At 59.1% G+C, this 57,671-nt stretch carries 54 protein-coding genes, 2 pseudogenes and 2 riboswitches (2 of these 58 cut by a window edge); of the genes and pseudogenes, 41 read left to right on the plus strand and 15 right to left on the minus strand.

What is annotated here, in order from left to right; genetic code table 11:
* The 3 genes in view from VES88_09875 to VES88_09885 are tightly spaced (at most 44 nt apart) and all read right to left on the minus strand, a layout consistent with a single transcriptional unit that may run on beyond the window.
* Nucleotides 1–1,650, minus strand: the 5' portion of a protein-coding gene (locus VES88_09875) for a TonB-dependent receptor (GenBank protein HYN81798.1). 1,596 nt of this gene lie to the left of the window's left edge; the window shows 1,650 of its 3,246 coding nt (coding positions 1–1,650); the start codon lies at nucleotides 1,648–1,650; its stop codon lies beyond the left edge, outside the window.
* Nucleotides 1,651–1,694: 44 nt separating this feature from the next.
* Nucleotides 1,695–2,714: a hypothetical protein gene (locus tag VES88_09880; GenBank protein ID HYN81799.1), complete on the minus strand. Its 1,020-nt coding sequence runs from the start codon at nucleotides 2,712–2,714 to the stop codon at nucleotides 1,695–1,697.
* Nucleotides 2,714–4,459: an SdrD B-like domain-containing protein gene (locus VES88_09885; GenBank protein HYN81800.1), complete on the minus strand. Its 1,746-nt coding sequence runs from the start codon at nucleotides 4,457–4,459 to the stop codon at nucleotides 2,714–2,716. The genes VES88_09880 and VES88_09885 overlap by 1 nt, the downstream gene beginning before the upstream one ends.
* Nucleotides 4,460–4,805: 346 nt before the next feature.
* Here VES88_09885 and VES88_09890 point away from each other — a divergent pair, with 346 nt between their 5' ends.
* From VES88_09890 to VES88_09920, 7 genes are all read left to right on the plus strand, one after another.
* Nucleotides 4,806–5,072 (plus strand): hypothetical protein, encoded by a 267-nt coding sequence (locus tag VES88_09890; protein ID HYN81801.1) that lies wholly within the window; start codon nucleotides 4,806–4,808, stop codon nucleotides 5,070–5,072.
* On the plus strand, nucleotides 5,060–5,470 hold the full coding sequence (locus VES88_09895; protein ID HYN81802.1) for a type II toxin-antitoxin system VapC family toxin: 411 nt from the start codon (nucleotides 5,060–5,062) through the stop codon (nucleotides 5,468–5,470). Before VES88_09890 ends, VES88_09895 begins: the two co-directional genes overlap by 13 nt.
* Nucleotides 5,471–5,651: 181 nt before the next feature.
* Nucleotides 5,652–6,050 (plus strand): DUF1801 domain-containing protein, encoded by a 399-nt coding sequence (locus tag VES88_09900; protein HYN81803.1) that lies wholly within the window; start codon nucleotides 5,652–5,654, stop codon nucleotides 6,048–6,050.
* Nucleotides 6,051–6,196: 146 nt separating this feature from the next.
* Nucleotides 6,197–6,388 carry a hypothetical protein gene (locus VES88_09905; GenBank protein HYN81804.1) on the plus strand — a complete coding sequence of 64 codons (192 nt, stop codon included), beginning with the start codon at nucleotides 6,197–6,199 and terminating at the stop codon, nucleotides 6,386–6,388.
* A 492-nt stretch (nucleotides 6,389–6,880) separates the two neighbouring features.
* On the plus strand, nucleotides 6,881–7,312 hold the full coding sequence (locus tag VES88_09910) for a DUF1801 domain-containing protein (protein ID HYN81805.1): 432 nt from the start codon (nucleotides 6,881–6,883) through the stop codon (nucleotides 7,310–7,312).
* Between the two features lie 97 nt (nucleotides 7,313–7,409).
* Nucleotides 7,410–8,297 (plus strand): dienelactone hydrolase family protein, encoded by an 888-nt coding sequence (locus tag VES88_09915; protein HYN81806.1) that lies wholly within the window; start codon nucleotides 7,410–7,412, stop codon nucleotides 8,295–8,297.
* A 180-nt stretch (nucleotides 8,298–8,477) separates the two neighbouring features.
* Nucleotides 8,478–8,804, plus strand: coding sequence for a hypothetical protein (locus VES88_09920; GenBank protein HYN81807.1), 327 nt, complete (start codon nucleotides 8,478–8,480; stop codon nucleotides 8,802–8,804).
* Here the strand turns inward: VES88_09920 and VES88_09925 are convergent.
* The gene (locus VES88_09925; GenBank protein ID HYN81808.1) at nucleotides 8,801–9,034 is read right to left on the minus strand and encodes a hypothetical protein; all 234 of its coding nucleotides are present in this window, start codon (nucleotides 9,032–9,034) and stop codon (nucleotides 8,801–8,803) included. The two genes, VES88_09920 and VES88_09925, sit on opposite strands and share 4 nt — an antisense overlap.
* Here VES88_09925 and VES88_09930 point away from each other — a divergent pair.
* The 6 genes and pseudogenes from VES88_09930 (at nucleotide 9,003) to VES88_09955 (ending at nucleotide 16,160) form a co-directional block, all read left to right on the plus strand.
* Nucleotides 9,003–10,070 carry a tetratricopeptide repeat protein gene (locus tag VES88_09930; GenBank protein ID HYN81809.1) on the plus strand — a complete coding sequence of 356 codons (1,068 nt, stop codon included), beginning with the start codon at nucleotides 9,003–9,005 and terminating at the stop codon, nucleotides 10,068–10,070. The genes VES88_09925 and VES88_09930 overlap by 32 nt on opposite strands.
* A gap of 304 nt (nucleotides 10,071–10,374) precedes the next feature.
* Nucleotides 10,375–10,911 (plus strand): annotated as a pseudogene (locus VES88_09935) (alpha/beta fold hydrolase).
* 37 nt (nucleotides 10,912–10,948) lie between these two features.
* Nucleotides 10,949–12,394, plus strand: a complete 1,446-nt coding sequence (locus VES88_09940; GenBank protein HYN81810.1) for a M20 family metallo-hydrolase — start codon at nucleotides 10,949–10,951, stop codon at nucleotides 12,392–12,394.
* Nucleotides 12,395–12,436: 42 nt separating this feature from the next.
* Nucleotides 12,437–13,801: a M24 family metallopeptidase gene (locus VES88_09945; GenBank protein HYN81811.1), complete on the plus strand. Its 1,365-nt coding sequence runs from the start codon at nucleotides 12,437–12,439 to the stop codon at nucleotides 13,799–13,801.
* A gap of 204 nt (nucleotides 13,802–14,005) precedes the next feature.
* A complete protein-coding gene (locus VES88_09950) occupies nucleotides 14,006–15,274 on the plus strand; it encodes a DUF445 domain-containing protein (GenBank protein HYN81812.1) in 1,269 nt (422 codons plus the stop codon).
* A 556-nt stretch (nucleotides 15,275–15,830) separates the two neighbouring features.
* Entirely contained in the window at nucleotides 15,831–16,160 is a 330-nt protein-coding gene (locus VES88_09955; protein ID HYN81813.1) for a phosphatase PAP2 family protein, read from the plus strand.
* Nucleotides 16,161–16,180: 20 nt separating this feature from the next.
* Here VES88_09955 and VES88_09960 read toward each other — a convergent pair whose 3' ends face one another.
* Nucleotides 16,181–17,992, minus strand: a complete 1,812-nt coding sequence (locus VES88_09960) for a protein kinase (GenBank protein HYN81814.1) — start codon at nucleotides 17,990–17,992, stop codon at nucleotides 16,181–16,183.
* A 206-nt stretch (nucleotides 17,993–18,198) separates the two neighbouring features.
* Here VES88_09960 and VES88_09965 point away from each other — a divergent pair, with 206 nt between their 5' ends.
* The gene (locus VES88_09965; GenBank protein ID HYN81815.1) at nucleotides 18,199–18,684 is read left to right on the plus strand and encodes a VOC family protein; all 486 of its coding nucleotides are present in this window, start codon (nucleotides 18,199–18,201) and stop codon (nucleotides 18,682–18,684) included.
* A 54-nt stretch (nucleotides 18,685–18,738) separates the two neighbouring features.
* Here VES88_09965 and thiC read toward each other — a convergent pair.
* From thiC to VES88_09980, 3 genes and pseudogenes are all read right to left on the minus strand, one after another.
* A pseudogene (gene thiC, locus VES88_09970) lies at nucleotides 18,739–20,082 on the minus strand (phosphomethylpyrimidine synthase ThiC).
* Nucleotides 20,070–20,189: riboswitch (TPP riboswitch) on the minus strand. (Overlaps the previous pseudogene by 13 nt.)
* A gap of 564 nt (nucleotides 20,190–20,753) precedes the next feature.
* Nucleotides 20,754–20,891, minus strand: a complete 138-nt coding sequence (locus VES88_09975) for a hypothetical protein (GenBank protein ID HYN81816.1) — start codon at nucleotides 20,889–20,891, stop codon at nucleotides 20,754–20,756.
* A gap of 1,997 nt (nucleotides 20,892–22,888) precedes the next feature.
* The gene (locus VES88_09980) at nucleotides 22,889–24,007 is read right to left on the minus strand and encodes a hypothetical protein (GenBank protein HYN81817.1); all 1,119 of its coding nucleotides are present in this window, start codon (nucleotides 24,005–24,007) and stop codon (nucleotides 22,889–22,891) included.
* Between the two features lie 463 nt (nucleotides 24,008–24,470).
* On the opposite strand from VES88_09980, the gene VES88_09985 reads away from it, so the two are divergent.
* The 9 genes from VES88_09985 to VES88_10025 all read left to right on the plus strand — a co-directional run bounded on the left by VES88_09985 (nucleotide 24,471) and on the right by VES88_10025 (nucleotide 33,262).
* Nucleotides 24,471–24,869 carry a hypothetical protein gene (locus tag VES88_09985; GenBank protein ID HYN81818.1) on the plus strand — a complete coding sequence of 133 codons (399 nt, stop codon included), beginning with the start codon at nucleotides 24,471–24,473 and terminating at the stop codon, nucleotides 24,867–24,869.
* Nucleotides 24,870–25,733: 864 nt separating this feature from the next.
* Nucleotides 25,734–26,252 carry a hypothetical protein gene (locus VES88_09990; protein ID HYN81819.1) on the plus strand — a complete coding sequence of 173 codons (519 nt, stop codon included), beginning with the start codon at nucleotides 25,734–25,736 and terminating at the stop codon, nucleotides 26,250–26,252.
* A gap of 649 nt (nucleotides 26,253–26,901) precedes the next feature.
* Nucleotides 26,902–27,948: a radical SAM protein gene (locus VES88_09995; GenBank protein HYN81820.1), complete on the plus strand. Its 1,047-nt coding sequence runs from the start codon at nucleotides 26,902–26,904 to the stop codon at nucleotides 27,946–27,948.
* Nucleotides 27,949–27,955: 7 nt separating this feature from the next.
* Nucleotides 27,956–28,849, plus strand: coding sequence for an SIR2 family protein (locus VES88_10000; protein ID HYN81821.1), 894 nt, complete (start codon nucleotides 27,956–27,958; stop codon nucleotides 28,847–28,849).
* Nucleotides 28,846–29,412 (plus strand): non-canonical purine NTP pyrophosphatase, encoded by a 567-nt coding sequence (locus VES88_10005; GenBank protein HYN81822.1) that lies wholly within the window; start codon nucleotides 28,846–28,848, stop codon nucleotides 29,410–29,412. Before VES88_10000 ends, VES88_10005 begins: the two co-directional genes overlap by 4 nt.
* A gap of 16 nt (nucleotides 29,413–29,428) precedes the next feature.
* The gene (locus VES88_10010) at nucleotides 29,429–30,232 is read left to right on the plus strand and encodes a PEP/pyruvate-binding domain-containing protein (GenBank protein HYN81823.1); all 804 of its coding nucleotides are present in this window, start codon (nucleotides 29,429–29,431) and stop codon (nucleotides 30,230–30,232) included.
* 263 nt (nucleotides 30,233–30,495) lie between these two features.
* Nucleotides 30,496–31,326 carry a PEP-utilizing enzyme gene (locus VES88_10015; GenBank protein ID HYN81824.1) on the plus strand — a complete coding sequence of 277 codons (831 nt, stop codon included), beginning with the start codon at nucleotides 30,496–30,498 and terminating at the stop codon, nucleotides 31,324–31,326.
* A gap of 85 nt (nucleotides 31,327–31,411) precedes the next feature.
* On the plus strand, nucleotides 31,412–31,891 hold the full coding sequence (locus VES88_10020; protein ID HYN81825.1) for an HIT family protein: 480 nt from the start codon (nucleotides 31,412–31,414) through the stop codon (nucleotides 31,889–31,891).
* 60 nt (nucleotides 31,892–31,951) lie between these two features.
* A complete protein-coding gene (locus tag VES88_10025) occupies nucleotides 31,952–33,262 on the plus strand; it encodes a hypothetical protein (protein ID HYN81826.1) in 1,311 nt (436 codons plus the stop codon).
* Nucleotides 33,263–33,310: 48 nt separating this feature from the next.
* On the opposite strand, the gene VES88_10030 is transcribed toward VES88_10025, so the two are convergent.
* A complete protein-coding gene (locus tag VES88_10030) occupies nucleotides 33,311–33,886 on the minus strand; it encodes a hypothetical protein (GenBank protein HYN81827.1) in 576 nt (191 codons plus the stop codon).
* A 95-nt stretch (nucleotides 33,887–33,981) separates the two neighbouring features.
* Here VES88_10030 and VES88_10035 point away from each other — a divergent pair, with 95 nt between their 5' ends.
* Nucleotides 33,982–34,464: an SET domain-containing protein-lysine N-methyltransferase gene (locus tag VES88_10035; protein ID HYN81828.1), complete on the plus strand. Its 483-nt coding sequence runs from the start codon at nucleotides 33,982–33,984 to the stop codon at nucleotides 34,462–34,464.
* Between the two features lie 690 nt (nucleotides 34,465–35,154).
* Here the strand turns inward: VES88_10035 and VES88_10040 are convergent.
* Entirely contained in the window at nucleotides 35,155–35,295 is a 141-nt protein-coding gene (locus tag VES88_10040; protein HYN81829.1) for a hypothetical protein, read from the minus strand.
* A riboswitch (TPP riboswitch) is annotated at nucleotides 35,286–35,397 on the minus strand. It overlaps the preceding gene by 10 nt.
* Nucleotides 35,398–35,482: 85 nt before the next feature.
* Between VES88_10040 and VES88_10045 the strand changes: the two genes are divergently transcribed.
* The 7 genes from VES88_10045 (at nucleotide 35,483) to VES88_10075 (ending at nucleotide 42,946) form a co-directional block, all read left to right on the plus strand.
* Entirely contained in the window at nucleotides 35,483–36,502 is a 1,020-nt protein-coding gene (locus VES88_10045) for an integron integrase (GenBank protein ID HYN81830.1), read from the plus strand.
* Nucleotides 36,503–36,788: 286 nt separating this feature from the next.
* Nucleotides 36,789–37,172 carry a GIY-YIG nuclease family protein gene (locus VES88_10050; GenBank protein HYN81831.1) on the plus strand — a complete coding sequence of 128 codons (384 nt, stop codon included), beginning with the start codon at nucleotides 36,789–36,791 and terminating at the stop codon, nucleotides 37,170–37,172.
* A gap of 109 nt (nucleotides 37,173–37,281) precedes the next feature.
* Nucleotides 37,282–38,037, plus strand: coding sequence for a DUF3800 domain-containing protein (locus VES88_10055; GenBank protein ID HYN81832.1), 756 nt, complete (start codon nucleotides 37,282–37,284; stop codon nucleotides 38,035–38,037).
* 141 nt (nucleotides 38,038–38,178) lie between these two features.
* The gene (locus VES88_10060) at nucleotides 38,179–38,793 is read left to right on the plus strand and encodes a hypothetical protein (protein HYN81833.1); all 615 of its coding nucleotides are present in this window, start codon (nucleotides 38,179–38,181) and stop codon (nucleotides 38,791–38,793) included.
* A 64-nt stretch (nucleotides 38,794–38,857) separates the two neighbouring features.
* On the plus strand, nucleotides 38,858–39,589 hold the full coding sequence (locus tag VES88_10065; GenBank protein ID HYN81834.1) for a hypothetical protein: 732 nt from the start codon (nucleotides 38,858–38,860) through the stop codon (nucleotides 39,587–39,589).
* An 837-nt stretch (nucleotides 39,590–40,426) separates the two neighbouring features.
* Nucleotides 40,427–41,089, plus strand: a complete 663-nt coding sequence (locus tag VES88_10070) for a DUF998 domain-containing protein (protein HYN81835.1) — start codon at nucleotides 40,427–40,429, stop codon at nucleotides 41,087–41,089.
* A 267-nt stretch (nucleotides 41,090–41,356) separates the two neighbouring features.
* Nucleotides 41,357–42,946 carry a DUF3326 domain-containing protein gene (locus VES88_10075; protein HYN81836.1) on the plus strand — a complete coding sequence of 530 codons (1,590 nt, stop codon included), beginning with the start codon at nucleotides 41,357–41,359 and terminating at the stop codon, nucleotides 42,944–42,946.
* A 1,059-nt stretch (nucleotides 42,947–44,005) separates the two neighbouring features.
* Here the strand turns inward: VES88_10075 and VES88_10080 are convergent.
* From VES88_10080 to VES88_10095, 4 genes are all read right to left on the minus strand, one after another.
* The gene (locus tag VES88_10080) at nucleotides 44,006–45,334 is read right to left on the minus strand and encodes a hypothetical protein (protein HYN81837.1); all 1,329 of its coding nucleotides are present in this window, start codon (nucleotides 45,332–45,334) and stop codon (nucleotides 44,006–44,008) included.
* Nucleotides 45,331–46,572: a S8 family serine peptidase gene (locus VES88_10085; protein ID HYN81838.1), complete on the minus strand. Its 1,242-nt coding sequence runs from the start codon at nucleotides 46,570–46,572 to the stop codon at nucleotides 45,331–45,333. Before VES88_10085 ends, VES88_10080 begins: the two co-directional genes overlap by 4 nt.
* A 115-nt stretch (nucleotides 46,573–46,687) precedes the next feature.
* Entirely contained in the window at nucleotides 46,688–47,737 is a 1,050-nt protein-coding gene (locus tag VES88_10090) for a hypothetical protein (protein ID HYN81839.1), read from the minus strand.
* On the minus strand, nucleotides 47,734–48,054 hold the full coding sequence (locus tag VES88_10095; protein ID HYN81840.1) for a hypothetical protein: 321 nt from the start codon (nucleotides 48,052–48,054) through the stop codon (nucleotides 47,734–47,736). Before VES88_10095 ends, VES88_10090 begins: the two co-directional genes overlap by 4 nt.
* A 442-nt stretch (nucleotides 48,055–48,496) precedes the next feature.
* On the opposite strand from VES88_10095, the gene VES88_10100 reads away from it, so the two are divergent.
* From VES88_10100 to VES88_10140, 9 genes are all read left to right on the plus strand, one after another.
* Complete coding sequence (locus VES88_10100; protein HYN81841.1) at nucleotides 48,497–49,411, plus strand: hypothetical protein; 915 nt, start codon at nucleotides 48,497–48,499, stop codon at nucleotides 49,409–49,411.
* Between the two features lie 164 nt (nucleotides 49,412–49,575).
* A complete protein-coding gene (locus VES88_10105) occupies nucleotides 49,576–49,893 on the plus strand; it encodes a hypothetical protein (protein HYN81842.1) in 318 nt (105 codons plus the stop codon).
* Nucleotides 49,894–50,746: 853 nt separating this feature from the next.
* Entirely contained in the window at nucleotides 50,747–52,150 is a 1,404-nt protein-coding gene (locus VES88_10110) for a M64 family metallopeptidase (GenBank protein ID HYN81843.1), read from the plus strand.
* 7 nt (nucleotides 52,151–52,157) lie between these two features.
* Nucleotides 52,158–52,781, plus strand: coding sequence for a hypothetical protein (locus VES88_10115; GenBank protein ID HYN81844.1), 624 nt, complete (start codon nucleotides 52,158–52,160; stop codon nucleotides 52,779–52,781).
* 71 nt (nucleotides 52,782–52,852) lie between these two features.
* Nucleotides 52,853–53,770 carry an NADP-dependent oxidoreductase gene (locus VES88_10120; protein ID HYN81845.1) on the plus strand — a complete coding sequence of 306 codons (918 nt, stop codon included), beginning with the start codon at nucleotides 52,853–52,855 and terminating at the stop codon, nucleotides 53,768–53,770.
* The gene (locus VES88_10125) at nucleotides 53,767–54,534 is read left to right on the plus strand and encodes a hypothetical protein (protein HYN81846.1); all 768 of its coding nucleotides are present in this window, start codon (nucleotides 53,767–53,769) and stop codon (nucleotides 54,532–54,534) included. Before VES88_10120 ends, VES88_10125 begins: the two co-directional genes overlap by 4 nt.
* Nucleotides 54,535–55,017: 483 nt before the next feature.
* The gene (locus tag VES88_10130; protein ID HYN81847.1) at nucleotides 55,018–56,343 is read left to right on the plus strand and encodes a family 10 glycosylhydrolase; all 1,326 of its coding nucleotides are present in this window, start codon (nucleotides 55,018–55,020) and stop codon (nucleotides 56,341–56,343) included.
* Between the two features lie 9 nt (nucleotides 56,344–56,352).
* Nucleotides 56,353–56,634, plus strand: a complete 282-nt coding sequence (locus tag VES88_10135; GenBank protein HYN81848.1) for a hypothetical protein — start codon at nucleotides 56,353–56,355, stop codon at nucleotides 56,632–56,634.
* Nucleotides 56,635–56,660: 26 nt separating this feature from the next.
* Nucleotides 56,661–56,834, plus strand: coding sequence for a hypothetical protein (locus tag VES88_10140; protein ID HYN81849.1), 174 nt, complete (start codon nucleotides 56,661–56,663; stop codon nucleotides 56,832–56,834).
* A 3-nt stretch (nucleotides 56,835–56,837) separates the two neighbouring features.
* On the opposite strand, the gene VES88_10145 is transcribed toward VES88_10140, so the two are convergent.
* Nucleotides 56,838–57,056 (minus strand): hypothetical protein, encoded by a 219-nt coding sequence (locus VES88_10145; GenBank protein ID HYN81850.1) that lies wholly within the window; start codon nucleotides 57,054–57,056, stop codon nucleotides 56,838–56,840.
* A gap of 600 nt (nucleotides 57,057–57,656) precedes the next feature.
* Here VES88_10145 and VES88_10150 point away from each other — a divergent pair.
* Nucleotides 57,657–57,671, plus strand: partial view of a BrnA antitoxin family protein gene (locus VES88_10150; GenBank protein HYN81851.1) — the 5' portion only. Its footprint extends 216 nt past the window's final position; 15 of the gene's 231 nt are visible here — the first part of the coding sequence; its start codon is at nucleotides 57,657–57,659; its stop codon lies off the right edge, out of view.

The following is a 57,671-nucleotide window of genomic DNA, read 5'->3' on the forward strand; positions in this document are numbered from 1 at the left end:
CGGCGCGGTGCCGTTCTGCCGAACGTTCCGGTTGAACGTCGCCGGGATGCCGGCCGCGAAATCGTTGAGGCTCGCGAACGTGTACGTGCCGGAGCCGTTCAGCCAGAACCGGTTTTCGATGTTCGCGAAGATGTTGTTCGTGCCGAGCTTGAAGATGTGGTCGCCACGCGGAATCGTGAGGTTGTCGATCAGCTGGACCTTCCGCTCGCTGAGAAAGTTGTCGAACGAGAGGAAGGCGCCCCCGTAGGTGAAGTCGCTGAATCCGGAGGGTTTGACGGTTAGCGTCGGCTTCAGGTCGTTGCCGACGCGCGGGCGGTCTTCCCACGAATACTGCGCGCGCAGCGTGTTGAACACCTGCGAGCTGAGGGCGCTCGTGAGCTCGCCGACCAGCGAGTTCGAGCGGTCCTTGAAGGCCTCGGCTCGCGACAGCCCCCCGCGAATGACGCCCGAGAACGTCTCGTTGGCGGCGTTGTGATTTGCGAAATTGTTGCGCACCGACAGCCGATGCTGGTCGTTGATTGTCCAGTCGACTCGCCCGAACAGCGTGATGACGTCGTTGCTCGTCGTGAACCGGTTGAACGAGGCCGCGGCGTTCGGCACGCCATAGACGGTATCGAGGATCGAGAAGAACCGCTCGAGCTGCCGCGCCTCGGACGTGTCCGAGACGGTGGCCGGCGTGATCGGCTGGAAAGGCTCATCGCGCTGTTGGCCGTCGAGCGACATCATGAAGTGAAGCTTGTTGGTGATAATCGGACCTTCCAACGCCGCCGAATACTGCACGGCCTTGAAATCGTTCGGTGTCTCGCCGTTGAATCCCTTCGCCGTCAGCTGCTTGCCGCGGTAGTTGATGTAACCCGTTCCCTTGAGCGTGTTGGTGCCGCTCTTGGTCACGACGTTGACGACGCCGCCGGAATAGTTGCCATACTCGACGTCGAAGCCATTGGTGACGACCTGGAATTCCTTGATGGACTCCAGCGAGAACACGAACGGAATGCGGCTACCGCCACGGTTCTCGCCGAAGAACTGGTTGTTGGCGTCCACGCCATCGACCTGAACGTTGGTCTGCGACGGACGAGCGCCGGCGATGGAGAACTGGCCGCCCGTCGTCACTTCCGGGAGCGGACTGACCAAGCCGGACAGGCTGATAAAATCGGTGAAGTCGCGACCGAGCGTCGGAAGATCCTCGATCTCCTTCTGCGAGACCGTCGTGGAGACGCCGCCCTGCGTTGTGCTGATTTGCCCCACGGCCGCGGTGATCTCGACCCGGCCGAGCTGCACCGCCGCCGCCTGCAGGAGGAAACGCAACGGCGTGGTCGATCCCACCGTCACCCGCACATTCGCCGCCTCGGCGGGCGCATAGCCGATCCTGCGCGCGCGGACCGTGTAGACTCCGGGCGGCAGGAGCATCAGCGAATAAATGCCGTCGGTGCCGCTGACCGCGTTGCGAACAAACCCCGTCTGGGAATTCGTTGCGGTGACCTGGGCGCCGGCGACGGGCGGGCCCGACGCAGTGAGCACCTGGCCGCGGATGGCGCCGGCCGTGGTGCCAGCCTGGGCGAAGGCCGTCGACGCCGTCAGGGACATCGACGTGCAGACCGCGGCTACCGTGGCGGCGAGCCACGTCACGCGCGTGAAACGGAAGAGTCGCATCGAAAGGGAAATCGTGAGGGGGCGATGTGTCGAGGATCGGCTGATCACGTACATGGGACCGCCACGATATCCGAAGCGCCGCGGGGCTTCAGCTGAACGGCGTTGTCGAAGATGCCCGCGACCCCGGTGATGTCATAGCACTTGCCGGCCTGGAACGTCGTGGTCGGAACCGTCCCGGCGACATTTCCGTCGAGCCGCACGAGCGACGGGCCGCTGCCGTCGTCGATCGACGCGTTGCCGCTCGCGAACGCGCCGACCGTCACCCGGCGCACCGTGATCAGCTGGCCGATGTTCGAGCTCGTCGGCGTCAGCGCGGCGAGCACCTTCGTGCTGCGCACGACGGCCGCCGGCACGCCGACACCCTTTTTCACGTTCGGCGCGATGCGCGGGCTCACAATCTGGCCCTCGGTACGGAAAGGGGAAAACGTGCCGCTCACCTCGATGCTGTCGCCCGCCGCGAGCGCGGGAGAACTCGCCGGCAGCCCGAACACCTGCACACCGCCCGAGGCGTCCTGCATGTAAAGGTTGTCTGAGCGGAAGGTACCGGGCGGCGCCGTCACGATTCCGGCGATGGTCACCGCCGCGCCCGTGGCGGCCCGCAGCGCCTGCGAGATGGGAATGACGCATCCGAGCTTCGCGTTCAGCGTGACATACGCCAGCTCGTTGATGTAGATCGACACCGGCTGCGGACTGAGACAGAGCTTGAGTTGATCCGTGCCTCTGATGAGCTGATCACTGGCGACGACGATGTCGTGCGTGCCGAGCGGCAGGTCGGTGAATGTGAACGAGCCGGACGCGTCAGTCTGCGTCGTGGCGAGGACGGTCGACGTGCCCCGCTCCTGCACCGTGACGGTCTTGCCGGCGAACGCCACATCGCCACCGACCGGCGTGTACATGCCATTGTTGTCGGCGTCGAAGAACAGGCGGCCGGCCCCCGCGCCCCTACCAATGGGCTCGAACGGCAGGCCAATCTCGTTGGCACACGCCGCGACGACCGCGATGAGCGCTGTGGACAACGCGACGGCCGGCGCCAGGCGACGGAAATGAGAGAGACAGGTCTGCATTATGGGGTGACGTCCGTGGCGAAGCGCGGCTTGACCTGCGCCGTGCCGTTGAACTGGGTGAGAACGCCGGTGACGGTGTACGTCGAGCCGACGGTAAATGAGCTTCGAGTGAGACCGGTATTCGCCGCGCCGACGCGGATCTGCACGGTCTGTCCATCGGCCGCGGTTCCAACCACGGTGAACGAGGCTCCGGTACCCGCAGGCACGCTGGTGATCGTGACCCGAAGCTGCACGAGCTGACCCTCGTTCGTCAGCGCGTTGAACTGCGTTCCGGTGACGGCGACCCGCGCCGGAGCCGCGCCGGCCGCCCTGAAAGTTACTGTCGGGGTCGAGATCTGACGCTGACCGCTGAACAGGCTGATTGTCCCGGAGACGTCGACGAGGTCACCGAGGGCGAGGGTGCTCGACGACAGCACCGTGAACACCGCGATGCCGCCCGTGACGTCCTGTACCCATATCTCCGAGTTCACTCCGCCACTTCCCGACGTCAGGATATTCGGAGGCACAGTGATGTTGCCGGTCACGCTGACCGGGGTTCCATTCGGCACCGCGCGGGCAGACGCGATGGTGATCGGACCCCGCACGTCGCCCGGAGCCCGCGGCTTCAGCTGCGCCGTCCCGTTGAACTCCGAGAGAATCCCGGTGATGGTGTACGCGCTGCCAACCGTGAAGCTCGACCGGCTGAGACCCGTGGCGGTTCCCACCACGCGGATCTGCAGCGTGTCATTCGCCGCGTTTACACCTCTCACGGTGAAGGCCGCCCCGGTGCCCGTCGGCACGTCAACGATCCGGACCTCAGGGACACTGACGAGTAGACCCTCGTTGGCGCCGAGCGCTTTCGCCTGCACGAGCGTGATCGTTTTCGGCGTGACCGGCGTTCCCGCTACAATGAATCTCACCCTCGGGCTGGACGCGATCTGCTCCTGTCCGGTAAAGGAGCCGAGCGTGCCGGACACTTCGACGCTGTCACCGAGGGCCAAGGTACTGGTGGACGGTACCGTGAAGACCGCGATGCCGCCCGTGGCGTCCTGCACCCAGATCTCGCTGTTCACGCCACCCGACCCGGAGGTGAACGTGTTGGGCGCAACGGTCAACTTTCCTACAACGGTGACGCCGGACCCAGTGGTGCGGGCGCGTGCGGTCGCGATCGGGATCACCAGCGATCCCGTGAAGATGCCGTTGGTCGTCAATGTCGCTTGCGGCGCGACAGTGATCGACCGGGATGCTCCTGAGACGCCGTAATCGATCGTCGTCGGTTTCTCGAACACCAGCGTGTAGTCACCCGGCGCAATCCGCGCGAAGGTGTACGCCCCGTTGGCGTCGGCAGTCGTGGAATCGACTGTCGTCGCGCCCTTCTTCAACAGGACATAGAGGCCCGCGCCCGGCGTGTCGACACCCGCGTCGTAGCTGCCATTGGTGTTGTCGTCGCGGAAGATCCGGCCGGTGACCGAACCGGGGAAAAAGGCAAAGCGGACATCGACGGTGTCGGCGCCGCCCGAGAACGCGATGACCACCGTCACCGCCGGCGATGAGGTCAGCACCGCACCCGAGATACTGCCGGCCGGCTGCACGACGTAGCTGCCGGGATCGAGCGGCTCGAAGGTGGCGCGACCGGAGGCATCGGTGGTGGCGGATGCCACCTCGCTGCCGCCAAGGCCTGGCAGCAAGCTGATGGACATGCCCGCGAGAGCGCTATCGGAAGCTGTGAGAGTACCGGATGCATCCCTGTCGATGTAGGCCTGCACCGTAACCGAACCGGGGGTGCCCCTGGGCGCGGCGGGTTCCCAACAGGCCGCAAGGAGCGCGGCGAACAGGGTCCAGCCGTATCGGGAAACGCGGACACTGACCATAAGAAACGGCGCCGGTGAAGGTAAAGTGCCGCGTAGTGTGGTAGCCGGTTGGCGAACACTCGCGGTCCGCACAAATGTGGCTGCGGGTTGCCTGGCAGTCAATCGACCGCTCCGCAGCGTAGCTCCCGTTACCGCACGGTAGGCGGTGCGGACAGTTGTGAGGAGCTCGGCTCCGATCGGGGTAGGAATCGTCCACCGCGACACATTTGCGTAATTTGCAGAATTTGCGTAAATTGCAGAAATGGAACACCGTATCCCCGCCTCCCTCCTGGTGCGACGGCTCGCTGACGTGTTGAATCGCGTTCGCTACGGCGGTGATACGTTTATCGTTGAACGCCATCACGTAACCGTCGCGCGCATCGGGCCCGCTGGCGATGCCGCCCGCGCTCCGCTCCAGGATGCCGCGCGTGCGTGGATGGAGTCCGGTGCAAGCGATTCTTCGTTTGCAGAGGACCTCGAGCGAGTAAGCGCCGCCGATCGACCACCGCGCAATCCATGGGACTCGTAGTCGACACGAGCGCGCTCATCGCCCTCGAACGGACTGGTACGACATGGAATCGGGCACTCGGCCGCCATGCCAAGGAACCCGTCGCCTTACCGGCTGTAGTCTACGGCGAGCTTCTTGTCGGAGTCGCGCTGGCCGGTAATCGCAAACGCGCCGCCAGTCGCCGACAGCGTATCGATGCACTCGTTGCGGTCACCGGAATCGTAGAATTTGACGCGGCTATCGCTGAACAGTGGGCGGAACTGTTTGCGCTCCTCAGCCGACGCGGTCGATTGATCCCCTCAAATGATCTCGCCGTGGCGGCAACCGCACGCCACCTCGGATTTGGCGTGCTAGTCGGACCCGGAGATGAACGGCACTTCCGCGAAGTTCCTAATCTGTCGGTGGTGCAGGTCGGATAGGATGCGGAAGATGGTCATCGCTCAGCGCAAGGACCTCCGGCTTTGGTGACCTACTCGCCGCTGCTCCCGCTCGCATTCCTTTTGTTCAGCGGCCTGTACTTGTTCGTACTTCCGTATGCCACCAGGTGGCGAAGCGGGCGAGAATCAAGATCATGAACCTTTACGTGGAGACGCAATCATTATGAAGTCGGCCACCAAGTCCAAGTCCCCGCCGAAGGCAGACCAACGGCTCCCCGGCCTGAGGGATTGGCGCGACGAGACCCTCGCTCGCATGCGGGCGCTGATTCTGGAGGCCGACCCCGATATGATCGAGGAGCGGAAATGGAAGAAGCCGTCGAATAATATGACGGGGGTCCCAGTCTGGTCGCACAACGGGATCGTCTGCACCGGTGAGACGTACAAGAAGGTCGTGAAGCTCACGTTCGCTCAGGGAGCCAAGGTCCCAGACCCATCGCGCCTCTTCAATTCCAGCCTTGAAGGCAGCACGCGAAGGGCGATCGACATCCACGAAGGGGAGAAGGTCGACGCGCGCGCATTCAAGGCGCTTGTGAAGGCCGCGGTTACCCTGAATAAGGAGTAGCCGTATGAGGCCATGCGTTGAGATGGAACCGATGCGTGGTTTTTGGTTCGCCGGTGAAGCTTCCGTCGGGCGATGCTGCATGAATGCCCACGTGGCCAGCTTGGTGGGAATGGGAGTTAGAGCTCAGTTCTCATCTTATCAAACGAATGGCAGATCGCAATTTCAGCGAGCTCTACCTCCGGCGAATGCTCTCCATTGCGTCCGACGTGCGCGGAGACATTGTGCCGGGGCGCTGGGTGGTTAAGACTCGGCATCGTGGGACGTCGTGGATGGTCATTGTGGAACCGGATGTGGAAACGCACCTTTTGATAGTAATTACCGCATATCCTCTTGAGTGATGAAAGAGCCTTATTTGGAAGTCACGTACCGTAAGGGACACACGCTCGCGGCATACTTCCATCTTCCGCGGAGCGGCAGGCAAAAGAGCGTTCGAACTCGCCAGGTCGAGGGTGGCTTGATCATCGATTTCGGAGCCAATGGCAAGCCCATAGGGATAGAGATCACAGCGCCGGAGCAACTCACCCTGGCTAGACTGAATCGCGTCCTCAGAGAGCTCGGATGTGCGCCAGTTCGGCGCGCGGACCTTGCTCCCCTTCGAGCTGCCTAGCCCGGTATCTCGCGCGGCGACGGCCTTTGACGATCTTCGTCGTGCGACCGCGATTCGACGTCTCGCATCTATGGTCGCATTTGACTAGAGGTCACCGTCGCCATGGGTTCTTGCCCGGTGTGTGTTCACCTCTTAGGTGATGAGGAGCAAGACGAAGCTGAAGCCCAGAGGAACCTCTCGCGCAAGCAAGCCTCGCAAGTCGGCCACCAAGTCGAAGCCCCCGTTGAAAACGGGCGATAAGGCTGCCGTCGTCCTCATCTCGGGCGGCAATCCGCAAATCGCGAAGGCGGACGGCGACGCCCCGGTGCAGGCGTACATCGCCGCGATGCCGCGCTGGAAGCGCGACATCGGGAAGCGCCTCGACGCTCTCATCGTGCGGAACGTGCCCAAGGTGCGCAAGGCCGTGAAGTGGAACTCGCCGCTGTACGGCATCGAGGGCCAGGGTTGGTTCCTGTCGTTCCACGTCTTCACACGCTACGTGAAGGTGACCTTCTTTCGCGGCACGTCGCTGCGACCGGTCCCGCCCGGCCCCAGTAAGCACAAGGACGTGCGCTACATCGACATCCGCGAAGACGACGAGCTCGACGAGGCGCAGATGGCGAGATGGGTGAAGCAGGCCGCCGCGTTGCCTGGCTTTCTGGGCCCTCGACCCTGACCAAGGCCACAACGGGCGTTACGTTGTCCGGCGCCACTGACGCTCACATGATCTGGTCCCTCGTTCACCATCACGAAGTCTTCGGAGGATTGCACTCATGGAACGAAAAACCGCGCACGATTTCGATCAGGATCTGCTCATACTATTTGATGCCTACGTCCACGGTGCGCTCGACCGACGGGGGTTTCTCGAACAAGCCTCCAGGTACGCCGTGGGTGGTGTGACGGCCGCGATGCTCCTCGATCAGCTGAGCCCGAAGTTCGCCGAGGCCCAGCTGGTGCGCACCGACGATGAACGGATCGCTGCCGAGTACATCGAGTACGACTCGCCAAGCGGCTACGGGAAGATGCGCGGGTACTTCGTGCGTCCCGCCAAGCCTGCCGGAAAGCTGCCGGGCATCCTGGTGATCCACGAGAACCGCGGGCTCAATCCGCACATCGAGGATGTCGCGCGACGGTTTGCCCTCGAAAACTTCGTCGCGTTCGCGCCCGACGCGCTCTTTCCACTGGGTGGCTACCCGGGCAACGAAGACAAGGCGCGCGAGCTTTTCCCCAAGCTCGAGCAGGCGAAAACGCGCGAAGACTTTGTCGCCGCGGTCGCCTTTCTGAAGGCGCGTCCGGAGAGTGCCGGCAAGGTCGGCGCGGTGGGCTTCTGTTACGGGGGCGGCATGGTGAACTATCTCGCCACGCGGCTGACCGATCTGGCCGCTGGAGTTCCCTTCTACGGCTCCGCCCCGAACGTGGCGGACGTCCCGAAGATCAAGGCTCCTCTCTTGATCCAGTCGGCCGAGGTGGATGAGCGCATCAACGCGAGCTGGCCGGCATTCGAGCAGGCGCTCAAGGCGGCCAACGTTCGATACGAGCGCTTTCTATATCCTGGCACTCAGCACGGGTTCCACAACGACACGACGCCGCGCTACAATGCGGCGGCGGCCAAGCTGGCCTGGGAGCGGACGATCGCGTTCTTCAACAAGAACGTCCGCTAGAGCCAAATAGTAGCCACCGACGCCACTTCGAAACTCCAATCCGGACCCGTTGTCGAATCCGGTGCGAAGTGGGAGGCGTGAACGCACCATCTCGCGGATCTGTCGGGCAGCGGAATGGAGAAACTTGGTGTAAACTGCAATAGGCTTGGTATTCGGGAACTGGACAAGCGGAGGTGCATCATGCTTCGTTTTACCTCGATCGCTATCGTCGCGTTCGCCGCGGTCGCATCGGCCCAGGAGACCTCGCTTCCCCTCGATGTCTCGCCGGCTGAGACTTATCTCGGCGAGAAACTCGTAATCTCCACTAAGTCGTTCGATCGCACAGCCACATACCGTTATGGGGCGACGCGTCTTTCAACGACGGGTGCCGTCATCGGGGCGGTGGCCTGTAACGAGAGTGTTGCGCTCAGCGGGAGTGGAGCGCGCATCGACTGGACTCCAGGGAGGCGAGTGCGACCTGATCGCGTCGGGCATCCGACAGTCCAGCTAGCGAGTGAAGCTGACTAGCCGATTCGTGGAACCCACATCGGAGGCTGGCCGATGAACAAGCCCAGATACCGATTTAGCGTCGCTGCCTTCTTGTCGACCTGCACGTTCGTGGCCGGCTGCGGCGGGACCGACGCTCCGCCGCAGACCGGGAGCGGTGAAGCAACGAGCGCTTCCGCTGCGACGCAGACTTCGGCGTCTGCCGCCCAGAGCACGCCTATGGCGCCCGCGGGAGCCGGCGCGGTTCTCATCGCCGACGCCCAATACGCGAAAGGTGCGGCGCTCGCGGCCGATGGCAAGCTCGACGCGGCACTGATCGACTTCAACGCAGCCGCTGCCGTCGATCCAAAGCACACCTCGATCGCCGCTGCAGTCGCGGCGTACAAGGACGCCGCCGAGGGCCGTATGCCCCGCGAGGTGATCCAGCGCATTTTCCGATCGATGAAGCATGCGAACGAAGGCCGCTGGGGCGACGCGCACGCCGACGCCGACGCGGCGGTCAAGCTCGCGCCCAACTACGCGCGTGCGCACGACACGCGCGCCAAGGTGTTCCTGCTCCAGGGGAAGTACGCGGACGCGATCAAGGCGTTCAACCGGGTAATCGAGATCGACTCCACATTCGCCGAGGGATACTACAATCGCGGAGCGACATTCGCCGAAATGGGCAGGCACGACGCGGCCATCGCGGACTACACGCACGCGATCGAGCTGTGGCCGTCCTTCTCCGAGGCCTACCGCAACCGCGGGGCGGCGCAGACGCACAAGAACGACGCAGATGCCGCGATGGCCGACTACACGAAGGCCCACGAGCTTTATCCGCTCGCCGTCGAGCCGCTCTACATGCGTGGCGTCCTGTTTGCCCTCCTCGGCCAATGGAGCGAAGCGTCCGCAGACTTCACAAGAGCGATCGAACGCGATCCAGACCACACGGAGTCGTATTACGATCGCGGGCTCGCCTACCAGAAACAGGGGAACGACGACGGCGCAGTGGCTGACTACACCAAGGCCATCGAGCTCAACCCGGCCAATCCGGCGGCACTCATCAACCGCGGTCTCATCCTGGCGCGCCGAAAACAGTACGACCTCGCGATTGCCGACTACGACAAGGCGCTGTCGGTCACGCCGGTCATGGTGGTTGCGCAGTACAACAAGGCGCTGGCGCTGGACCAATCAGGCCGCGCCAAGGAAGCGATCGCGGCATATCGAACATTCTTACAGCAAGCCGCGCCAGAACACGCAGCCCTGGCGAAGCACGCGCACGAGCGGCTCACCGCGCTCGAGAAGTAGCGGCAGGGCAAGTGGGTGTGCGGCACGACTGATTCGCTTGCAGCTTTTAGGTGATGGCGTTAGGCAGCCAACCTTCTAAATCGTAAAGGAGAAATTGAAATGAATGGATCAGGCACTTCCACCACTTACGTGATGGTCCATTCGGCCTTCCTGGGAGGCTGGGCGTGGGGGCCTGTCGCGTCGCTCCTCGAAAAGCAGGGGCACAAGGTTATAGCGCTCGACCTCCCTGGCCATGGCAAGGACAAGACGCCACCCTCGGAGGTAACGATTGAGTCGTACGTGAAAGACTGTCACCGATGTCCTCGACACCCAACGAAACCCGGTGATCCTCGTGGGTCACAGCCTTGGAGGTATCATCATCAGCCAAGCTGCCGAGAACCGTCCGGACAAGGTCAACTCGTTGGTGTACCTATGTGCCTTTCTCCTGCCTACCGGAGGGTCGTTCATGAAGGCGACTGAGGGTGTCAAAGGATCGATGGTTCTCGACAACCTCGTGATGGCTGAAGACAAGACCTGCGTCACAGTCAAGGAAGAGGTCATGCACGAAGCCTTTGCTCACGACGTCCCCGATGACGCTTTTGCTCAGGCCAAGTCCATGATCGTGCCCGAGCCCACCGCACCCCTCGGGGCACCACTTTCCATCACGCAGGAGAACTGGGGCCGCGTCCCGCGTTATTACGTGGAGTGCCTAGCCGACAAGGCCATTCCTCCTGCCGTGCAGAAGGCCATGTACACGGCCATACCGGTCCAGAAAGTGTTCTCAATGAACACGAGCCACGTCCCGAACTTCTCGGCGCCGCAGGAGTTGGCGGAGCATCTGCTGGCAGTGGCAGCAGGCTAAGGACCGTCCGCGATCTGATAGGTCGGTGTTCCTATGTGTGGGAGCAGCGAGCGTCGCCGCCGAACATGGCGTTACAGCGGACTTGCCGCTGAACGCCCGACCGTTAGGCGCCTCTCTTGTCTCCGGGTGGCCGGTATTTGATCGACGACGCCTTTTGCATAGACGCGCGTTTTTGAAAAGTCTGGCGGCTGCCGCCCTAGGTCCTGTCACCCTGGGCCGGCGCGCATTCGCGCAGAATCCGCGCGTCCGCGTCGATGCAACCGCGTTGCGACAGCGACTTAACGTACTTAGCACGTTCGGACGACCGTCGGGCGGCACCTTCGCTGACGGGGTCAGTCGGGTCGCCTATTCAGAAGCGGATCTCGCAGGTCGTCGGTATGTAATGGACTTGATGCGAGCGGCCGGTCTTGAACCCCGCTTGGACCCTGCGGGGAATATCTTCGGCCGCCGCGCCGGAGCCGATAGCACCCTGCCGCCGATCCTCTTCGGTTCACATATCGATTCGGTGCCGAACGGTGGCAACTTCGACGGCGATCTCGGATCTCTGTCAAGTTTGGGCGTGCTCGAGGCGCTCGAGACAGCGGGGCTGCGCACACGCCATCCGCTGGAGATGGTTGTCTGGGCCAACGAGGAGGGCGTGGCGTTTGGCGACGTGCTGGGCGGCAGCCGTGTCGTCGCGGGCGACCTGAAGTCAGACATGAATCAACTCTGGAACGGAGTGACTCGTGCCGATGCAATCCGTAAGATAGGCGGCAACCCGACTCGCATCACCGACGCGGTGCGAGCGAAAGGCGCACACCATTGCTACCTCGAGCTCCACATCGAGCAGGGCGCAACGCTCGATCGTGAGAAGATTGCGGTTGGAGTTGTCGAGGGTATCGTCGCGATCCGTCGGTACAACGTGACCGTCTCCGGCATCGCGAATCATGCCGGCACGACCGCGATGGCGGATCGGCATGATGCTTTGCTGGCAGCGTCGCGTCTGACGATCGCGGTCAATGACGTCGTGAACGCGCAACCGGGCCGACAAGTCGGCACGGTCGGCAAGTTGGACGTGACCCCCAACGCACCGAATGTGATTCCGGGCGTTGTCAGGCTCACCATCGAGCTTCGCGATCTCTCGACCGAAAAACTCAAGCGCCTGGCTGAAATGATTCGGCAGCGCGCGAGCGAGATCGGGAAACGGACAAGGACGTCGATTGAGTTCACGCTCGCCAATTCCACAGCCCCGGCGACCGCAGCTGTGGAAGCGCAACAGGCGATCGAACGTGTCGCAGGACGGCTCGGACTTGCCAGCCGCCGACTGCCGAGCGGCGCTGGTCACGACGCACAGATGATGGCTCGCCTCTCACCAATGGGCATGATCTTTGTGCCAAGCATTGGCGGTATCAGCCACTCGCCGCGGGAACTGACGAATTGGGATCACTGTGCACAAGGAGCGGACGTCCTCCTGGGCACCGTGCTCGAGATGGATCGCGCGTAGGATCAGCCACAGTATTACTGCCATCCAATCGCTATGAGACCGATGCACCGTTCCGTCCTGTCAGCTCTCCTCATCGTTCTGCCCAGTGTTCTCCCGGCTCAGGCATCCTCACCTGCCCGGCCGTTCGGTACACTGCGGGAGCAAGCCGATACACAACAACGCTGGCTCGTCTCCCGCATGAGCACAGTCCTCCCCGCGGTGATGCGGAAATACAACGTGGACATGTGGGTCGTCCCGATGCGCGAGTACAACGAGGATCCGGTGTTCACGTCCATCGTTTCACCGACGACATTCGCCGCACGACGCAGAACCATCTATGTCTTCTCGATGCGAGGAGATTCCGTCGAGAGGATCGCCCTCGGCGGCAGCTCCCAGGGCGGAGTCTACACGGCGGTGCGCTCTACACAGGCAGCTGCGGGCCCCGCAGGCTCACGTGGCGAGCGCAATGCAGAGCTGTGGGGCGATGAACAGTGGCAGGCACTGAAGAAAGTCATCGAGGAACGCAACCCGAGAAGCATCGCGGTGAACGTCTCGCGAGTGTTTGCATTCAGCGACGGCCTCAGCGCCGGCGAGATGGAAGGAATGCGCGACGCACTCGGTGAAAAATGGACGAGTCACTTCGTTCGGCACGATGGACTTGCGCTGGATCTCATCGCAACACGACTGCCGGATGAGGCCGCATTCTACAGGAGAATGCAGGAGCTGGTGTGGGCGATCATCGACAGCGCGTTCTCCAGCGCAGTGATCACTCCAGGCGTCACCACCACTCAGGACGTCGTCTGGTGGATGCGCCAGAGGGTCAACGACCTTGGCCTCAGCAGCTGGTTCCAGCCGTCGGTTGACGTGCAGCGCCGCGGCGTCACCGAAGCTGAGCTCGGAGCGAATCCGATAATACAGCGTGGCGATGTGCTCCACTGCGACTTCGGGATCGTCGCACTGCGTCTCAACACCGACACACAGCACATGGGGTACATTCTGCGCGAAGGCGAAACTGCTCCGCCCGCAGGTCTCGTTGCCGCGCTTCGCCGAGGCAATCGGCTTCAGGACATCGTGATGTCGGAGATCAAGCCAGGCCGCACCGGCAACGAGGTGCTGCGATCTTCACTCGCGCGCATGCGTGCCGAGGGAATCGACGGAACGGTCTACACGCATCCTATAGGTATACACGGGCATGGTGCCGGTCCGCTCATCGGCCTCTGGGATTACCAGAACGGAGTACCCGGCCGGGGTGATGCGAAGATAATCCCGTCGATGTGGTTCTCGATCGAGCTTCAGGCTACGTCACCGGTGGCCGAGTGGAACGGCCAGCGCGTCCGCATGGCTCTCGAGGAAGACATGACGATCGACGCAAGAGGTGCCAACGCCTGGGCACTCAGACGCCAGACAGATTTTCATCTGATCCGTTGACGCCCACCCGAGCGACACGAGGAGTGCTGGTAGAGGTTGATTTGAGATCGGAGAGTTTTTTTTGGATCCTATTGCCAGTTTTGGCATTTAGTCTGATTGCTGACCACAGACGCTCAATTGGGTAATGCCAAAACTGGCAATGAGATCCAAAAAAACTCTCCGATCTCAAATCAGCCTCAACAACTGCCACATGAGGCATCACCATTGACATCGCTTGCAGACAACTCGCTGCCGATTGCAGGCTTCGACGAGAAGCTTCGCGCGAAGCAGCTCCAGGAAATGAAGCTGCGTGCCGCCGGCCTGCTTATTCTCGCCGCGGTTGCCTTCGCGATCTCTCACTACCTTCGCGCGGAATACCCGTGGCTCGGCTGGGTCCAGGCATTTTCGGAGGCAGCGGTGGTCGGCGGACTGGCGGACTGGTTTGCTGTCACCGCGCTGTTCCGGCACCCGCTTGGGATCCCGATTCCCCACACAGCCATCATTCCCACCCGAAAGGATCGCGTCGGCGAGGTACTCGGCGCATTCGTCGAGCGCAATTTTCTGAACCGTCAGGTAATCGAGCAGCGGCTGCTCGAGGCGCGGCTCGGCGAACGACTGGCAAGATTTCTCAGCGAGCCCGCCAACAGCAGGGCCGTTGCGCGTCATGCTGCCCGCGGTCTTGTCGCGGCTGCCGAATCGCTGCGCGACGACGATGTCCAGTCGATGATCGATTCAGCAATTCTCGACCGCATCAAGGCTGCGCGCGTCGCGCCATTCATCGGCAGAGGATTGTCGCTGATCACCGCAGGCAACCGGCACCAGGAGCTGCTCGACGAAGGGATCCGCCTCGCGGCGCGCGCGGTGACGGAGAACGAGGACATCATTCGGCGGCGGATCGAAGCGGAAACGCCGTGGTGGATTCCGGGCGCGGTGGATGAAAAGATCCTGCGAAAAATCGTTGACGGGATCGAGCGGACGCTGAAAGAGGTCGGTGACGACGTCAATCACCCGCTTCGCAAGCGGTTCGACGCGGCGCTCGCGAAGTTCATCGACGACTTGCACAATTCCCCCGAAGTCATGGAACGCGCGGAGCAGCTCAAGGACGAGATGTTGAGCGCCGATGCAGTACGGCACTTTTCATCGTCGATCTGGGCGGACACAAAGGCGAGTCTCGTTCGTCGAGCCGAGCGCGCGGAAGAGACCGATGTCGACGCGATTTCGAAGGGGCTGGCGCGGCTCGGCGCGGCGATCCTCGACGATCCCGAGCTGCTCGAGCGCGTGGACGGGTGGCTGCGCAACGGCGTGCTCGGTCTGGTGGAGCGGTACCAGTCGGAAGTGAGCGAGCTGATCGCGATCACCGTGCGCGGCTGGGATCCGACGGCGACATCCGAGAGAATCGAGCTGGCGATCGGTCGTGATCTGCAGTTTATCCGAATCAACGGCACCGTCGTTGGAGGCCTGGTCGGGTTGCTTCTGTACGCGATCACGCGCTAATCATGTTAGACAACCCCCAACTGGTCGGTTCAGCGACGCGTGTCCTGACTGTTGAATTTGGACAAGCCATCGCGAGCGCTGCGTACCCGAAGTCAACGGCGGCGCATTTCAGCAACATACGGCAGGTGGAGCAGCTGCCTTACACGGAAGACCCGGACAACCTCAACACGGCGCCAGGCGCTTCCGGTTGCAGTTGACTGGCGACGGTAGCAAGAACTGTGGCTGGATCCGCTACGGCACCACAGATGTGAGCGGGAATCATGTGCCTCTGACCGTTAATATTGGCGGTGTCGATATCGTCAGTGCCCCGCTCACCGTGCAAGCGATATCGCAGAACAAGTGGCTCGCAACTTCGCAGCCGAACGGGGACGGAAAACACGTCGCGCTCTGCGAGACGTTGGTCAAGGGTGTTACCCGCTACACGGGTGCCTACGACATTCCGGTGCAACTCCAGGCTTGCAAAAAAATTTTCACCGCGCGTAGACGGGGCAACCACGGTGTACGGACGGGAGGATAGGTAAGAGTTAGCCCGGCAACATGGGTAAGTCTTCGATCGGTGTTGTTGTTGCTGTTTCGGCTTTTCTATCCTCCTTTGGTGTGGTGTCATTGGTCTTCCAGCAGTGGCATCGTCGCGCTGGTTTGGGCCACGCTCATTGGCGTGTCGACGCTATACACCAAACAGCATTACGTAGTCGACGTGATCGGCGGCATCGCCATCGCCTACGCGGCGTACGCGCTGTTTCTGCGGGGCTACCGGCGCGAGACCATCGCCGACATTGACCGGCGTCTCGCACCGAAGCGGGCGTTGAGAGCTGTCTGGCTTTACGGCGCTATTGTCGCTTTCCTGTGGACGTACAGGCTCGCGGTCAGCTGGATGACAACGTAGTCACCTGGACCCACGCGGGTCTAGCGACTTAGGCCGGCGACGCGCTGAAGCGAGTCGGGCACCATCCGGCCGAACTCATCGAATAACGTGATGCCCGACGCTTTCACAACGTCTTTGAACTGTTCGTACGTCAGACCTGCCCCCTTCAGGAAGGGCTGCAGTGCGTCAATCTGCGTTTGGAGATCGCCTTTCGTCCGACTGCCAAGCAGGCCGCCCTTGCGAGTAGCTCCCTGCGTGAAGGACTTTCGCGCACCAGGATTTGCCAGCAGTCCAGAGGCGGCAGCTCGGGCTCTGGTTCTGATTGTCCCCTGGGCTCTGCGCACTGAGTCGCTTTTGAAATCGGCGACACGCTTGGCCGAGTCAGCCTGCAGTGAGTCCTTTTTTGCCGCCGCCAGCTTCGCCGCATCGGCTCGCGCTTTCTTGAGCGAGTCGGCACGTGCCTGCGAATCAAGCTGAGGCGCGGCAGCCACGTTCTGAGGCAGCGCCCCTGGCTGAGGGTCGCCGGCTCCCGGCGCAGGCAGCCCCGGCGCGGGCGAGTTGACGGCCGGAACAGCCGACGGTGCAGAAGTGTCAACCGAAGAATTGACGGTTGAACGTTGCGAAAGGAAGATTGCGCCGGCAATGACGGGGATGAACAGTGCAAGCCCACCGATAAGCTGCTGACTCCGCCTCCCGAGGGTGCGCCGGCTCTTGTACGTCTCCCTCAGAATGAACGGTTCATCAGTAGTAGAGATTGCCCGACCTTCCGTCGGCGTGGCGGGCGCTGCGATTGGACCCGTTGTGGGCGACACCTCGATTGGACCTGAGGTCGACGGCACCTCGATTGGACCCGAGGTCGCCGATGCTGCGACTGGGCCTGGAGTTGGCGACACTTCGAGTGGCTGTGTAGCGGGCGACACAGCCTTCAGGCCGGTGATAGGCGGCACCACAGTCAGGATCGTAGGCTCGAGACGCGGAATCTTGTGCTCAAACGTCCTGATCTCGCCCGAAGCAGTAGAGAATGAATCGAGAGAATCGAGCAGCATCCTCGCAGTTGCCGGTCGCTCATCCGGCTCCTTCGAAAGACACTGCATTACGAGCGCCGACAACGATCGCGGGACATCCGGCCGCACTTCGATCAGTGGCTTCGGATCCTCAGACAGAACGGCAACGAGAATTTTCGCGGGAGTAGTCGCTGCGAATGGCGATCTTCCATTCAGCAGCTCGTAGGCAAGCAGTCCGAGCGCGTAAATGTCGATGCGATGGTCGGCGGTCGGATCGCCGGCGAGCTGTTCGGGAGCCATGTACGCGGGCGTGCCGATCGCCGTGCCGGTCTGCGTCACCCCCGCCGCGGGCATCGACGCATTGAGCGCCTTCGCGACGCCGAAATCGGTGACGAGAGCGTATGTGCCCGACCGCAGAATGTTCGCGGCCTTGATGTCGCGATGAACTACGCCTTCGCCATGAGCGTAATCGAGAGCTTCGCCGACATGGAAAAGAATGCGCACGACTTCCTGGACCGGCATCGGCCCGTGCTTCTCGACCGCGGACCTGAGAGATTCGCCGGCGATGAACGGCATCGTGTACCACACGAGGTCTTCGTGCTCGCCGGCTGAGAGCAGCGGGACGATGTGCGGGTGCTGAAGCTGCGCGGCGACCTTGATCTCCCGCTGGAATCGGCCCCGGTTCACGTCGGCAATGAGCTCCGGCGAGAGGACCTTGACGACGATCTTTCGTCCGAGTGACCGGTCGACCGCGACGAACACTCGGCTCATACCTCCGCCGCCGAGCTCGCGCTCGAGGTTGTACGAGTCGGACAGGGCTTCTTTCAGTCGTTCTTCGAAGGTCGTCATTGCGGTGGTTTAGGGTGGCCGCCGGAAGAATATGGTAGTGCATCGTTCAAGCGCGCGCAATTTTCGCAAACGCACCGGTCGTTGCTGCACCAGATTTGCACCGCATATAATGGGACGAGCGACCAGCTCGCCCGAATCACAGCGCACTAACCGAAGCGCGAGTTTTGCAAGCTACCTGTTCGAGCCGAGAGGCGTGGAGAAGTCAAATGGTCAAGCCAGCAAAGAATACGATTTGCCTTTGGTACGATCGCGATGCCGAAGAAGCGGCACGGTTTTACGCCGATACCTTTCCCGATTCGTCCGTCGGCTCGGTGCTCCGCGCACCGGGAGACTTCCCGTCTGGGAAGAAAGGGGATGTGCTCACCGTGGACTTCACCGTGTTGGGCATTCCGTGCCTCGGGCTCAACGGCGGACCTACGTTCAAGCACAACGAAGCGTTCTCGTTTCAGGTGGCAACGGAGGACCAGGCCGAAACGGACCGCTACTGGAACGCAATCGTCGGCAACGGCGGTCAGGAAAGTGCGTGCGGGTGGTGCAAGGACAAATGGGGATTGTCGTGGCAAATCACGCCGATCGCCCTCACTCAAGCGATCACGGATCCCGATCCCGCTGCCGCGAAGCGTGCCTTCGATGCGATGCTGGAGATGAAAAACATCGACATCGCTGCAATCGAAGCGGCGCGCCGCGGTTGAAGCTCGCGATGACATTGGTCAACCCTGAGTTCCCTCGAGGTCAGGGCGATTCGCCTACGCTGAAACCAGCTCGGCCTCGCGCTCTCTCGCCAGCTGCGCGATTCCCTCTTCTATGGTACGGGAGTGGTGCATCGAGCAGAACTTCGGCCCGCACATCCCGCAGAACTCCGCGCTCTTGAAATACTCGGCCGGCAAAGTCTCGTCGTGATATTCCTGCGCGCGCTCGGGATCGAGTGCGAGACGGAACTGTTCCTTCCAGTCGAATGCGTAGCGAGCGCGTGAGAGTGCATCGTCGCGATCGCGCGCGCCCTTTCGCCCGCGGGCAATGTCGGCCGAGTGCGCGGCGATCTTGTAGGCGATGACTCCTTCGCGGACGTCGTTGGCGTTGGGAAGACCGAGGTGTTCTTTGGGAGTGACGTAGCAGAGCATGTCGGATCCGTGCCAGCCGATGAGTGCTGCGCCGATTGCGCTCGAGATGTGATCGTATCCCGGTGATATGTCCGTGACGAGCGGACCGAGGGTGTAGAACGGCGCTTCGTGGCAGACGCGTTTGGCGCGTTTGACGTTCATCTCGATCTGGTCCATCGGGATGTGGCCCGGGCCTTCGATCATTACTTGTACGTCACGTTCCCAGGCTCGTTTAGTCAATTCGCCCATCGTGTCGAGCTCGGCGAACTGTGCTTTGTCTGACGCGTCAGCCAGACAGCCGGGGCGTAGCGAGTCGCCGATGGAGATCGTGACGTCGTAGTAGCGGAGGATCTCGAGCACTTCGTCGAAGTGTTCGTAGAGTGGATTCTGTTTGCGGTGGTACATCATCCACACTGCGTGGAGTGAGCCGCCGCGGCTGACGATCCCGGTGACGCGGCCGTGCACGAGCGGCAGGTGCTCGATGAGAATCGCGGCGTGGATAGTCATGTAGTCCACGCCCTGCTTGGCTTGTCGCTCGATCATGTCGAGGAGATCCTGCGCGGTGATCTCCTCGAGCTGCTTCTCCTGCTGCACGGCCTGGTAGATCGGAACCGTTCCGATGGGAACGGGCGAGGCGTCGATGATCGCCTGCCGAATCGCGTCGATGTTTCCGCCGGTGGAGAGGTCCATCACCGTGTCGGCGCCGTACTTCACTGCCATGCCGAGCTTTTCGATTTCGCCGTTGATGTCGGAGGAGACGGCGGAGTTGCCGATGTTCGCGTTGATTTTGACTTTGGCGACTTTGCCGATTGCCATCGGCTCGAGCGACCCCGCGAGGTGGCGGACGTTGGCGGGGATGATGAGTCGTCCGATTGCGATCTCGTCCCGCACGAGCTCGGGGGAAATCTCTTCGCGCTCGGCGACGAAGCGCATTGCGTCGGTGATCTCGCCCCGACGCGCGTGGTGCATCTGCGTGCGTGCTTCCATTGTTGACTCCCTACGCCGGTACTAACCGGATCAGGTTATGAGGGACTTTCTCAGCCCGGTCTCTCCCTGCCGACTCTCGAGCAGGAAGACGGGCACCCCTGTCATTCTTTGAATGTATACGCTCACCGTTCGCACGGAATCCGCTCTACGCCTCGTTCTGCCTGCTTTGACGCTTGCGCGGTTGGCGTTTTCTCGTGCAACTTCGTATCGTGCCGCCACGCGCTACACGCAAACCGACTCTCCTCTCGGCCTTCACTGGAGCGGGCGGCCTCGACCTCGGCCTTCATCGAGCCGGATTTCTATCGATTGGAACCATTGAACGCGACGCATTCGCGCGCACGACCATTGAGGAGAATGGTCTTTGGCCTCTGCTAGAACCTGGCGACATCGTCGAACTCGCGTGTTCGCTAACGCCGGCAGACGTGGGACTCAAAATCATGGAGCTTGGGATTTTGGCAGGAGCACCGCCCTGCCAGCCTTTCTCAAAAGCCTCCCAATGGGCACGGAGCGGACGAACAGGACTTACGGATCGACGAAGCAGCTGCGTTTGGTCCTTCTTTGAGCTGGCGGCACGCTTCCTCCCCCAAGTGGTGCTACTAGAAAACGTACCCGGTTTCGTGAGGGGGGAAACCTCGGCGCTGAAACCCATACAGGCGCGATTTGAAGAGATTAATTCAAAGTATGGAACACAATATCGCGTCGCCCACGCGATAGTAGATGCGTGCGACTTCGGGGTTCCACAGCATCGAGAGCGGGCCATCATCGTCGCGCTCCGCGACGGAGCGCAATTCAGATGGCCACTTCCTACCCATTCAGTTGCTCCGATCCGTTCATACGACGCGATCGGCGGGTTGAGGCCGGAAATACTTCCCTTGCCGCGCGGAAAATGGGCGCGTCTGTTAAAGTCGATACCGGAAGGTCGAAACTATCTCTTCCACACTCCGGGAGATAGAGGCGAACCACTCTTCGGACGTAGAACGAGATTTTGGTCTTTTCTTTTGAAACTCGCAAAGAACGAACCATCGTGGACGCTCCCCGCCCAGCCAGGCCCGTCAACAGGGCCATTTCATTGGACCGGTCGGCCTCTGGCAATCGAGGAAATGCTCCGCCTACAATCCTTTCCAAAGGAGTGGAAAGTTAGCGGGTCCCGGCAAGAGCAAATCCGACAAGTTGGCAACGCCACTCCGCCTCTATTGGCCGAGGTGATTGGGCGCGCTGTCGGGCGTCAAGTTTTTCAGAAGCGGTATCGCGGTGGCCCGTCTCTCGCCATTGCGCGGAAAACGAGGATCCCCGGCCCCATAGAACCAGGGACGGTTCCTTCTGAGTATACAAATCTTAAAGGCGACCATTCCGCTCACGCAGGCAGTGGCAAAGGACCGAAACCGCGTATCGTTGCCGCGTCGTGACGCGAAGCGGCCGGTTCGCAAGACCCCTTCTTTCCACGGACTAAAACCGAAGAGTCAACTATCGAGCCGGGTCGCGCGTTCAAATAAGAGAACTAACACACGGCCTGAAATTGACCTATGCCGCGCGCTTTCTACCATAGGGATTCCATTCGTTCGCCATCGGCGGGGCTTGCCCGGCAGTCCAGATATCGTAATTGAGCGTCGCCGCACAGCAATATTTTGTGATGGAGATTTTTGGCACGGGCGCGATTGGGTGAAACGACGTGCGAGCCTTTTGAGGGGAACCAACTCGTCCTATTGGGTCGAGAAAATAGGCACTAATCGGAAACGTGATCGACGAGTGAATCGCGAGCTGCGCTCTCTGTCTTGGTCCGTAATACGTGTTTGGGAAAGTGACGTAAGAAGGGATCCGGACAGAGTTGCCCGCCTCATCCAGAAAACGTTGGGATCACGACGGTGAGTCAATTCGATAAGGGCCAATTCTCATCAGTTGCCCCTAATCGTTGTGCCTCCCGTCTCGACCAATTGAGCACCTGCTTCTGGAGACCAAACCTAAGGGGCAGAACAAGCCTCGCGACACGATGCCGGTCAAGCACTACGTTGGTGGCTCGTCTCAAATCATCCCACCGCTCATCTCCCATGGGAATTGAGAAAGGAACTGCTAGGCAGCTGAGGGGATCTTTGCCGAAATCGATGTAGCCCCGCCACACATCCGGGATGATATCCCGTCCTTTCTTGTGCCATTTGAGCTGCACAGTGCACTGGACAAGTGCAACAACAAAGCCGAGCCTTCCATCATCAAAAGGCAACCACGCAACAACATCAACACCACCATCGCCACTGTGGCCGCGGAACGGACCTCGGCCAACAGGTAGGGATAACTGGTCCGCCAACCATGGAACTGCGTCTGAAAACCTACCAGGTCTGTCACCTGAAGCAGGCGACCCGAACCGCAATGATTGGCAGCAGGGTCCGAGGTAGCCTTTGATCGCCTCTGCCACTACGAGATCGAACATTTCGTCGATCTCCCGATGACGGGATTCTTTTCTCATTGCAGGACTGGTGGACACGAGTAGCAAGAATACATATGGGACTTGCCGTCGTGTTACGTAAAGTCGTACTCCCCCCGAAATGTCCTCCACCGAAAAAGGATATCCTTCGCCGCCCACTCGCTTCCGTCGTTGGACCTCGAGAAGCACTTCCTCGAGGGCAATATCGAAATCCGTCGGCGCCAAATCATCTATTCCACCGCGATCGTCGGGAAAAACCGTCGTTCGCAGTTGCCGCCGTAGCCAGGTTTGCGACGCGTGGGTGCGATTCAGCAACAACATGGTAAGCTCCAACCAATCGGCAAGAGCATTGGGATCATCGCTACTTGGAAACGTTACTCTAAGGCGGCCCATCTAATCGTTCTCGCGAAGGGCCCTGAGGTATTCCTCGCAATCATCTAATATCGCCATGACATCTTCGTCGGCTCTGTAGTCTGCAATATCGATCTCGGCCTGCTGCAGCGACGATGATGCTTTGGCAAGTCGGGAGAGCAAACGCTCTTTTATGCCTCCCGCAATCGAGAACGCCGCCTCCAGATCCCGCGTCTTTCGAAGTTCGGCCAGACCCTGAGGCGATGAAAGCACTTTACCGAGTTCCGGAATCTTTCGTGAATCCGAAAAGAGTGGCTCGTGCTTCGAGTCACCGAAAACCCAAGAGACGAACTCCTTCGCCTTTTTCTTAGAGGCGGGCGTCTTGGGTAGAGGGTCGCTCCTAGACTTAACCTGCCAGCCCGTGGGCACATCGAGAAACTCGCGCACACCCGTATCCTGAAGAGCGCGCGTAAACACACCAAAATGGTCAATCACCCCTCGCGTGTTGATCGCCATTTTTTTCATCTGCCGCGCAGCACGATAGTTTCGGTAGCTCTCCCGAACGGCTCGCTCGTTTTCCCCAACCAACGACGCCGTCTCTGCGAAGGATTTCTTGTCCTTGTCTATAAAGGTTCCCAAAAACCTTGCCTGCGCCCAAGGGTTCCAAGGTTCAATTCCAGAGATATGCCGGAACCCAAGTATCGGAGCGACGTCGTCGCGAGAATTTGCGACGACTGCTGGAATTTCTGACGGAATCGTTCCCGTGATCTTGATCGCGTCCCACTCATCGCTATCCGATATGCCGAGCTTTCCGGCAGCCCCTCGATCGACCAAGAGCATCATCGCGGCAAGGCGTCTATTCCCTTCCACGACGACTTTTTCCCCGGCCTCCTGGATTACGATTATTGGCTCGGATGGGAAATAGCCATGTCGAGCGATAGAATTTGCGATTTCAATTGGCTCGTATTCGTCGACAATAAAACGAAGAAGATCAGGTTGGGTCGCGGCTTGAACATCTTCTGGAAGTCGTGGATTGCGGCTATCCAAGCGCAGATCGCTGATGGGAAAGCGCGTTAACTGTTGAGTCGTTCCGCCTGGCAAGGCAGTAACCTTTCTCTCGGCCCTCCGCCGTTTCCGGCCGCGTTCGACTGTTTTGGGCATACGTCCTCCAACGTTGGACCTAACATGTCTCAAAAGGATCTGGCCGTGCAAACAAGGGTGTTTGGTTTAGAATAGCCCAACCGACCCGAAAGGGAACGCACCGCCGGGCAGTTGTCCAATGCATTCCTCAGCCTCACTCTCTCCAGCGTGTCAGATTCCTTCGCCACCATGGAGAGAAAGCAAACAACCAATCTGGTCACTACAAACAGCTGGCAGAATCAAATCCAGTCGTGAAATGCATCGGCTCAGCTGACGGTTGTGCGAAACCCGTCCAGCGACCGCCTTTGGCGACATCCGAGATCGTAGTCGAGGCGCGCCGACCGCGCCGCGCCGCTGAAGAGTAGATGACTGGAGCTGAGACAGCTTTATCGGAGCACCTTCTCGCTGCGCTCGGCGCTAGTTTTATGAGTCGCCACCAGCGACAGCCAGAATGAGAGGCCGCGTTGCAACAGGAGCTTGCAAGTTGACTCAGGACGACTGGAGTGTTGAGCTACCGAAGACGGCGGCGGCCTGGGGCAAAGGAAATTCCGCCGCATTAGAGTCCGTATTGGAAGAGGAGTTGACAGCACAGGCGGACGACCTATTGGAGGACGCCTGTGAGTTAGGGGGATGGCCAGAAGACGAGCAGGTCGAAGTAAGTGACGTAGTGCTAAACGGCAACCTGATGAACGCCACTGTTACCGTCTACTTCACAGAGGTGATTCCATCGAGTTGCAAGGATTTGTCACATCGGGAACGCCGGGAGCACCGGATTGTCATCGCGATGAGAAGGGGGGACCCCACCGGGACGGTAGCCCACTCTGCCTCCGATCCAAATCAATGGGATCTAATCGACAGAAACTCGGCAGCGGACGGGCGATGAGAACCACGTCATCGACCCAGTCATTGCGCCGTTCCGGAAAGTCGCGAAGATGAGTGGATCGTTATCTGGTTGGGAACTGTATGAACGCCTGGTCGCTCGCGTGATCGCTGATCAGCTGTCCACTGACCTTTGCGCGACGCCCAATGCACGCGTCGTTGGCAAGATCAGCAAGCGAAGCAGGCAGATTGATGTCTTAATCGACCAACGCCACGATTCCGACAATTCGCGCCGCGTTATCGTGGATGCGAAGAAGAGAACTCGTAAGATCGATGTCACGGATGTAGAGGCGTTTCGGGGTTTGATGGAGGACGTCGGCGCAACCCACGGCTACTTGGTCTGTCCAACGGGACATACCAAGGCAGCGGCGCGCAGAGCGCAATCGGCAGTTTCGATTCGTCTTTTGCCACTGGATCGCCTACAAGACTTTGATCCGTCTGCTTGGCCAACGTGTACGTTCACAGGTTGTCGAGGTGGTCGCGTCTTCTGGGATGGTTACCCTGAAATCTCTGTAGCGCTTCGGGGCGCATCTCCAACAGAGTCGCGAGCACGCGCACGCATGGCATTTCTTCATTACGTCGGAAAGTGCGATCGTTGCGGGCGATTCCATGTAAAGTGCCTTACCTGTGGCGACCTTATATCACTGCCTGAGAGCGACCCCGATGACTACGGCCATCAATGCCGTTGCAAGCCTCCGTGGTTTTGGCTGGCATCGATCGAACAAGACGAGAAAGGCGCTGAATCAGCCGAACTCCATGCCGTTCTTGCGTCTGGTAAGGTGATCACAACCGATCGACGGGCGCTCTGAACGAGGTCAACGACTAGGCCTCGGTGATGTTGCCATCTCGTTTTGTATATCTCGGGTTCATGATTGACGCGAACCGCGTCAATGCACGGCAGGCCGATCCCCACATGAATCGGCTTGAGAAGTGGCGCGAAGACGAAGTGATAGAATTGATGATGGCCGAGTCGGCGTACAATGAGGCGCGCTCTGGCGGTGATCCTCGACGAGCCCGAAAGGTAGGATTTCAAATCTTCTCGATGACTCTGGCAACTACCGACGCTGAACAGGAAGAGCTCCGCCAGATCGAGCGTATCCTATTCCGGAAAGGCGCTACGACACAAAACCAACGGAACGATGTGGACATCGTGTTCAACGCGAAGAAATACATGCGCATCCTCGTAACTGCTGACGGGGGCTCGAATCGTCAACCGGGTGGCATACTTGGCAATCGTGCCACGCTCGCTGCGATAGGCGTCAGAGTTATGACGGCAGCGGAGGCAGTCGCACTGGTTGAGCAGAAGATCACTGAACGAGATGATTTCGCCCGCCGTTTGGCGGCCGAAGTAGGCGTCAGTTTGCCGCAATGGGTGGGTCAAGACTAGCCAATTCATTTGCCGCAGAGGAGTTGTAGCAGTCGACACGAGGAAGCAGTCTGAAGCGTCACGAAAGCTGAGGGCCGCGAGTTATGTTCGGCGCGCGAAGCGATCAGAAAGACCCCTTCTATGGCAGATCTGACAGTCATCGGCTCACCGAAGTGTGGGGGTGGGGAAGAATTGGATTCCTCTTGGCTTCAACCAAGAGTTTAGCAAGCGCCGCCTCGATCTGATGTCGGGGGGCAATTCGCGTTTGGCGGGGTAGGCGTAGACCAGACGGACCAAATCAAGAGTTCGATCGAGCGGGCCTCACGCCTGCGTACTCGAATCCCGCGCTACGGAAAATTGAACCGCGACGCTTCCGTTGATGCGAAACCACCAGTTGAGTGATACAAAACCGGCATTGCGCGGCGCTTGGATCACCACACATTGCTCATTCTCCGATTGTCTAACCTTCAAAGCCAATACGAGGGAACCAAAAAATAGTAAGCACTCAAGCTCAATACCCTTGTCGTGGAGGTCGTCGAAACGGCAAAGCACCTTTGATCCACTTTCGCGTTCACGTCGCTTCGGTTGGACGTCCGCGCAGATGCTTGTTGCATTACCTCCGGAGTTGCTTGACACCTCCGGCAACGTTTGCCCCTTCTGGGGATACTCCGTGATATATCCGACCCCACAAGCCATCAACTGCTCGTCGATTGACGTATTCCTGACGTACAAGTGTGGTCTTCGATGCACACACTGTTTCGTCGGCGACCGACTCAATACGAATCAGGATATGGATTTCGAGATGTTCACGCAGATAGTGGGCTCCGCTCATCAGTGGGGCACGCGCGAGATCACGCTGCTCGGCGGCGAGCCAACACTGTATCCTCAGATCGCGGAGGCCGTTCGGGTCATTGGGGACGCAGGGTTTCGTGCGCGTATCGTGACGAACGGACAGCGAAGTTACGTTCGCTTCTTGGAAAGCCTTCCTGCGGAGTCCACTCCTCCATTCATCTGCTTCAGCATCGACGGTGCAAGCCCTGGCGTGCATGATCGCATCCGCGGGCGGGGTAGTTACGGTCGGTTGATCGAGGCAATGATCGAGACCGGGCGGCGTCGCTACGCCTTTGCGGCTATTCTCTCGGTCAGCCGCCACAACGCTGCCGACGTATCAGCGGTACTGGAGCTCTCGAGCCGACTCGGTTGCGAGTACGTAAACATCCACCACGTTACCAATCGCGGTTTTGCGTGTCCGGACATCGTGCTGGGTATCGACGAGTGGGATGACGTTTTTGCCATCGCAAATCAAACCGCAAGGGAGGCCGGACTTAGGATCCGCATAGAAGACACATTTCGAGGCGACGAACCGCACCTCGCCAGCTGCGCCGTTCGCGATGGGACCAATCTCATGTTCCTTCCGGACGGTCGAGTACACAGCTGCATGATGTTTATCGATCTACCGGATTCACATTCGTTCTTGTGGTCAGACGGGCAACTTCAACCCGTTGCGTCGCTATCGAGTGAGCGGTGCATTGTCCTAGCCGAAGGTGACGTCGGTTGCCCGGCACTGCGGCGTGTGAACTCAGCACTTGCCGGTGACGCGCAGAAGCGGGGCTGCCACTGTCGGTGTATCTACGACAAGCGCGAGGTGGGTGCTGACTCGAATCCGCTGACAATAGGCACTCACGAATCGGCTACGAATCGCTCTCTAACCATCTGATCATCCCATGCTGGAGCTTCCGAAGGAACTTGCGAAGGCGGCGGAGGAACGTCGGCTACTCCCTTTCATCGGGGCGGGATTCTCGAAGAACATTGATCCATCGATCCCGAACTGGTCGGAAATCATGGAGAAGGCTGCACACCTGCTTGGATACGATCCCGCTGTCCTGATGGCGCAGGGTGACCATCTCCAAATTGCCGAGTATGTGAGGGAGGAGGGCTTCCTCCCCGAGTTGTACAACCAGTTGTCGAAGGAGATTGATGGCAAACCGTACGATGTTGCCCTGTCGAAGCCCCACCAGCTACTACCTTACCTCGACGTCCCATGGATTTTCACGACCAACTGGGACACCTGGATCGAAAAGGGCTTCTGGCACGAAGGAGTGGCGTGTTCCAGGATCGTCTCCGTCGATCACTTTGTGTCGCCGCGTCAGATGAAACCCAGCGGGCCCGACGTGAGCAAGACGCCTCAATACACTTCGGCAGCCGTTGCCAAAATGAAGAGACGGTCACCCCAAACAACCGTTGTCAAGTTTCACGGTGACTTCACAGACCACAACTCGATCGTGTTCTGTGAGGAGGATTACTACAATCGATTGGACTTCGAAGACCCGCTGGATATCAAGTTGCGCGCCGAAATCATCGGCCGTGCAGTAGTCTTTATTGGCTACAGCTTTAGCGATCCAAACGTCCGGTATATCTGGCACAAACTGAAGCGAGTCACCAAGCGGATGGGATCGAACGCCAAGCGCAAGTCATTCTTCATTACCAATGCAAAGAATCCCGTAGCAGAACGCCTCTTCCAAGAGCGGAATATTGAAACGGTGCTACTTGACCCGTTGAACACCAAGGGGGACCTAGAGCGCGTGCTACTGCTGCTAATCGAACGGCAGAGCCCGTGACAACACCCAGTCTCTTTTTTGCAACGAGCAATGACTACAAGTTTGCAGAGTTTTCTCGACTATTCGGCGCCGCTGGGCTACAGATAGATCACTATCGCCTAGAAGTGGAGGAGGTGCAGCATATCGAAATGGACGTGATTGTTCGAGATAAGGCGCTGAAGGCATACCAACGCGTCAGGCGACCCGTCCTTGTCGATCACAGCGGCTTGGCTATGAACGCATTGAATGGGTTGCCGTGCGGCCTCAACAAACTGTTCTGGAATGTGCTACAGGATCGGATTTGCGAGTTGGCAATTGCCATGAACGACCCCACGGCCGAGATACTTGTGTCCCTTGCGCTGTGCGACGGCAAGCGAATCCACGCGTGGCATGAAAGGCTACCGGGCAACCTCGCAGCTAAAGCATCTGCGGTTGGGACATTTCATCTTGATCGAGTCTTCGTTCCTAATGGTTCCACGATGACACTGGCTGAGATGAGTACGGTGGACCGAGATGTGGTATCACATCGAAGGAGGGCGGTGGATCACACGTCAGCAGTACTAAAGAGCCTAGCCGTCCTGTGATGCCTCCATCCGACGCATGATCGAAAGACTGCGCCAACTCGCGCGCGGGGACGCTGAGCGAGTCGGGACCAAGGCCGCAAATCTTGGGGAATTGTCGCGACTCGGACTTCCGGTACCCGATGGATTTGTCATCGACCAACAATCGGCGAGCGCGTTCCAGAACCAGGTGGCGACTGAGGGACTTGATGCGGAGACTAACCGTCTCATTCTCGATGCGTTCCACGACCTCCGTGCTGATCGCGTGGCGGTGCGAAGCAGTGCAAACGTCGAAGATTCTGATGCCTCTTCGTTCGCCGGTGTCTTCGAGAGCATTCTGAATGTAGGCGCGGATGGACTCGTCAAGGCGGTGATACGGTGCTGGTCTTCGGCGGCGACTGCGCGAGTACTGGCATACTCCGACGCACGCGGAGTGTTGCCAACCGAGATTCGAGTGGCCGTAATAGTCCAAGTAATGGTGGACGCCGACGCTGCTGGGGTTTGCTTCACGTCCGACCCCGTGACCGGTGACGAGACGCGGCCCTATGTCGAGATAGTCAGCGGCTTGGGCGACGCTTTGGTGGCTGGGCGGGCGGCGCCGGATGCTTATTCTTTCGACAGTAACTCGGGACGAGTGGTGACGATCGAGCGAGGGCGCAATGGGGCCGGCGATGCTGTCGATTTAGCTATGATCACTCGGATTGTGACAGAGAGTTGCCGTATTCGAGCGCACTTTGGGCAGCCCCAAGACGTCGAGTTTGCTGTTGAGGGTGGCAACATCCACTACCTGCAGACGCGACCAATCAGCTTTCGGGGTTCTGACGATAGCCGCCGCGATAAATGAACGCATCGTATTTCGGATCGCATGCATCGTTGTCAGCATGGGTGCGGCAAGCAGAACTCGTCGACACCGATGACCTCGTCCGCGAGGACGCTTCGAAACGGGAGCGGCTCCAGACTCTCCATCAGCGGATCGGCCTACCGATCGTGATGTCCCGGTCCTTCTGCGCTGGCGATGTTCTCCGCGAATCGGAGCGCTTTCGCGAGTTCGCTGAGAAGGCTTCCTCCACAAAATATGCTGTCCGAGCCAAGCCGAAGAGAGATGGATTGCCCATACTGCGCAACCGCAACGAGACGATTCGCGACTTGATCGCATGGCTCAGCGCGCAAGGCGACAATATCGGCGAGTACGCGGTCGACTTTGAGCCGCACATCGATGCTGCGCGTGCGTGCATTTTTGTGGTCGAGGACGAGCGGATCGCTGGTGAGGCGATCGAGGGGGGGCTCCTTGAACTCAACAAGGGGCCAAATACGGGGCGCGTTCTGACGTTCGAGTATGACTTCGCAAAGTGGACCTTTGCGTCGACGGACGAGGAGCTGACGACATTCGTTCAATCGGCCGTAGGCCTTCTGCAGATGGACAATGCAGAAGCCGCCTCCTCAGTCGCAGCAGAACTTGACGCGACCAGTGCTGGGCTCTTCATAAAAGGGTACTACGAGGCTATATGCGCTTCTGATGCGGGCATCGTGTTCGTGGATTTCAATCGCGTATTGGGTGACAGCTTGAAGGGCGTTCCCGTCGTGGCGAAGCCGACCATGGAGGATTCTGATCTCATCGTAGGGCGCACGGGCTCACCCGGACGGGCATCGGGTCGAGTCCGTATAGTCTCTGAGAGCGACGCTGCGTTGACTGAGTTGTCGGCAGGTGAAGTGCTTGTTTGTCAATTCACCTCGCCCGATTTCCTTCACCTCATGAAAGCTGCCGCCGCGGTGGTGACTGATGTGGGCGGTGTTTTAAGCCACGCCGCGATCGTTTGCCGGGAGCTGAGGAAACCGTGTGTCTTGGCTACTGGATCGGCGACGACACGCTTGACCTCAGGTGACATCGTCGACGTCGATGCGACGAATGGTTACGTTCGGCGTGTCAGCCGCGGTTGAAGGGTAACGCCCGTTGTGCTGACTTGGGCGCCGGGTAGCTGCCTTGTGATCTCCGAACTTACGCACAGCAGGTTAGGCACACGGAATGAATAGATATCACGCGCCTGGTTGCCCATTCTGCGGACACGGAACCGAGGAAACGAAATTCGCGGAGTCAGACAATTTCATGGCGATTTGCAATATCTCACCCATCCTGCCCGGCCATTCGTTGGTGATTCCGAAATGGCATGTACATGGCCTCATGCACCTGAGCAACTCTGAACTGTGCGAAATGAACGTCTTCGCCAGGAACACGATGAGTGTCCTCGTGAAGGCGTTTGCCGCGGATAGCTTTAACTGGACGATCCAGGACGGTGAGGGGGCGGGCCAGACGGTGGCGCACTTGCATTTGCATTTGATTCCGAGGACGGCCAATGATTTGCCGAACCCTGACGACTGGAATCTCCGCCTTCGCGATAGCCCGTTGACGGCCACAACTAAAGGCAACAGGCCCATCCTTACTTCAGCGCAGATCACGGATTTTCTTAACAGAGTCAGGGCCGCCGGTCGCCCTGTGAGCAACTAGCCCTTTGGCGCTCTTAATAGCGGCACATGTGTTGTCTCGTCGGGCCAAAAAAGGCTGACTATGGATGCTGCTCTAAAGAAGGTTGTGCGCGTTTTTCTCGCATCTCCCGGTGATGTTCTGAACGAGCGCGAGCGGGCTGGCGTCGTCGTCGAAAGCCTCAATCGCACTCTGGAATCTGAGCTTGGGATACGCATCGAGCTCATCAGATGGGAGACGCACGTCGCTCCGCTGATGGGAAGGCCGGAGGAAGTCGTTTTGGAAGGCGTTCGGATGAGTGAGTCGGACGTCTTTGTTGGGATTCTGTGGCTGAGATTCGGAACTCCGACTGGAGGCGTAAGGCCCGAATCAGGTGGGCCAATCCTCTCCGGCACCGAAGAGGAATTTCACCTCGCCTACGAGTCTTGGAAGCGAACTGGGCGACCGCAGGTGATGTTCTATCGCTGCACGAGACCGCCCGAGGATATTCGTTCCTTGGAAGCAGATCAATATGGCAACGTTGCCCGGTTCTTTGCGAGGTTCGAGCATAACCAAGAACACCCAGGATTGGTTGGAACGTATTCTGAACCAGAAGAATTTGAAAGACGGCTTCGAGAGGATCTGACTCATGTCGTGCGGAGGCTTGCGTCAGGAGGACCATCGACACCGCGCTTTGACCTCAGCACCACTCATCGCGGTTGTGGTTTCGACAAATTGTTCCTACCTGACTACAACGACGAGAGAAGTTCGGCTAAGCGCGAGGCTCTTCTACAAGCGAAGAAGATACGCATTATCGGATATTCCGGGCACGCGTTTCTAGCGTCAATCGGACATCGCTATCGCAATGAGCTCGTTGCCCGACTTGATAGCGGAGCATTTGTTTCTGCGGTGCTGACAAACCCTTGGAGCGAAAGGGGCCTCCTCATCTCCATGGCCGAAGCGGATCCGGTGACCCATGCAGCATTGTACCGCGCCTATGCGACTGGTGACTGCTCGGCCATTGACCCCATAGCCCTGATTGAGCGCGCTGCGTGGTACTCCCTAAAATTCAGAAACAGTGTCGCTGGAAGCAGACGCCTAATTGAGTCCTACCCTGGGCAGGTACAAATTCGACTTACGGACCATGAGCTACCGGCCGCCGTTCTGTTGACCGAGACGCTCGGCTTCTTCGAACCATATCTTCATGTCGATTCGGATGTCCGGCTCAAGCGAACCATGCTCACGTTTGATATGCAGATCGCCACAAGCTCCTATCTATACCAACACGCTAGTAACTTTTTTGATTTCCTCTGGCTGATCTCCGAGCCATTTCAGGAGTTTTTTGATCACGAAGAATCGCATAAGAAGCGACTGATTGACGCATTAGCGAATAGAGGTGCCACTTGGAGAGATTAGCTCAAGAGATTAGCTCTACTTGCCTTGGGTCTTTCCCGGATAGCAGTTTCACTCGGGCCGAACGGTGGGCCTTGCGGACCCCGCCGAATCCGGCAATGTCTTCATCGCCAGCGTACCTATGGGCGTAGGTTTTAGAGCGCCCGTCTCGACGTTGTTAATCATCCCGTTCATGAAATGCACAAACGCATTCATGTAGGTGTCCTGGCAAATCTTCTCCCGGAATAAGTCCCTTGCTTCACGGCTAGAGCCAAGAAAGCTTGCAATCCAACGCTGCCAAGACTCCCAGTACAAGGCGTCAGTGCGGTTCGGCCGCAGCACGTGTGTGTAGTCGTGGAATACCGTCTCGAAGAGGTTGAAGTGGAAGTAAATGAATGCTTGGCGGCGAGCCTTCTCCAGCGTCTCGTTCGACCTTTGCAGAGCAACTGGGTGATCATCGTAAATCGCCCACAGCTCCGGCCGATTAGCCAGCTGCCGGTTGATGTCAAACAGCGCATTCATATACTGATTCCGCGAGGTATAGCGCACTCCAGTTTCGCTGTATCGCCAGTTGCGCAGTGCAACAAAGAGTGAGATCACCAAAGAAATACCCGCGACCACGATAGACAGAACGCTTGGAGAATCCACTTGGCGGCCCTTCCTGAGGTGAACTGGTCAATACCGTGATCAACACTCGAGGTACGGAGATAGCTGCGCCAGTGGACTTGTCAAGGAGGGCAACGATGTGGGCTACCCGAACGGCGGTGCAGGAGTCTCCGCTCCACGGTCTTGGTGTATTCACGCTCGAGCCGATACCGAAAGGCAAGATTGTATCTATCTGGAGGCGGTTTGTTCTGTATACGGAACGTGAGTACGTGCATCTGAGCCTGAAAAGCCCCGAGGTGCGTCGTAACAGTGTTCGCTTGGTGGGCACATACTTTCTTCACCAGCCCGGCGGGTCGCTTCCGGACGACTACATCAACCACGCAAGTGATCCGAACCTAATCTGCGTGGCGGGGGTGCTAATGGCGCGGCGCAACATCGATTGCGGCGAAGAGCTCACCATCGACTACCGTGTCTACTACAGCCCGATCACAGCCGAGCCCTTCATTGATAGTGCATCGGGGGTTTGGATTGCCGGATCCTCACCGCGAGAGGCGCTCTTGCGAGCCTGCCAGGCTGTTGTCGAGCTCCTCAGCCAGGCAGACGATTGGAACGGCGAGTAGAATGCTTTGCCCCACGCTTGCAGCGAGTGGCGTTTAGGAAGGTATGACGCAGCTGACGGACAGGGACGGACGTATCAGATCAAAGTGCGGTGTGTTCCCGATCTGAATGCGGCTACCTCTTTCGATGTTAAAGACCCGGAGCACAATTTCGGCGTTCTGATAGGCGCGTTGCTGTGCGACGGAGTGGATCTCGATCCTCAAGATCCGCTGCTGATCTGCACGCGGCGAATAGTTCAGCGGCGTAATTCGCTGGTTCATGCCAAAGCGAAGGAAACCCCGGGGATATTACCACCTGAGCCGCGATCGGGGCGGCCCTGTCTCGACGAAGCTCAAGAAGCAATCTCTGATTGTGAATCTTTCTTAGAACGCTTTCCAACTTTTGCTCCTTCGGCGAGGGAACTCGACCCCGCCCGCGTGCGGGCTAACACGACTATATGAAGTTGAAAGTCATTCATGCCGCGGTGAGTCGCGGCGAGTGAGAGAGAGGCACAGCTTCACCGAATCACTCTCGGGAGGCTGGGATGACTTTCGTCGGCTGGATTTGCATAAGCGCTATGTCACCGTGTGTGCGCTGGACTGCACAGGTGGTGTCGTTGGCGAGGTGCGGCGGATGCCCGTCTCGCTTGAAACTTTGGGCGATTTCCTCGCGGTTCTCACCGGGCCGGTGACTATTGCGATGGAAGCGACGCTCTACTGGCAGGGCTGCACGATCAGCTCGAGGCGCTCGGACACGTCGTCCGCCCTGGGAATCTCTTCGCGCTCGGCGACGAAGCGCATTGCGTCGGTGATCTCGCCCCGACGCGCGTAATGCATCTGCGTGCGTGCTTCCATTGTTGACTCCCTACGCCGGTACTAACCGGATCAGGTTATGAGGGACTTTCTCAGCGTTCGCGCACCGCTTGTCGGCGAGGCGACGCACCCCTGTCATTGCTTTCTAATGTATAGGGTGTGCGTTGGAGTGGAACCACCGTGTGGTTTTTGATTCGCCTGAAACGCCGCGGTCCGGCGAGGCTAAGGGATGCCCGATTCGATTGTGCGGGTTCCGGAGCGCCAGCTCGGCCGCCGAACGGACCCCTCGAAGAGGTATGGGATTCTGGAGCAACTCCGGCATCGATTGAGCACCCTGCATTACAGCCCGCGTACGGAGCAGGCGTACTGCGACTGGTTGCGGCGATTTGTACTGTTCCATGGCCGGCGTCATCCGATCCAGATGGGTGAGGCGGAGATTGCTGCGTTCCTGACGAGTCTGGCTGTCGAAGGTCGAGTAAGTTCATCGACCCAGAACCAGGCGCTCCATGCGCTCCTGTTCTTCTATCGTCACGTTCTGAAGCGCAATTTGCAGCATCTTGACGGCATAGCTCCGGCTAAGCGGGGGCGCAGGTTGCCAGTGGTGCTTTCGGTTGGCGAAGTTCGCCACCTGCTGGCGCACATGCGTGGTGTTTCGAGGCTCTGCGCAATATTGATGTACGGAAGCGGCCTGCGGCTTGGTGAATGCGTGTCGCTCCGGGTGAAGGATGTCGATCTCGAGCGAGGCGAGATCATCGTGCGTTCCGGAAAAGGCGATAAGGATCGACGCGTGCCGTTCCCTTCAGCGGCAAAGCGCGCTTTCGCCGCTCAGGTCGACCGAGTGACGCGCCTCGCGGCGAGGGATCGCGCATCAGGTGTGAGAGGCGCCGCTCTCCCCAGTGCGTTGGGTCGAAAGCTGCCGAATGCCGAGCGAGAGCTGGGGTGGCAATGGGTGTTCCCCGCGTCGCGGACCTACGTCGAGCGAGAGGCGGGTCACCGCCGCCGGCATCACTTGCACGAGACCGCTGTGCAGCGCGCCGTGACTTCAGCCGCTCGGTCGAGTGGAATCCGGAAGCGCGTAACCTGTCATGCACTGCGTCATTCGTTCGCGACCCATCTCCTGGAGAGCGGCTGCGACATTCGAACGATTCAGGAGTTGCTCGGGCATTCGAGCCTTCAGACCACCATGATCTACACCCATGTTCTGAATAAGGGCGCGATGGGAGTGCAAAGCCCGGCCGATCGGCTTTAGAACTCGCTGCTCCCTTCGGCACAGTTCGTGGCTCGATGCCGAGACACTGGATTCTGCTGAAAGATGCTCCGCTCTCCAAAAACGACACGCATTAGTAGGCTGCAAGGATTTTGCAGCAATTTCATTTTCTCTCCGCCTTGATGCGCTTGCGGTAAAGCATTTCCTGATGTGGAGTTCGGCCGGTCACGGCGAGTTTGCAGGCAATTGCAAGGCATCCGACGCTTGCAGTTTTCGCCACGGCTCCGCAGTCTAGGTCAGCAGTCCATTTAATAGTTAGGCAGACTCCATGCCATTCGAGCCACCTAAAATTCGTAAGCTGTTCCAGTCCCTTCGCGGAGCGTCGCGATTTGCCTTTCCCAGGCGGCGCGAACGCATCCAAGCGCCGGACAAGCACGGTGTCTACATCATCTTCTCTCCAAGGGGTGCGGTGCTACACGTGGGTCGTACGTTGCGCGGCAAACGTGGTCTTCGCCAGCGCCTGAAGAACCATCTGCATGGCTCATCTTCCTTCACGATCCAGTATCTGAAAGGCAAGGGATCGCGACTTCGGAGCGGGTATGAGTTCTCGTTCATCGAGATCTCGGACGCCCGCACGCGCGCGCTCCTCGAGGCGTATGCTGTCGGGCGCCTCTGCCCCAAGCATCTCGGCGTAGGCGAGAGCGCTGCCTAAAGATGGTTGGTGCTGATGGCCGGGCTTGGGTAGCGGCGCCTGCGGCGCCGCATTCTATATTTGAACGGCCACAGCGCAACCGAACGTTAGGTGGCGATCCCACGTATCAGTGACGCACCTATTCTTCGATGATAGTCATCACGCTCAAGGAGAGTTTTCGCTTGGCGCATTCGTCGTTTTCGATGGCGACCCCAGCGAGAAAGTAAATCAAGCTCTTACGGCATTTGGTTTCGTGCCGGGGCAGGACGAATACAAAAGCAGCCATCCCCATGCAGCTGACACGCGTTGGATCGAACTCCGGCGGTTGCTGTATCGCATTGCGGGTGCAGCCACGATAGGCATCACCATCGCCCCTTACGGTGACCGATCCAGATTCGGCTTACATACGTTGACAGGTCTCAATCACATTTTGAATGAGAATGTCATCTCGCGTCCCGTCGCGGTTTATCTCGATCAGGGCCTCTTTCAGTCCAAACACGAATTCGACAAGTGGAGGCGTGAGAGCGGTCTACCTGACGATATCGATCTAACTCCCGAATGCGATTCGCGTCGGGTCCCGGGCATTCAGGTGGCCGATCTTGTCGCGCACACCTGCGCAATTGCACTCTTAGGTCGCCTCGGTATCTCGGACAAGACGATCCACGACGACGAAGAGGGAGAATACCAACTGTCCTTTGAGATGTGGGCAAGGTTGCGCTACAATTTCTTCACACGCAACCTCACCGATCCTGAGCTGCAAGAGGAAGCTAGGCGAGGTTTGATGGATAGCCGCAATGGGCTTTACCTCGCCCCCGGATGCAACGAGCAACTAGTGCAGATGGCAGACGAACGTTTTGGTCGGACATGGCTCGGGTGTATTCATTGACGCGTCGCCACCTAACACTCGCTGAAGCTGACGGGCGATTTAGGGAATGCTCGCTTCGCTCGCATATTATCTGATTCGCCCGCAGCTTAGCTTGAGGCGTTAGCCGGACACGCAGTTCTGGTTTCTGAGGTTTCAAACAAAATGACTGTTCGAGAAGCACCGTGGTACCCGTCGCTCTCTCGGTACATCGTAAGAGACGATTTCGCCGTGGAACTGAGCCGCCCGTTTACGGACGCGAGCGGCGAGCGCATCAGTTCCGTTCCGAGCGTGTTTGTGCAGTTCCCTATGTGGCGCGGCGAACCGTTCGTTGACGACTTCGGGAAGAAGAGTGCGGCGATGGTCGAGTTACGGGGTGAGCACCTGTTCGCAGAACTGGCGATCCTCAGGCTTCTGGAGGAACGCGGCTGGGAAGGGCGCTGGGTAAACACGTACAGCGGGCGGGGTGAAGTGTGGAAGTACTTGACGGAGTGGCGCGACGTGCCGCGCCGAGACCAAGTGACTCGGCCGATTCTTGATCAGAAAGCTGCGGCGCTTCTCGAGCGCATCGCGAGTACCTCTGGGTCACGATTCGCTGGGTGTTGGGACGTGTTCGCGTGGCGAGGCGTTGAGTGCGTGTTCCTCGAGGCGAAGAGACAATCGCCCAAGTACAAAGACCGAGTCAAGGATGATCAGGAGGGTTGGCTCCGCGCGGCACTGTCATTGTCAAATACGGCGCTCAGTCGTGCGAGCTTCAGCTTTGTTCAGTGGGACTACTAAGGTAGGACGACGGCCCCATGGGCATCAGGTTAACGTAACGTTAGACGGATTTTGATTTCAGGAAATGACGGATAATAAGACCGAACTTAGCGTCCCGGCCAAGACACGGGCCGATTACGCGCTTGCTTTAGTTCGCGGAGCTATCTCGTCCGTACCAATTGCCGGCGGCATCGGTGCCGAACTGTTTTCAATTCTTGTACGCACACCCTACGACCGGCGGGCAGATGAGTGGATGCGGGAGGTGTCCGAGAGATTACGGAAGCTTAGCGAACAGGATGAGAGTCGATTCCGTAACCTGCTCGAGGACGAAGATTTCGCGAGCTTGATAATATCGGCGACTCAAATTGCCCTTCGAACCAATCGTACAGCCAAGGTGAGGCTTCTCGCGAACGCCGTCGACAATAGTGCCCGAGGTGTTGATATACCAGCCGATCTCCAACTCCTGTTTGTCAGATTCGTTGATGAACTGACGTTGACACATTTAGCGGTTCTTCGTTTTCTCCTGCGAAGCGCGGATAAGTTGGAAGCTGTCGATAGCTATGAGGAACTCTATGGTCTTTTTCTGCGCGAGATAACCGATGAATGCGAACGTGAAGAGTTTCGGTTGTTTTGTAACGACCTGCAGGCGAGAATGCTGGCTCGCTTCAGCGCTGGCCTAGATGACTTCCCCGGCGTTGCGTCCTCAAATGTGATCGTTACGGACAATTCTGGTGGCGGTCCAAAAATAGTAGTGACCGAGCTGGGCCGCCGGTTTCTCCGTTTTATAGAGCTCAAGAGCGCGACTCCCGCCGTCTAACACACGCTGAAGCTGAAGGCGTTAGCCGGACGAACATATGTCACTTGAAGACGACCTTACACAGGCCATGGAGAGTATGTACCGCCGCGCGGGCGAGCAGGCGGGGTACTGGGGTCGTTATTTCTTACGCGAAGTGCGTAGAAAAGGAGGGCTAGCAACTGCGAGGAGATTGCTTCAGCCTCAGCCAAACAACACGGTTAGCAAAGGCTTTCAGGCGTTGATAGACGCACAACGAACCGACCTTTCGCTTGAGCACCTTGTTGTGAACTCAGAGTTCAAGATCTTGTTCTCGACAGCCGAACAAGCCGAAGCACGTCGCAGACTCGAGGCGGTACCGCCCGCCGCTCGTCGACAGCGGCTTAGACCTGAAATGATCGATTCAGATGTACTCCCGCAGGGGGTGAAGTATCCTGAGGGCGCGAAGACGCGCGTCGTCGTCAACGCATATGAACGAAGCGCAAAGGCGAGGCTTGCGTGCGTGGGACATCACGGACGAAAGTGCACAGTGTGCGACATTGACTTCGGCACGTTCTACGGCGAGATAGGGGTCGGGTTCATTCACGTCCATCATAGACGCCCTTTAGCGATGAGACGTAAAGACTATCGTGTGGACCCGGTCAAAGATCTCATACCAGTTTGTCCGAATTGCCACGCGATGTTACACGCTACGACACCGCCGCGAGACGTGGAGGAATTGCGCGAAATTGTTCAAGGACGCTCGGCTAACACTCGCTGAAGCTGACAAACGATCTAGTGTTGCTCGCTTCGCTCGCAATTGTTAATCGCTTGCATCTTAGCTTAAGGCGTTAGGCCGCGCGGAATTCGTCCGGAGGTCCCATGTACCTGGGGAAGAGTATGTCGACACCAAGCATCCCAGCTTCAACTGAACCATCAGCCACGTTTTTCGGCACCGCAGCAATTGGTTGCCTCGCGTACGCCGCTCTCGCTCTGCTGCTGATGCATGTGCTTCGCCCCGATCTTGCACCGACTAGCCATATGATCAGCGAATATGCTGTCGGTACTTTCGGTTGGGTAATGCAGAGCGTCTTCGTCGGACTGAGCTTAGGTTGTGCCGCCCTGCTCGTCGGGCTTGCGCTCAATGGCCCGACTTCCATCGTCGCGCGACTGGGCGTTGTGCTTCTGGCAGTTGCATCCATTGGGCTAATTGTGTCGGCGATCTATCCTATGGATCTGCCAGGCACGCCATCGACCCGGTCGGGCGAACTGCACGATCTCAGTTTTTTCGTGAATGTGGGGAGCATCGTCCTTGCAATCGTGCTGCTGACGGCGGGCTTTGGGAGTGACTTCCGCTGGCGTTCCTACCGACGCACTTCAGTTGTCCTGTTGCTTTTGATCGCACTCGCTTTCGTCCTTCAATTACTCACGCTCCTCGTCCTCGAAGGAGCGCCCTACGGACTGGCAAATCGATTCTTTATCTCGGTGCTCCTCGCATGGTTGATCGCTACCTCCATTCGATTGCGCAATCTTGCGCGCCGCTAATTGGCGTTCTTACGCGAACGCGGCCTAACAAATCGCTGCAGCCGACCGGGGCCGCCATTTCGGTTTCCCAAGATTCAAAGTCGCTGGAGGCGGCCCCGGCGGCTGAGCTTTAGCGTTAGGGCAGCTTAATCGCGATGAACGTAGTGATCTGTAAACCCGCCTGTCTCGGGCGGCATCGAATATCGTGAGAGGACGGCCTTCCTCCAGTGTCTATCGCGTCGATGAAGAAAGGAGTAGCCAACTGCGTCTAAAGTTGAGGGTGAGCGAATGAAAAACAGGAATCGTACAATGCCGCTTCTCGCCTTGATGTTAACAGTCAGCTCTCTCGCGCCAGGCTGTAAGAGCAATGGCATTGCCACAACCGGAGAGCATGGTGGAAACAGCAGTACTCGAGACGCTGGCGTTATTGACGCAGTTCGCAATATGACCACACAGCGAGCGGCTCACACAGCAACGCTGTTGCCTGACGGTAAGGTTTTGGTTGCGGGCGGTTTTGCTGGTGGTGAAAACAGCCTGGCGAGCGCGGAAGTTTTCGATCCGACGACGAGTACGTTTGCATCCACCGGCAACATGAATGCTACTCGCGCGGGACACGCCGTTGTTACATCGACTAATTCGTCGGCGCACCGGTGTGAGCTTGGTGTAGTCACTGATTTGTCTGAGCAGAGGCGGCGTTCGATTGACTCTATCTTCGATTTTCGCCGCCGGTCGATTGAGCGTACTGACGGTTTCAATGTCGTACTCATTGTCCCTACGGGAATCGGTGCGGAGATCGGCGGACACGCCGGGGATGCGGGACCAGTAGCGCGAATGATCGCCGAAGTAGCCGAAACGTTGGTGCTCCACCCGAACGTTGTAAATGCCTCCGACCTCAACGAGATGCCTCAGAACGCACTTTACGTTGAGGGCAGCGTACTCAGTCGACTTTTAATGGGAACCGTCGGCCTTCAGCCGGTCCGTTCCAACCGCGTACTCGTCGTGATCGATGCCCATCGCGACGAACTTTTCACAAACGCTTCTGTGAACTCCGTGAGCGGTGCACGGGCGGCTTATGGTCTCTCATGCACGGAGGTCGTATGTTTGGAACCGACGGTAAAATTGCGCGCCAGATTCGCGCCGTCGGGGCGATCCGCAGGGCGGGCTGAAGACTTGGAGGGATTGTGTGAATTACTCGACGCTCGAGTCGGCCACTACGATGCAGTAGCACTTTCGTCGGTCATCGACGTCCCACATGACTTCCACCAAGGATACTTTGATGCTGCGGGCGCGATGGTCAATCCTTGGGGTGGGGTGGAGGCTATGCTGACACATGCGCTCTCCAGTATGTACAACGTTCCCACCGCACATTCGCCAATGTTCGAGTCTCGGGAGGTCGCTAATATGGATCCCGGAATTGTTGACCCCCGCATGGCTGCAGAGGCTGTATCGGCGACGTTTCTCCAATGCACTCTAAAGGGGTTGCAGCGAAGCCCCCGCATCGTGACGGACCTCCACGCAATGAATCAACCGGGCATTTTCACGGCATCGGATGTCTCCTGCCTCGTGATCCCCGATGGCTGCTTAGGGTTGCCCACCCTTGCTGCCCTGGAGCAAGGGATTCCCGTAATTGCGGTGAGCGAGAACCGCAACCTAATGAGAAACGATCTTTCAATGCTCCCGTGGAAGAAGGGTCAGTTTCTGCGAGTGGAGAATTACTGGGAAGCCGTAGGAGTGATCGCGGCCATGCGAGCTGGAATTGACCCTACAGCAGTTCGCCGCCCCATGTCAGGAACGGTAGTGTCAAGGTTCGCGTTGTCTGGCAAGCAGGAAGCTCAGAGCGAACAAGGTTCCAAGCAGCTCACCGCGTTTTCGGCATAAGAGTAGCAGCGAGGCTCAATGCGCACATCAAAAATGTTTCACCACCCCCTTTCTCTCTGCACCTTCAGCGCCTTCGCGCCGACTAAGGGTACACGTTTACCTAGTCGCACGGTGAGAGTGCATGAATGATTACTTATCCGATGCTTATTCAGGATTGAACGTCGATACAATTCTTGGAAAATCGGATGAGTGATCTGGACCACCCTTGGATGATTACGAGCTGGACGATGAATTCCCCTCGGTGACGGCACCGTCGAGACTTCGGAATTAGGCGGCGCGCTCGTCGCCGGCGGGATTGCCGTTCTGCTCTTACTTCACCTGGGCCGAAAGCACGACGACTGTTTCCCGTTCATCGCGGCGATGTTCATCGTCGTGCTCGCCGAAGGTCCGAATGCGATGGGGATTTACCGAGCGAATTCGCCGCTCTATATCGGGCCAGTGGTGATAATGGTACTCGTGATCGTTGGGTCATTATTGTGGATCACGGGACCCTCGCGAGCTCGTTGACCACGCGATCGCCACTCACGTTATGAAGACGAGCGGCCCCGGATCTGTATCGAATCGTTATGAAGTGCGGGCCCTCGACCACGGATCCCGGGTTGCCTGCACCCGCATTTTGAATGTTTGGTCACCAGTTTAGCTTGAGGCGGTAGACGACCTCTAATCTCTCCGCAGCAGGAGTCGACAACATCATGACCTCGTCCAGGATGGTGTCAGCCCTGGCTGCCGCGTGGTTGGCCGGCTGTGCTCCCCGTCCAGCTCTGATTACGCCGGCGCATCGACCGCCGCCGGTCGTCCGCGAGTTCCGTGGCGTCTGGGTTGCCGCCGTCTCTAATAATCCAAGATCGAGTGGCTGGCGGGCGTCGGATATTGGCGCGATGAGTGATCCGGTTCCATCTCGTCGCGCACCATACGGATCGATTCATCGAAAACACGTCCTCAATACTGCACCTTTAGATTGGCCAAAGAGCCAGATTTCCACCGTCGCGGTTTACTTTTCCGTGCGCTACTTCGAGGTAGAGATTGACTCCAGGATTCAGGAAATTTCGTTGATCTAGACTAGGCCTTGACCGGGGCGATTTTGGGCGGGCCACCGATTTTTCCGCGCGCTGACCAGATCGACGTTTCAGTGCTGGCGGCGCAAACGCGAGAGTCTGAGGTTTGGATGAGAATGTACGTAATGCTGGCGTCGACGATCGTTGAAAATTTGTCTCCGCGCCACAGCGGCCGATTTTCGATCATCTGCTGGGCGACACCGGGTTGAGTCTTCACGAGTAAAACGTGAGTAAATCGAGGAGCGTCCCCGTGCAGTTCTTCCTGAAGTGCGGCCGAGGCAAGCGGAGATCTGTGCCCGCCGCTTGGGACGGCCCGTATTGCTGTAGTAAATGCGTCGATTGCTGCGACGACTGAGTCGATAAGGCCTGCGCGGAGGTCGCGATCGGCTAGCGAGGCCTTGACCGAATAAACCTCTTTCTGCGCGTCCTCAAGCTTTCCTGAATTTCCGGGCTCCGCCGGTTTTTCGAGCCGTTCGACTTCGAGTTTTGTTGCGGCGAGCTTTGCTTCGAGTTCACGCCTTTCGTCGCTCAGCCGGATCTTACGCGCGATGAGTTGTTGCCGTTTTCCACTGGCCTCCGCGGCAAACTTGTAGATATCTCCGTTCGTTGCCAGGCGGAAATCGTCGAGGAGGATTGTGGCGCCGCTGACTTCTGATTTCAACATTCCTGCGATGGCTGCGGATGCAGCGAGGTCAGATGCCGTCACAGCCGTTGTGCTAACTGTACGGTGGGCGGAGAAGAGAGATAGCACCGCTGGCACCGCACTAACCAGTGCCCCCAGTGCATCCACCGGGGTGGCACCTGCGATCTCAACACTTTCCTCCTTCACGACACCCAACAGCTTATCCGCCGCCGAGACAAGGTCTTTGAGCCCGGTCTTCACATCCCGATACACGGCGTCAGCGCTCGCCAAATCAGACTCGTTAGTAACCAGTATTCTAGACGAACCACCCAATGGCTCTTTCAGCTTGTCGGCGACTTGTTTCGCGCAATCACCCAGCGCTCGGCCAAGCAGAAACGTACTCCACAACTGCGGCCCCTCCTTCACCTCGAGGGTGCTGCCCTTTACTGTTGCAACATCCGGGATAAGTGCGGCAAGTCGTGCGCGACGTGCCGCTGCGGCGTCCTTCTCTGCCTCGTCTGCCTTCTGATTCGCCTCGGCTTCGCGCTGCCTGCGGGCTTCAGGTGAGGCGTGGTCTGCGAGTTCCTGTTCGGCCTTCCGGGCAGCGGCTTCGGCGGTGCGCGCGTCGGCCTTCGCTTTTGCAGCATCGGCCTCCGCTTTGACAGTGGCAGCTTCTTTAGCGCGTTCGTTATCTGACGTTGGTTCGGTCATGTCGGTAAGCTCGCGTGCGGCCTTATGTATGGGGTTTGGGTGTCAATGTTCCATCCCCACGCAGGCTCCGAATTTTCGATAATTCGTTGCAGGACGATGGCATTTCCTGGTGGAAAGATCGGTGTTTCGTTCGCAGCCGAAGATGCATGGGGCCATGCCAGTTCGAGTAGGCGACGTACCGATAGAGTATCGAGGAACTGCTGCAATCGTTCCGGTGTCAGTGAGGGCGCCGAGAGTGGCGTAACGGGACGAGGCGACGTCGCGGCGGCTGCCGCCAACAATAATACACGTGACACTCGAATCGCGTCTGAGCCTTTCAGAGCCGAGCAAACTGCATCGAGTTCGGAATGTTCGAGTGCTCTCGGGTCTGCGGCAAGGACAGGAAGCGCATTGTACGCGCCTGCGGGCGCACTAGGCACCGATGTAAGCTCGCGATCGATAACCGCCCCTCCCACTAGCGGAACTCCAAAGTCGCGCCCAGCTAACCGGTCGATGTTCGCAGCAACCTGAAAGAGCCATCCGCGGCACAGGATAGCCATCGCACTCATTCGTGCTGCAGCGAAGCTAGTGCCGAATCCATCCCTCGAAAGTCGGTCCTGTCCCCACGTCAAGATGTCGGGACCTACGTGTCGGTTCCTGCTCGACCCTCGCGCCGAACGAGGCCACTCCATCTCGCCTGCCCGGTCAGTCGTTGCTCCGACAGCTAGTACCCAATCGGGCTCAGCCCAAGGTGACACTGTCTCGAAGGGTAGCATTGGATCATGGTGGTTGCCCGCTGCAACCACCGGAAGGGTGAGTGGAGCGACGACGCGAGTCGCATGGTTGATCAAATCAGTCGGCAATGTCGGCGCTACGGAGTCGTTAGCCGGTGTGAGCGAGATATTAACAGCAGCGCAGACGGCGGGAGGTGCAGCAACACCTTCGGGCTCCTCGAAAACAAACGGGTATGGCTCGCCCCGCGCGACACCACCGACGGTCCAGTCGTCAAGCAAGCCAAGACACAGCTGCGCGACGCGATCCAGTCCTTGTAACATGCTCAGTATAAGTTCATCGCCGGGGAAAACGCCCAGAACTCCGTCTACGCCGACAACCTCGTCGAGGCCGGGGTCGGCGGCGCCAGCGAGGTATATCGGCAGCGTTACAAACGATCTGGCGCTGGCCACGGCTGCGACGATGTCCGAATATGCGTCCGTGAACCGAGCGGTATCGACAAGAATCACCGCAGGCAACGTGGTCATTTCCATCACTCATGGCTAAAGTTTTAGGCCAATGCCGTACGTGACGCATAGGACCCGGGATACATACAAACGATCAGCGAGTCGCTGCATTCGCGCATCTCTTAGAAGGAAAAGGCTATGGTTTCGCCAACGACATGTTAAAAGCAGTGCCAATGAAGAGCGCCAATGAAAACCCGTCGCTTTTCGTCCACGATGGAATCAACCCGCCGATGAGTCCTCCTTTTTCATTTGGTACGAAGTACAACGGACTTTGACCAACCCATTTGTTGTCGGACGCACTGTAACTGACCCGAGGGTTCGCGGCTATGCTCCCACGGATGACGCGACGTACTTCTAGTAACCCGACGAAGCCTTGTTTGCGGGCAGGTGTTCCGAAGTGCGTCTCGTCGCACTTGAGTGTGGAAGAACCGGGGATCGTGTTGCACGCATTCGCTTCTTCTCCTTCCTTGTAGCTTCGCTTATAGGCGACTCCAAGGCTTAGGAATCCAACGGGGGTGAACCGACCTACCGCCGCTTTTCCGCTGAATTGCCACACAGAAAGCGTATCGGTCAGCCCCACCTCATCCACATAGCCGAAGTCTTTTTGGCCAGCTTTAATTTCTGCACCCCAAAGGATCGGCGTTCCGACAAACGCAAACAGCCGATCAACCTCAGCGCGCATGTCAGCAGGCATTGTTGCTGTTCGCGCGTTGTCACAATCGTAATCGACAGGAATTCGCGGACGACTGGTTCTTTTTTCTGAAAGGCAATAATTGATAAGCATCCGGCCCGGAATCGCGCCCGGAATAGTCCGTTCTCCTAACCAATGCACGCCAGCAAGCGCAAGTGAGCCTGTTGTGCCCTTCGTAATTCCTGACAGATCGGAAAGTGCAGTATTTGGCGTGCCCTCTTCTGGTTCACCTTTCAAGGTTGCTGAAACGAGCAGTCGACTGATCGCGGTCGATAACTGAATGGCGGCCGACTCGTCCTCGGCCTCACCTTGCAGGACAAATGTGGCAGCCGCAGTTCGCAGAACGCTGGCGAGGCTCGGACTGAACACCGAAGGAGACCGAAGGATTTCTGACACATGTGTGTCAGGGTGCTGCGCAGCGACTGATGTGGCGCACAGAAACAGCGGGAGGAGTCCAAATAGAAAGAGGCGTGATTCGATCTTGAGCTGTGTCATTTGATCACCACCGGATTATGCACTCCCGTGTCGTGATCCCCGACAATGGAATAGTCCTTTGATTTCCATACTGCTGATTCCGGCGTAGTTATTTCAATACTGTACTCCTGGCCATCTCCCCCGTATACCACCCAAAAAAGGACGTAACTGCCAGGCTCAACCCACGTCTCACTAACTCCATTTGCGTCAAAAATGAGTCGACGATCATCGAGCAAAAACTTGTTAGCATCAGAGGGGACATTGACTTCGACTGTAAGCAGCTTCGGCTCTTGCGGGCGGAAAAATGCGGGCAGCCATTCCATAATTCGTGGTGCCATCGGTCCTCCATCATGAGACGTGATGACCGCCGGTGAAGACTCCCGAGGCTATGAAGGCCTGCGGCCTTCGCTCTACGTCAGCGATAGTAAGGACTTATTCAGCGCAAGCAATGTCGGTTTCATATCACCGAGGTGCGGTTTTTATATCACCGCTGAAGGCTGCGACCGAGCTGCGCGAGGAGGTGCACTGGAGGCTCACGCCCGAAGAACAGCCGACAAAGGGTTTATTGAATTATGATGCGTTCGGCATCACTATTATGTGGCCCGTTTGCAGCTGAGCTCGGGCATGATACCGCGCGAACGGTGCGTGCCGCGCTGTGCGTTGCCTCGCGGCCATGGTTGGTCCAAAACGAGTTGTAGGACGTGTGCTTCCATTGCGATTCAAGTCCCACACTGGTCTGACAACGCCGGAGCGGTGAACCCCATGGAATGGAGCGTGAATATGGTTGAAGAAACCTCTCGACGGCCTGAGATCGACGGCTACTGGGGAGATGCATTCACGTTGGCGACCACCACGACCATCGATAGCACGAACGACGGATACCTGAACTGCATGCGCAGACACTTTGGCGACCATCGCCTCCATGGTTCGACGGCTGCAGCCGTCGATAACCTGGTCGCGGGTGCGCGAACAGCGCAAATAGTCGGGCATGGCGAGACGGCGATCTTCGTCACAGGCACAGGTACCAGCGCGAATGATCCCGCGAAGTATGTCGCAACGGGTAATCCTTCGCGCTGGAGGCCGGAGTTTAGGCGGCTGAAAGGGAAGATCGATTCCCTTCGCATAATATCGTGTTACACGGGGTCGAACGCGGCAGGCGCGTCTCTTCTCCACGAGATTGCGAGGGAATGCGGAGCGAGCGTCTCCGCTCCGACTGGGTTAACATGGTGCGGTTCCAGTGGATGGTGGTTGGATCCGGGTGCCCAGTGGCAAACTGCGACGCCAACGCATTTGCCCAGCCCTATACCCAAAGATCCTGAAGGTCTTGCCGTCGGAGAAGCCAACATGCTGAAGCTATACTACGGCGACGAACCGCGAGAATATGAGACGGACGCTGTGTCGCGCGTGCAGTACGTGTCACCTCAGATGCTTGATGATGTGGTGGCATTCGCCGAAGGTTCAGAGGCGGCAGACCTCGCTGAGCTGGCAGGCTTAGACCGGCCATTTCGTCCGGGCGCGGTGCCCGGAGCGATTGTCACTGGGAGGCTGCAAATCGCGTTGCGCGGCCAAGATATTCCCAAGACGTTGACGATCTACGCGGATGCGCTGCTACAAGACGATGACTTCCCCGAGGTATTTTATCGAGCGAGGCCCGGGTTCGCAGAGGCGTTGCGCCTGCTAGCGGTAAGGCAGTAGAGCGGTGTCGGGCCATACACATGCGTCGCGCATCTAGCTCTTGCGGGTGCGCGATGCGTGCGCCAACAGTAACCTAATCTAACACGACTTGGATAACGCTATCGCGATCCTTGCCGCTGCCTGCATAGCGCTGCTATTTAGCGCGGGTTTCTATGGAGGTGGAAGTGTGGTGGCCGAACGGCGCCAGCGCGGCCGTTTGGGCAGCCGCAGCGTGGCCGGCGGAGGACGTGCTAAAGATTCTCGCAGCCGCCGTACCGCTGATCACCCTAATCGTAGCGCTAGCTACCTCGATTACGGATACGCGGATTGGCCGCCGAACCGACGAGCGTGATACCTCGATTGCCGAAAGAAATGCAGCGGTAGCAGCGCGCGACGCGGCGCTCACGGAACTGCGAGATATCCAACGCAACCTCGATTCGCTCACATATTCCGGATTCAGTCATGGAATCAGCTTCCTACCATCGAGTCTGATTCTCCTGTGAACTACCGTTTAGACGAACGGGACCGTGGCGACTGCACACTGGGCGCGCTCTACAAGTATGAAGGGACCGGGCCCGAAGTTGCGCTGTCGGCATGGCAGCGTGATCGTGACATTGACCAAACCATCGGTAATCCTCATCAGGCCTGACGATCCGCCGTTTAAAGATTCACTGGCGGTTTCCTCGACACCAGTGCGCTAGAACCGCCCAAGCCCCAACTGCCAAGGCTCGCGTCGGCGCGCTGCGCCCGCCATGCCAGGCGGACCAAGGCTTGGAACATCAAGAGAGCGGGCCGGCTGGACACGTCGGGACTCGGTTCACGTTAGCCGTGACATCTTGCTGCCAGCGAATCGTGCTCAGCGCACGCTACCAACGCGCACCCGCGAGCGCAAAACGACAACGGAACGCGCTGTATAACGAGGACATCCCGCTGACACGCGGGGTTCGAGCTGAAGATCCCGCGCCTTCATAAGATGCAGATTCGACAAGTCGCTTGTGCGCCTGGACGGGCGTGCAGCAGATGTCCAGCGCGTTAGCGAGAAAACAACGAGTACTTCCGGGCAATGAGCAATCGAGCCTTTCAAAAGGTGGAACCGTTCGCAAACCGCCGAGTCTTCATGGCGAACTCCCTCCAAGACCGATATGATCCTGATCAGACCATTCACCGCCACATGATTGAATTCTCCGCGCTCATCAAAGCAAAACTTGGGAAAGCGATTTCATACCGCTACGAAACGTATCAGGACTATCCTCACGTCCCGTTCCCTTGTCTTTACGATGGTTTGCGGTTTGTTACACTGGAGCAACCAACCAAATAGGCGCATGATCGGCACTCCCGACGGATTTGGAGCATATAGTGCGTGAAATAATCAGATCTCTCCCACTCGCGTTCTGCATCGTCCTGCAGGCTGCGTCCGTCGCTCCTCCGCCAAACACGTGGCGACTCGACTTTTATCACACGGGCGGCAAGAGCGGTGAAGTGTTCAGTGGCGACAAGGTAGTAGTTGAGCCACTTCCCTGGCCGGGCTCCGCAAGAAACGACATCGACAGCACCGGGTTCGGCAGCTACTTCTTCGAGCTTCGCGACACGACCAGCAAGATTCTCTTCTCCCGCGGATACTCGCCGATTTTTGCAGAGTTTATGCAGACTGAAGAGGCGGCGAAGGAGAACCGGACGTTTCATGAGTCGCTCCGCTTCCCTGCACTGACAGGCAAAGCCGACATTGTCATTTTCAAGCGCGATGCGAACAATCGATTCATCGAAGTATGGCGCACGCAAATCGATCCCAGCGACATCTTCATCGACCGCTCGATGCCAAAGCGATACGAGCCGATCGCCGTCGAAAAACACGGTGACCCGCAGAACAAGGTCGATATCCTCCTGCTCGGCGACGGATATACGGCTCAGGAATGTGCGGGGAAATTCCGGCGGGATGCCCGGCGCATGGCGGATGTTTTCTTTTCAGTCGAGCCGTACAAGACGCATCGGAAGGACTTCAACATCTGGGGGCTTTGTCCACCGTCTCCACAATCGGGAATTTCCCGGCCATCGACCGGCGTTCACATTGCGACTCCCGTCGGTGCGACGTACGGCATTTTCGGATCCGAGCGGTACGTGCTGACGATGGACAATCGCGCCTTCCGCACGATTGCATCGAATGCGCCGTACGAATTCGTGGAAATCCTTGCCAACAGCAAGACGTACGGCGGTGGCGGATTGTACAACGTCTTTGCGACGGTCGCTGTCGACAACGATTGGGCGAACTACGTTTTCATTCACGAGTTCGGTCATCACTTTGCCGCGCTTGCAGATGAATACTACACATCACCTGTTGCGTATCAGCCGCCGGGCAAGATCGTCGAGCCGTGGGAGCCCAACGTCACCGCGCTTCTCGACAGAAATAACCTGAAATGGAAAGAGCTCGCGACACCGGGAGCTCCGATTCCAACTCCGTGGCCAAAGGAACGATTCGAGGCCGAACAGCGGCGGATTCAGGCCAGGCGTGCGAAGATTCGCGCCGAGCGCCAGCCGGAATCAGTGATGTCCGCTTTGTTCAGAGAAGAGCGCGCGTTCGATTCGGCGCTCTTTGCGTCGTCTCCGTACGCAAAAACTACGGGAGCATTTCAGGGGGCGAATTACGATGCCCAGGCGTTTTATCGTCCCGCTATCGACTGCATCATGTTCACGCGCGATAACGTGCCGTTCTGTCCGGTGTGCCGGCATACTATAGAAGAGGTCATCAAGGCGTATTCACGGTAGCAGTACGGTGCGCAACGTCTTCCTGCTCTCGCCGGCTAGCCTCACCGGCGTCCGCGCGAAACAGCTGATCTCGCCGAGAGCGAACTTCGAGGCGGCGCAGTTATACCGCTCTCCGGAGGGTGTGCCGATCGCAGTCGCGTTCGCTTTCATGAGTGCGCTCTACTTCAGAGGGAAGATCGCATACGCGAACACGTTTGCCGGAACCGGAGACATTCACGTCATCGCTCCGGGATTCGGTTTCGTTCCGCCGAATTGGTCGATCACACCTGACCGGATGAAGATTCTCCAGCGAACGGAAGTCGATGCGCGCAAGCGAAATTACCGCCAGCCACTCGAGCGTGACGCACGTGCGCTAGCTGCGAAAATCGATGACGACACGCAGGTTATCCTCCTCGGCAGCGTTGCGAGCGGAAAGTACGTCGACATTCTCCTTCCAATCTTCCGTGAACGCCTGAAATTTCCGGCGGCATTCGCCGGTCTCGGCGACATGTCTCGCGGGGGTCTGATGTTGCGAGCGGCGCGCGCAAGGCTCGAGCTGGAGTACGTTGCGCTCGACACACCGCGTCACGCCGACGGCGCCGTCGAGCGCGCGCGTCAACTCATGCGGCAGATGAGCTCGGAGACCTCCTGATAACAAGGCTTCGACCAACAGGGATTGGGGGACGGCCGCGGGGCTGAGTATCCCGCGCAAGGAGGTGACAGATGAAGGCGATAGTGGTGACGGACCAGGCTGCGGGAACGGCCGGGATGAACCTGGTGGAGCGGCCCGAGCCACAGCCATCGATCAACGATGTTGTCGTTCAGGTTTATGCCTCGGGATTCGTTAACACTGAGCTGGGTTGGCCTTCGACCTGGACCGATCGCGTCGGTCGTGACCGAACGCCCTCGATCCCCGGGCATGAGCTTGCCGGAGTGGTCACCGCCCTCGGCTATGGCACCACGGGGCTCTCGGTCGGACAGCGGGTGTTCGGCCTCACGGATTGGTATCGCGACGGCACTCTGGCCGAGTACGCGGCCGTCGAGGCACGAAACCTCGCGCCGCTGCCGGGCGACGTGGACTTCACGGTCGGCGCGAGCCTGCCGATCTCGGGCCTCACTGCGTGGCAGGGACTGTTCGAGCACGGCCGCCTTCGGGCAGGGCAGAGCGTCATCGCGCACGGCGCGGCTGGCGCCGTCGGGTCGATGGTGACGCAACTCGCACGATTGGCGGGCGCCTACGTCATCGGCACCGGACGCGCCGCCGATCGTCAGAAGGCGCTCGACTTCGGCGCGAACGAGTTCGTCGACCTCCAGAACGAGGTCCTGGAAGACGTCGGCGCCGTTGATCTCGTGTTCGATGTCATCGGCGGCGACATCGGGAAGCGGTCCGCGCGCCTGGTTCGAGCCGGAGGAACGCTCGTGTCCGTCGTCGGGCCGGTCCAGGCGCGGCCCGCCGAGGGCTTGGCGGTCGACTTCGTCGTGGAATCCGATCGCGCTCAACTGAGCGCGATTGTTCAGCGAGTGCGGGACGGACGGCTGCGCACGAACATCGGCACCGTCTCCGCCCTCTACGATGCCGTCGCCACCTTCAACTCAACCGAACGACGCCCCGGGAAGACGATCATCAGCGTTCATCCGTGAGGATACAGGGAAGGCGAGCGGCTCTCCTCTCCCATCCGTTTCGTCATCTTCCGCATCCAGAGCCTGACGTGCTCGTGCGCGTGCTCGAGCGCGAAGGACTTTCGGGAGCGTGGGTCGGCTATCTGCCTTCCGCGTGGCACCGCGATCCCGCGGCAGGCAACGATGCGCTCTTCGCCGCACTCGCGCCGTATCGTCAGATGCTCAAACCGGCGCCCGTCGTGCGTCCAGACTGGCCGCTATGGGAACAGACACTGCGCGATCTGGTGAACGAGGGCGCCGCGGCGATACGGGTTTATCCAATGCAGTGGGGAATGGCGCCGCACGACGCGACGCTTCGCGCGCTTGCGCTCGCGTGCGGCGAGCTTGGCGTTCCGCTCGTGCTGACGGTGCGGTTCGAGGATCTGCGCCAGCGCCATCCACTCGACTTGGCCGGTGATCTCACGGCCGCGCATGTGCGTGCGCTTGCGCGCGCAGGCGAGCGCGTGAAGCTCGTGGTCACCGGCGCCGGCCGCGAGCTGCTCGAGGAGGTGCACTGGGGGCTCACGCCCGAAGAACAGCGGCGCGTGTTCTGGGATTTCGCCTGGATCTGGGGCCCGCCGGAGGATCATTTCGCGCACCTGCTGCGCTCGGTGGGTGCTGAGCGGTTCGTGTACGGGACGCACTGGCCGCTTCGGCTGGTGCAGAATCCACGAGCGAATCTCGATCTTCTCCCGGAAGATCTGCGCGCTGCCGTGATCAGCGATGCGCGCTCGCTCGAGAGATAGTGTGCGGGAATCGGTAGATAGTCGTCGCCTACGCGGCGGTTTCCAGACGATCGGACGGGCACATCCGTAGCGTGCGCGTGAGAGCGCGTCGTCCCGATCATGTGCACCCTTGCGACCACGGGCAATGTCCGCCGAGTGTGGGGATAGCTCCAATCAGATCACCGGAAGGCCTTCGTCAAATTCTTGTGCTAGCGTTTGGCCTTTTATCCGAGTCGTGCTTGCGAGTCATCCGTGAGTGGCGGGCTGCGGAGGAGGCTCAATTCGTGAGCGCTTACGCTGAAAAATGGAGAACTCTCATGCGCGACTGTCCCAACGTCGAGCTCGAGCGAGAGCCCTTTGTCTAGCGGACATTTTCTGAATCTTTGCGGCGTCTCGACCACGGATCCTGGGTTGCCTGCACTCGCATTTTGAATGTTTGGCCCACAGTTTAGCTTCAGCCGGTAGACGACCTCTAACCTCTCCGCAGCAGGAGTCGACAACATCATGACCTCGTCCAGGATGGTGTCTGCCCTGGCTGCCGTGTGGTTGGCCGGCTGTGCTCCCCGTCCAGCTCTGATTACGCCCGCGCCCGCGAATGGACCTCCGCCCGTCGTCCGGGAGTTCCGTGGTGTCTGGGTTGCCGCCGTCTCCAATATCGACTGGCCGTCGCGGCCCGGTCTCCCGGTCGATTCGCAGCAGACCGAGCTGATCCGTCTCCTCGATCGAACGCGCGAGCTCGGCCTCAACGCCTTCATTCTGCATGTGCGTCCGGCCGGCGACGCGCTCTACCAGTCGTCGCTCGAGCCGTGGTCCGAGTATCTCACGGGTGAGCAGGGCCGTGCGCCCGAGCCGTTTTACGATCCACTCGAGTTTGCCGTGCGCGAAGCGCATGCACGCGGTCTGGAGCTGCATGCGTGGTTCAATCCGTACCGCGCGCGTCATCCTTCGTCGCGCTCGGCGTTCGCTGCCAATCACATTGCCCGCACGCGTCCCGACCTGGTGAAGCGGTACGGCAGCTTTCTATGGATGGATCCGGGCGAGGATACCGTGCGCAAGCGCACCATCGAAGTCATCGCCGACGTGACGCGTCGTTACGATGTCGATGGCGTTCATATCGACGACTACTTCTATCCCTATCGCGAGCGGGATTCCACCGGCCGAGAGATCGACTTTCCCGATTCCGCAGTTTATGCCGGCTATCGTGCCGCAGGCGGGCGCCTCGAGCGCGGCAACTGGCGGCGCAACAATGTCGATCGCTTTGTCGCCGAGATGTACCAGGCAGTCAAGAGCGTGAAGCCGTGGGTGAAAGTGGGTGTCAGTCCGATCGGCAGCTGGCGGCCGAATGTAACGTGGCAGACGCGCGGCTTTGATGCATACGAGTCGATTTATGCCGACGCGCGCAAGTGGCTGATGGATGGCTCGCTCGACTACCTGGTTCCGCAGTTGTATTGGCCGATCGCGCGCACCGATGTCAGCTTTCCGGTTCTGCTCGACTGGTGGGTGAAACAGAACGCCAAAGGTCGCGGGTTGTATGCCGGCCTGATTCCCAACAATGTGAGTGACACCCGCTGGCCGGGCGACGAGATCGTCGGCCAGATCTACATCACGCGCGGAAATGACGGCGCGCACGGGCACGTGCATTTCAGCATGCGCGGATTAATGCCCGGCGGCGCGTTCACGCGCATCGCCGGTGCCGACACGCTCGCTCCTGCCGTGCTCGATTCGATAAATCGCGCGCGTGCGCGCACGCAGGCCCGCCGCGATTCCATGACTGCTAAGCTGGCGCGCGAGACTTACGCGCAGCCCGCGCTGATTCCCGCCATGCCCTAGCTGGACGCAGTGCGGCCGCGCGCGCCCATCGCCGCGCTGAGTCGCCTCGAAAACCGCGCGGACGTTACACTCACACCACCCCGTGACGAGTCGCTTGCCGTCTGGGTCGTGCAATCGAAATGGCCGAACGGCGCCTGGCGCACCGAGATCGTGCCAATCACGGTGCGGCAGTGGACTATCACCGCGCCCCCGTCGGACGCCGCCGCGCCGGCGGAGGTGTGGGTGTCTGTCGTCGATCGCGCCGGCAACCAGAGCACGCCCGTGCGTGTCCGCGAACCTGCGGGGAGCTAAGTTCTGGCAGTCGCGCTTCAAATAGCATGGACAACCGTCGACACTCGCTGAAGGCGTTGGACAGCAAACGACCTCCTACGAGCCGTACGCTTCGAATGCAATTCAACTACTACGACCTTGGATACCTCAAGGGCGGGGAGATGGTGGAGGTCACGCTATCGGGGTCGGCGCGCCGTGAGCGCATGACGCCCGAGGGCTAGAGGCTAGCGAATTTGCGGAAGGTGGAGCTTGATCCAGATCGGGCTGTGGTCACTCATCGAGCGCGGCACACGGTGCCTACCAACGCTCGCCCCGCCAGGCCTCACGAGTCCGCGCACGAAGAAGTGATCGAAGCGACCGAAAGCACTGCTTTCCGGAATTGTATCTGTCGCCCACACATATTCCGCGCCCCGCGCGATTCGGCCGATATCCTCGCTGTTCATGTCACCACCAATCACCACGAGCGGATACGTCGACGCATCGAATCATCAGGTCTTCGGCGCGGACGCCACCTTCATTGAAGGACTTTGAACTCCGCTCAGCGAGAATCGACGATGCCTTTCTCCGATTTTGAGCGCGCCCGACTGACAAAGATTCTCGACGCGGTTTGCGCTGGAATAGTGTCGCGCCTGCGGATTTGATGCCGCTTGTTCGCGGCGTCTTCTCAGATTCCTACTGATCGCACCTGCCACCGTGCCGGCACAATGGATCTCTCCCTAGCGATATGTATAACGTACGTACATTATTATGTCGCACCTTCGAATCGAATGGGATGGCGTCAAAGCGCGAGCGAATCTTAGAAAGCACGGAATCAGCTTTGAGGAAGCTGAAACTGCTTTTCTCGATGATTTCGCGCTTGGTCTCCCCGGTCCCGACCACTCTCTCATTAATGAAGAGCGAATGTTATTAGTCGGAATCAGCTCGGCTTTGCGAGTCCTGGTCGTCGTTCACTGTGAACGCGAGGACAGTGATACTATCCGGCTGATCTCCGCTCGGCGGGCAACGCGATCTGAGCGCGTCCAGTACGATGCGCGGTGGAAACGATGAGAAAAGAGTAC

Source organism: Gemmatimonadaceae bacterium (assembly GCA_035633115.1).
In the GTDB taxonomy this organism is placed as follows: domain Bacteria; phylum Gemmatimonadota; class Gemmatimonadetes; order Gemmatimonadales; family Gemmatimonadaceae; genus UBA4720.

Coding starts and splice junctions, on each gene's coding strand:
- VES88_09880 (HYN81799.1), bottom strand. CDS start 2,714: ATGCAGACCTGTCTCTCTCATTTCCGTCGCCTGGCGCCGGCCGTCGCG.
- VES88_09890 (HYN81801.1), top strand. CDS start 4,806: ATGGAACACCGTATCCCCGCCTCCCTCCTGGTGCGACGGCTCGCTGAC.
- VES88_09895 (HYN81802.1), top strand. CDS start 5,060: ATGGGACTCGTAGTCGACACGAGCGCGCTCATCGCCCTCGAACGGACT.
- VES88_09900 (HYN81803.1), top strand. CDS start 5,652: ATGAAGTCGGCCACCAAGTCCAAGTCCCCGCCGAAGGCAGACCAACGG.
- VES88_09905 (HYN81804.1), top strand. CDS start 6,197: ATGGCAGATCGCAATTTCAGCGAGCTCTACCTCCGGCGAATGCTCTCC.
- VES88_09915 (HYN81806.1), top strand. CDS start 7,410: ATGGAACGAAAAACCGCGCACGATTTCGATCAGGATCTGCTCATACTA.
- VES88_09920 (HYN81807.1), top strand. CDS start 8,478: ATGCTTCGTTTTACCTCGATCGCTATCGTCGCGTTCGCCGCGGTCGCA.
- VES88_09930 (HYN81809.1), top strand. CDS start 9,003: ATGGCGCCCGCGGGAGCCGGCGCGGTTCTCATCGCCGACGCCCAATAC.
- VES88_09925 (HYN81808.1), bottom strand. CDS start 9,034: ATGAGAACCGCGCCGGCTCCCGCGGGCGCCATAGGCGTGCTCTGGGCG.
- VES88_09945 (HYN81811.1), top strand. CDS start 12,437: ATGCACCGTTCCGTCCTGTCAGCTCTCCTCATCGTTCTGCCCAGTGTT.
- VES88_09960 (HYN81814.1), bottom strand. CDS start 17,992: ATGACGACCTTCGAAGAACGACTGAAAGAAGCCCTGTCCGACTCGTAC.
- VES88_09965 (HYN81815.1), top strand. CDS start 18,199: ATGGTCAAGCCAGCAAAGAATACGATTTGCCTTTGGTACGATCGCGAT.
- VES88_09975 (HYN81816.1), bottom strand. CDS start 20,891: ATGGGTAGGAAGTGGCCATCTGAATTGCGCTCCGTCGCGGAGCGCGAC.
- VES88_09980 (HYN81817.1), bottom strand. CDS start 24,007: ATGCCCAAAACAGTCGAACGCGGCCGGAAACGGCGGAGGGCCGAGAGA.
- VES88_09990 (HYN81819.1), top strand. CDS start 25,734: ATGATTGACGCGAACCGCGTCAATGCACGGCAGGCCGATCCCCACATG.
- VES88_10000 (HYN81821.1), top strand. CDS start 27,956: ATGCTGGAGCTTCCGAAGGAACTTGCGAAGGCGGCGGAGGAACGTCGG.
- VES88_10010 (HYN81823.1), top strand. CDS start 29,429: ATGATCGAAAGACTGCGCCAACTCGCGCGCGGGGACGCTGAGCGAGTC.
- VES88_10020 (HYN81825.1), top strand. CDS start 31,412: ATGAATAGATATCACGCGCCTGGTTGCCCATTCTGCGGACACGGAACC.
- VES88_10025 (HYN81826.1), top strand. CDS start 31,952: ATGGATGCTGCTCTAAAGAAGGTTGTGCGCGTTTTTCTCGCATCTCCC.
- VES88_10035 (HYN81828.1), top strand. CDS start 33,982: ATGTGGGCTACCCGAACGGCGGTGCAGGAGTCTCCGCTCCACGGTCTT.
- VES88_10040 (HYN81829.1), bottom strand. CDS start 35,295: ATGGAAGCACGCACGCAGATGCATTACGCGCGTCGGGGCGAGATCACC.
- VES88_10045 (HYN81830.1), top strand. CDS start 35,483: ATGCCCGATTCGATTGTGCGGGTTCCGGAGCGCCAGCTCGGCCGCCGA.
- VES88_10050 (HYN81831.1), top strand. CDS start 36,789: ATGCCATTCGAGCCACCTAAAATTCGTAAGCTGTTCCAGTCCCTTCGC.
- VES88_10060 (HYN81833.1), top strand. CDS start 38,179: ATGACTGTTCGAGAAGCACCGTGGTACCCGTCGCTCTCTCGGTACATC.
- VES88_10065 (HYN81834.1), top strand. CDS start 38,858: ATGACGGATAATAAGACCGAACTTAGCGTCCCGGCCAAGACACGGGCC.
- VES88_10070 (HYN81835.1), top strand. CDS start 40,427: ATGTACCTGGGGAAGAGTATGTCGACACCAAGCATCCCAGCTTCAACT.
- VES88_10075 (HYN81836.1), top strand. CDS start 41,357: ATGAAAAACAGGAATCGTACAATGCCGCTTCTCGCCTTGATGTTAACA.
- VES88_10080 (HYN81837.1), bottom strand. CDS start 45,334: ATGACCGAACCAACGTCAGATAACGAACGCGCTAAAGAAGCTGCCACT.
- VES88_10085 (HYN81838.1), bottom strand. CDS start 46,572: ATGACCACGTTGCCTGCGGTGATTCTTGTCGATACCGCTCGGTTCACG.
- VES88_10090 (HYN81839.1), bottom strand. CDS start 47,737: ATGACACAGCTCAAGATCGAATCACGCCTCTTTCTATTTGGACTCCTC.
- VES88_10095 (HYN81840.1), bottom strand. CDS start 48,054: ATGGCACCACGAATTATGGAATGGCTGCCCGCATTTTTCCGCCCGCAA.
- VES88_10100 (HYN81841.1), top strand. CDS start 48,497: ATGGTTGAAGAAACCTCTCGACGGCCTGAGATCGACGGCTACTGGGGA.
- VES88_10120 (HYN81845.1), top strand. CDS start 52,853: ATGAAGGCGATAGTGGTGACGGACCAGGCTGCGGGAACGGCCGGGATG.
- VES88_10130 (HYN81847.1), top strand. CDS start 55,018: ATGACCTCGTCCAGGATGGTGTCTGCCCTGGCTGCCGTGTGGTTGGCC.
- VES88_10140 (HYN81849.1), top strand. CDS start 56,661: ATGGACAACCGTCGACACTCGCTGAAGGCGTTGGACAGCAAACGACCT.
- VES88_10145 (HYN81850.1), bottom strand. CDS start 57,056: ATGAACAGCGAGGATATCGGCCGAATCGCGCGGGGCGCGGAATATGTG.